The 57,671-nt window shown below is 67.8% G+C and carries 49 protein-coding genes and 1 pseudogene (2 of these 50 running past the window's edge); 6 read left to right on the top strand and 44 right to left on the bottom strand.

What is annotated here, in order from left to right; translation table 11 throughout:
- Together CJ179_RS19280 and CJ179_RS19275 are read right to left on the bottom strand one after the other, a co-directional pair.
- Positions 1-337: the 5' end (the start) of a mycofactocin-coupled SDR family oxidoreductase gene (locus tag CJ179_RS19280; RefSeq protein WP_072939746.1), read on the bottom strand. The gene continues 488 nt to the left of window position 1, outside the view; the window shows 337 of its 825 coding nt (coding positions 1-337); it begins with the start codon at positions 335-337; the stop codon falls past the left edge of the window.
- Positions 338-558: 221 nt separating this feature from the next.
- Positions 559-1,548 carry a GNAT family N-acetyltransferase gene (locus CJ179_RS19275; protein ID WP_095862531.1) on the bottom strand — a complete coding sequence of 330 codons (990 nt, stop codon included), beginning with the start codon at positions 1,546-1,548 and terminating at the stop codon, positions 559-561.
- A 200-nt stretch (positions 1,549-1,748) separates the two neighbouring features.
- Here CJ179_RS19275 and CJ179_RS19270 point away from each other — a divergent pair, with 200 nt between their 5' ends.
- Together CJ179_RS19270 and CJ179_RS19265 are read left to right on the top strand one after the other, a co-directional pair.
- Positions 1,749-2,918 carry an aromatic ring-hydroxylating dioxygenase subunit alpha gene (locus CJ179_RS19270; RefSeq protein ID WP_072939742.1) on the top strand — a complete coding sequence of 390 codons (1,170 nt, stop codon included), beginning with the start codon at positions 1,749-1,751 and terminating at the stop codon, positions 2,916-2,918.
- Between the two features lie 52 nt (positions 2,919-2,970).
- Positions 2,971-4,122 (top strand): acyl-CoA dehydrogenase family protein, encoded by a 1,152-nt coding sequence (locus CJ179_RS19265; protein ID WP_095862530.1) that lies wholly within the window; start codon positions 2,971-2,973, stop codon positions 4,120-4,122.
- Between the two features lie 107 nt (positions 4,123-4,229).
- Here the strand turns inward: CJ179_RS19265 and CJ179_RS19260 are convergent, their stop codons facing one another.
- A complete protein-coding gene (locus tag CJ179_RS19260; RefSeq protein WP_095862529.1) occupies positions 4,230-4,469 on the bottom strand; it encodes a hypothetical protein in 240 nt (79 codons plus the stop codon).
- A gap of 279 nt (positions 4,470-4,748) precedes the next feature.
- On the opposite strand from CJ179_RS19260, the gene CJ179_RS19255 reads away from it, so the two are divergent.
- Positions 4,749-6,542 carry a zinc ribbon domain-containing protein gene (locus CJ179_RS19255; protein WP_095862528.1) on the top strand — a complete coding sequence of 598 codons (1,794 nt, stop codon included), beginning with the start codon at positions 4,749-4,751 and terminating at the stop codon, positions 6,540-6,542.
- A 204-nt stretch (positions 6,543-6,746) separates the two neighbouring features.
- On the opposite strand, the gene CJ179_RS19250 is transcribed toward CJ179_RS19255, so the two are convergent.
- The 8 genes and pseudogenes from CJ179_RS19250 to CJ179_RS19215 form a co-directional block, all read right to left on the bottom strand.
- On the bottom strand, positions 6,747-9,170 hold the full coding sequence (locus CJ179_RS19250) for a CaiB/BaiF CoA-transferase family protein (RefSeq protein ID WP_095862527.1): 2,424 nt from the start codon (positions 9,168-9,170) through the stop codon (positions 6,747-6,749).
- Between the two features lie 49 nt (positions 9,171-9,219).
- Positions 9,220-10,671: an aldehyde dehydrogenase gene (locus tag CJ179_RS19245; protein ID WP_095862526.1), complete on the bottom strand. Its 1,452-nt coding sequence runs from the start codon at positions 10,669-10,671 to the stop codon at positions 9,220-9,222.
- 27 nt (positions 10,672-10,698) lie between these two features.
- A pseudogene (locus CJ179_RS19240) lies at positions 10,699-11,882 on the bottom strand (transporter).
- On the bottom strand, positions 11,879-12,310 hold the full coding sequence (locus CJ179_RS19235; protein ID WP_095862525.1) for a Zn-ribbon domain-containing OB-fold protein: 432 nt from the start codon (positions 12,308-12,310) through the stop codon (positions 11,879-11,881). Before CJ179_RS19235 ends, CJ179_RS19240 begins: the two are co-directional and overlap by 4 nt.
- Positions 12,307-12,624 (bottom strand): hypothetical protein, encoded by a 318-nt coding sequence (locus CJ179_RS19230; protein ID WP_095862524.1) that lies wholly within the window; start codon positions 12,622-12,624, stop codon positions 12,307-12,309. The genes CJ179_RS19235 and CJ179_RS19230 overlap by 4 nt, the downstream gene beginning before the upstream one ends.
- 86 nt (positions 12,625-12,710) lie before the next feature.
- On the bottom strand, positions 12,711-14,198 hold the full coding sequence (locus CJ179_RS19225) for an acetyl-CoA acetyltransferase (protein WP_095862523.1): 1,488 nt from the start codon (positions 14,196-14,198) through the stop codon (positions 12,711-12,713).
- Entirely contained in the window at positions 14,195-15,232 is a 1,038-nt protein-coding gene (locus CJ179_RS19220; protein WP_095862522.1) for an LLM class F420-dependent oxidoreductase, read from the bottom strand. The genes CJ179_RS19225 and CJ179_RS19220 overlap by 4 nt, the downstream gene beginning before the upstream one ends.
- Positions 15,233-15,284: 52 nt before the next feature.
- Positions 15,285-16,094: an enoyl-CoA hydratase/isomerase family protein gene (locus CJ179_RS19215; protein WP_095862521.1), complete on the bottom strand. Its 810-nt coding sequence runs from the start codon at positions 16,092-16,094 to the stop codon at positions 15,285-15,287.
- A gap of 133 nt (positions 16,095-16,227) precedes the next feature.
- Here CJ179_RS19215 and CJ179_RS19210 point away from each other — a divergent pair, with 133 nt between their 5' ends.
- Positions 16,228-17,028: a glucose 1-dehydrogenase gene (locus CJ179_RS19210; protein ID WP_072939720.1), complete on the top strand. Its 801-nt coding sequence runs from the start codon at positions 16,228-16,230 to the stop codon at positions 17,026-17,028.
- 62 nt (positions 17,029-17,090) lie between these two features.
- Here the strand turns inward: CJ179_RS19210 and CJ179_RS19205 are convergent, their stop codons facing one another.
- Positions 17,091-17,834 (bottom strand): SDR family NAD(P)-dependent oxidoreductase, encoded by a 744-nt coding sequence (locus CJ179_RS19205; protein WP_095862520.1) that lies wholly within the window; start codon positions 17,832-17,834, stop codon positions 17,091-17,093.
- Positions 17,835-19,358 (bottom strand): class I adenylate-forming enzyme family protein, encoded by a 1,524-nt coding sequence (locus tag CJ179_RS19200; RefSeq protein ID WP_095862519.1) that lies wholly within the window; start codon positions 19,356-19,358, stop codon positions 17,835-17,837.
- 271 nt (positions 19,359-19,629) lie between these two features.
- Here CJ179_RS19200 and CJ179_RS19195 point away from each other — a divergent pair, with 271 nt between their 5' ends.
- Positions 19,630-21,252 carry a transposase gene (locus tag CJ179_RS19195; RefSeq protein ID WP_095862724.1) on the top strand — a complete coding sequence of 541 codons (1,623 nt, stop codon included), beginning with the start codon at positions 19,630-19,632 and terminating at the stop codon, positions 21,250-21,252.
- Positions 21,253-21,357: 105 nt separating this feature from the next.
- Here the strand turns inward: CJ179_RS19195 and CJ179_RS19190 are convergent, their stop codons facing one another.
- The 10 genes from CJ179_RS19190 to CJ179_RS19145 form a co-directional block, all read right to left on the bottom strand.
- On the bottom strand, positions 21,358-23,490 hold the full coding sequence (locus CJ179_RS19190) for a molybdopterin-dependent oxidoreductase (protein ID WP_095862750.1): 2,133 nt from the start codon (positions 23,488-23,490) through the stop codon (positions 21,358-21,360).
- Positions 23,484-25,112 (bottom strand): FAD-dependent oxidoreductase, encoded by a 1,629-nt coding sequence (locus CJ179_RS19185; RefSeq protein ID WP_095862518.1) that lies wholly within the window; start codon positions 25,110-25,112, stop codon positions 23,484-23,486. Before CJ179_RS19185 ends, CJ179_RS19190 begins: the two co-directional genes overlap by 7 nt.
- Positions 25,112-27,349: a molybdopterin-dependent oxidoreductase gene (locus CJ179_RS19180; protein WP_095862517.1), complete on the bottom strand. Its 2,238-nt coding sequence runs from the start codon at positions 27,347-27,349 to the stop codon at positions 25,112-25,114. Before CJ179_RS19180 ends, CJ179_RS19185 begins: the two co-directional genes overlap by 1 nt.
- Positions 27,349-29,478 carry a molybdopterin-dependent oxidoreductase gene (locus tag CJ179_RS19175; protein WP_095862516.1) on the bottom strand — a complete coding sequence of 710 codons (2,130 nt, stop codon included), beginning with the start codon at positions 29,476-29,478 and terminating at the stop codon, positions 27,349-27,351. Before CJ179_RS19175 ends, CJ179_RS19180 begins: the two co-directional genes overlap by 1 nt.
- 3 nt (positions 29,479-29,481) lie before the next feature.
- The gene (locus tag CJ179_RS19170; protein WP_072940403.1) at positions 29,482-30,888 is read right to left on the bottom strand and encodes an MFS transporter; all 1,407 of its coding nucleotides are present in this window, start codon (positions 30,886-30,888) and stop codon (positions 29,482-29,484) included.
- Positions 30,889-30,951: 63 nt separating this feature from the next.
- Positions 30,952-32,493, bottom strand: a complete 1,542-nt coding sequence (locus CJ179_RS19165) for a class I adenylate-forming enzyme family protein (RefSeq protein ID WP_072939703.1) — start codon at positions 32,491-32,493, stop codon at positions 30,952-30,954.
- Between the two features lie 191 nt (positions 32,494-32,684).
- Complete coding sequence (locus tag CJ179_RS19160) at positions 32,685-33,935, bottom strand: CaiB/BaiF CoA-transferase family protein (RefSeq protein WP_095862515.1); 1,251 nt, start codon at positions 33,933-33,935, stop codon at positions 32,685-32,687.
- Positions 33,932-34,606 carry a PaaI family thioesterase gene (locus tag CJ179_RS19155; protein WP_095862749.1) on the bottom strand — a complete coding sequence of 225 codons (675 nt, stop codon included), beginning with the start codon at positions 34,604-34,606 and terminating at the stop codon, positions 33,932-33,934. Before CJ179_RS19155 ends, CJ179_RS19160 begins: the two co-directional genes overlap by 4 nt.
- Positions 34,607-34,647: 41 nt before the next feature.
- Entirely contained in the window at positions 34,648-35,409 is a 762-nt protein-coding gene (locus CJ179_RS19150) for an enoyl-CoA hydratase/isomerase family protein (protein ID WP_072939698.1), read from the bottom strand.
- Positions 35,406-36,587 (bottom strand): Rieske 2Fe-2S domain-containing protein, encoded by a 1,182-nt coding sequence (locus CJ179_RS19145; protein WP_072939695.1) that lies wholly within the window; start codon positions 36,585-36,587, stop codon positions 35,406-35,408. The genes CJ179_RS19150 and CJ179_RS19145 overlap by 4 nt, the downstream gene beginning before the upstream one ends.
- Before the next feature lie 71 nt (positions 36,588-36,658).
- On the opposite strand from CJ179_RS19145, the gene CJ179_RS19140 reads away from it, so the two are divergent.
- Positions 36,659-37,273 (top strand): TetR/AcrR family transcriptional regulator, encoded by a 615-nt coding sequence (locus CJ179_RS19140; protein WP_072939693.1) that lies wholly within the window; start codon positions 36,659-36,661, stop codon positions 37,271-37,273.
- A gap of 44 nt (positions 37,274-37,317) precedes the next feature.
- Here the strand turns inward: CJ179_RS19140 and CJ179_RS19135 are convergent, their stop codons facing one another.
- The 21 genes from CJ179_RS19135 to CJ179_RS19035 all read right to left on the bottom strand — a co-directional run.
- Positions 37,318-37,935: a hypothetical protein gene (locus CJ179_RS19135; RefSeq protein ID WP_095862514.1), complete on the bottom strand. Its 618-nt coding sequence runs from the start codon at positions 37,933-37,935 to the stop codon at positions 37,318-37,320.
- A 70-nt stretch (positions 37,936-38,005) separates the two neighbouring features.
- Complete coding sequence (locus CJ179_RS19130) at positions 38,006-38,965, bottom strand: MlaD family protein (protein WP_072939687.1); 960 nt, start codon at positions 38,963-38,965, stop codon at positions 38,006-38,008.
- Positions 38,962-39,969 carry an MlaD family protein gene (locus tag CJ179_RS19125; protein WP_083395790.1) on the bottom strand — a complete coding sequence of 336 codons (1,008 nt, stop codon included), beginning with the start codon at positions 39,967-39,969 and terminating at the stop codon, positions 38,962-38,964. The genes CJ179_RS19130 and CJ179_RS19125 overlap by 4 nt, the downstream gene beginning before the upstream one ends.
- Position 39,970: 1 nt before the next feature.
- Positions 39,971-41,002, bottom strand: a complete 1,032-nt coding sequence (locus CJ179_RS19120; RefSeq protein WP_095862513.1) for an MlaD family protein — start codon at positions 41,000-41,002, stop codon at positions 39,971-39,973.
- Between the two features lies 1 nt (position 41,003).
- Positions 41,004-42,029, bottom strand: a complete 1,026-nt coding sequence (locus CJ179_RS19115) for an MlaD family protein (RefSeq protein ID WP_371851545.1) — start codon at positions 42,027-42,029, stop codon at positions 41,004-41,006.
- Positions 42,017-43,030: an MlaD family protein gene (locus tag CJ179_RS19110; RefSeq protein WP_072939681.1), complete on the bottom strand. Its 1,014-nt coding sequence runs from the start codon at positions 43,028-43,030 to the stop codon at positions 42,017-42,019. Before CJ179_RS19110 ends, CJ179_RS19115 begins: the two co-directional genes overlap by 13 nt.
- Positions 43,027-44,109, bottom strand: a complete 1,083-nt coding sequence (locus CJ179_RS19105) for an Mce family protein (protein WP_095862512.1) — start codon at positions 44,107-44,109, stop codon at positions 43,027-43,029. The genes CJ179_RS19110 and CJ179_RS19105 overlap by 4 nt, the downstream gene beginning before the upstream one ends.
- Positions 44,110-44,113: 4 nt before the next feature.
- Positions 44,114-44,989, bottom strand: a complete 876-nt coding sequence (locus CJ179_RS19100) for an ABC transporter permease (protein ID WP_179377612.1) — start codon at positions 44,987-44,989, stop codon at positions 44,114-44,116.
- Between the two features lies 1 nt (position 44,990).
- A complete protein-coding gene (locus CJ179_RS19095) occupies positions 44,991-45,797 on the bottom strand; it encodes an ABC transporter permease (RefSeq protein ID WP_095862746.1) in 807 nt (268 codons plus the stop codon).
- Positions 45,798-45,880: 83 nt separating this feature from the next.
- Entirely contained in the window at positions 45,881-46,951 is a 1,071-nt protein-coding gene (locus CJ179_RS19090; protein WP_095862511.1) for an ABC transporter ATP-binding protein, read from the bottom strand.
- Between the two features lie 401 nt (positions 46,952-47,352).
- On the bottom strand, positions 47,353-47,955 hold the full coding sequence (locus CJ179_RS19085; protein WP_072939675.1) for a TetR/AcrR family transcriptional regulator: 603 nt from the start codon (positions 47,953-47,955) through the stop codon (positions 47,353-47,355).
- A 177-nt stretch (positions 47,956-48,132) separates the two neighbouring features.
- A complete protein-coding gene (locus CJ179_RS19080) occupies positions 48,133-49,362 on the bottom strand; it encodes a cytochrome P450 (RefSeq protein WP_072939672.1) in 1,230 nt (409 codons plus the stop codon).
- Positions 49,363-49,368: 6 nt separating this feature from the next.
- Entirely contained in the window at positions 49,369-49,602 is a 234-nt protein-coding gene (locus CJ179_RS19075; RefSeq protein ID WP_072939670.1) for a ferredoxin, read from the bottom strand.
- Between the two features lie 15 nt (positions 49,603-49,617).
- Entirely contained in the window at positions 49,618-50,490 is an 873-nt protein-coding gene (locus tag CJ179_RS19070; RefSeq protein WP_012689023.1) for an SDR family NAD(P)-dependent oxidoreductase, read from the bottom strand.
- A 231-nt stretch (positions 50,491-50,721) separates the two neighbouring features.
- Positions 50,722-52,401: an FAD-dependent oxidoreductase gene (locus CJ179_RS19065; RefSeq protein WP_095862510.1), complete on the bottom strand. Its 1,680-nt coding sequence runs from the start codon at positions 52,399-52,401 to the stop codon at positions 50,722-50,724.
- 182 nt (positions 52,402-52,583) lie between these two features.
- Positions 52,584-53,615, bottom strand: a complete 1,032-nt coding sequence (locus CJ179_RS19060; RefSeq protein WP_095862509.1) for an alpha/beta fold hydrolase — start codon at positions 53,613-53,615, stop codon at positions 52,584-52,586.
- Complete coding sequence (locus tag CJ179_RS19055) at positions 53,612-54,403, bottom strand: MerR family transcriptional regulator (protein WP_095862508.1); 792 nt, start codon at positions 54,401-54,403, stop codon at positions 53,612-53,614. The genes CJ179_RS19060 and CJ179_RS19055 overlap by 4 nt, the downstream gene beginning before the upstream one ends.
- Positions 54,404-54,614: 211 nt before the next feature.
- A complete protein-coding gene (locus CJ179_RS19050) occupies positions 54,615-54,908 on the bottom strand; it encodes a DUF2516 family protein (protein ID WP_005251878.1) in 294 nt (97 codons plus the stop codon).
- A 72-nt stretch (positions 54,909-54,980) separates the two neighbouring features.
- Positions 54,981-55,820, bottom strand: coding sequence for a major lipid droplet protein TadA (gene tadA, locus CJ179_RS19045; RefSeq protein ID WP_072939659.1), 840 nt, complete (start codon positions 55,818-55,820; stop codon positions 54,981-54,983).
- Complete coding sequence (locus CJ179_RS19040) at positions 55,813-56,319, bottom strand: helix-turn-helix domain-containing protein (RefSeq protein WP_012689029.1); 507 nt, start codon at positions 56,317-56,319, stop codon at positions 55,813-55,815. The genes tadA and CJ179_RS19040 overlap by 8 nt, the downstream gene beginning before the upstream one ends.
- 99 nt (positions 56,320-56,418) lie before the next feature.
- Positions 56,419-57,671, bottom strand: the 3' portion of a protein-coding gene (locus CJ179_RS19035) for a DUF445 domain-containing protein (RefSeq protein WP_095862745.1). It continues 19 nt past the right edge of the window; 1,253 of the gene's 1,272 nt are visible here — the last part of the coding sequence; the start codon falls outside the window, past its right edge; it ends in the stop codon at positions 56,419-56,421.

Raw genomic sequence — 57,671 nt, 5'->3', positions numbered from 1 at the left:
TTCCGGGTCCGATGACGGGCATGATGCCGGCGTTGGGCAGGACGATGTCGACGTGACCGAACTGTTCGATCCCGGCGTCGTACGCGCGCTGGACGTCGGCGCGGTTCCGGACGTCGCCCACCGACGTGACGATGGAACCGCCGGCCTCCTTGACCAGGCGTTCGGTCTCGGCAAGATCATCCGTGGTCGCCATCGGATAGAAGACGGTGTCGATCTGCTCGCAGATGTCCATCGCGATGACGGAGGCGCCCTCCTCCGCCAGTCGCACCGCGTGCGAACGTCCCTGTCCGCGTGCCGCACCGGTGACGAACGCGACCTTCCCCTCGAGTCGTGCCATGACGTGTCCTCTCGTTCAACCGAGTCTGAGATGTCGGTGATGTGCCCCGAAATGTCGCGCGGCGTGCGCGCGATGTGAGCACTGGATGTGGGTCTTGGGTTCGAGGGCCGTCGGCCGGACGCCCTCGAAACGGACACCGCTTGTGAGCCGTGTCACAGGACAGTATCGCGGGATTCGCCGCTCGTCAACAGTGACACAAATATCGTTCTCCGTCTCATGCCTCAGAGGTAGCCGGGGGCCTCATGCCACTCACCGACCTGGTAGCACGTGTGCGCATCCTCCTGCTCGAACGACAGCAACCGGCAGAGCCGGACCGCACCGTCGTCGTCGGGATCGATTCTCATCAAGGCGATCTGGGCCCCCGCGTCGCGCAGCACCTCGAGCGCGCGCACGAGCAGCGCCGCACCCAGGCCGCCGCCCCGTGCCTCCTTCTCGAGCACCAGCGCACGGATCCACGCCGCCCGCAGTTCGAGGTGCGTGTGCAGCGACGGGTCCAGCCAGACGAACCCCTGGGGGCGGCCGGCGTCGCCGGACGCGAGTACGACGGACCCGGTTCCGTGGGCACGGCTCTCCGACAGTTTCTCGAGCTGAGCGGCCGGAATTCCCGAACGGCCCAGCACGTCGTCGAGAGCCTTCACCGACTCGGGGGCCTCCAGCCCGCGCGGTGCCTCCAGCACGGACCCGGCCGGGAGGTGCACCGGATCGAGCGGAACCGCGAACGGCCCGGTCAGGCTGCGGAACAGGGTCCACAGCCGGCTCACCGACGAGATCCCGAACCGTCGAGTCAGGCGCTCGGCCGCGGGATGCGTGCCGAAGGCCCAGACGCGCAGCGTGCGCGCACCGGTACCCATCCAGCCGTCCGGCCGGTCGACGTCGAGGCCCAGTTCCTCGACGAGCAGGGTCGCAATCCCCCGCGATCGATAGTCGGGGTGCACGACGAACTGGACGGTCCCGAGACCGTCGTCGTCCACGGCGATAGTGAGGTACGCGACCACGACGAGCGGAACGTCGTCGAGAGCGCTCAGGCCCCGGCGCGCCTTGACGGCAAGATGCGATACCGACACCCCCGGCCGCGAACGTGCCGTGACGTCACGCGGTTCGATGCGCGAGAACCCCGCTTCGTCGTCGTATTCCGCGGCCGCGCCCACCAGGGCGAGAACCTCGTCGCGGTCGTCGTCTGCGAGTTCCTCGCACCATTGACAGGAAATCATCCGTATCACTCCTCATCGGACGGTGTCACCTAAACCTAATGCTCATTGATAACACCCGCAACGGCCGGACCTGCGAGGGTTTACACATAAATCTATGTGAGTTAGATTTAATGGGTCGATCCACACCGCATTCGGAGCCGGTGACGGGTAGCGGCGACAACGCCGGCCCCTCGACTCCGCACGACACTGGAGGAAACGCAATGACCGAGGTCGGAGCCCCCCGCGAGGAACGCATTCGCCGCGCCCTGGATCACCTGCGCAACGACACGACGGACGAATTCGACCACATCACCTGGTTCCAGCCGGAGGAATTCACCGATCCAGCGGTGGCCAAGCGGGAACGTGACCTCATCTTCGGACGTGTCCCCTCGATCGTCGCTCACGGTTCCGAGATCCCCCGCGCCGGCGACTTCTTCACCCTGCAGATGCCGCGGAACAACATCATCGTGGTCCGACAGCGCGACGGCGGCGTCAAGACGTTCGTCAACCTCTGCCGGCACCGTGGCGCCCTCCTCGAAAAGGAGGAGAAGGGCCGTTGCCGACTCTTCTCCTGCCCCTACCACCGGTGGTCGTACGACACGGACGGCAGCCTCCGGACGATCACCCGCGACAACACGTTCGGCGAGACCGACACCACCAACATGGGACTCGTGGAATTGCCGACCGAGGAACGTCACGGTTTCATCTGGGTCGTCGACGACGCGGACGCCGAGATCGACGTGGCGGGCTGGCTCGGCGAAGAGATGGATACGATCGTCGCCGGCTACGACCTCGGTTCCAAGATCGCCTTCCAGTCCGAGGGATTCGACGAGCCGGTGAACTGGAAGATCATGCAGGACGCCTTCCTCGACGGGTATCACATCCAGTACGCCCACCCGAATACCGCGGCCAAGCACATCCACACCAACGTGCTGGCGTTCGAGGACTTCGGCAGGCACTGCCGTTTCATCGCGCCACGCAAGTCGATCGACCGGTGGATCGAAGAGGATCCCGGCGACCGGAGCCTGGCCAAGGACATCACGGAAACCCATTTCCTGCTCCCCAACAGCACCCTGCTGCGGCAGCCGGATCACTTCCAGCTCCTCACCTTCCGGCCGCACCCCACCGATCCGCAGCGCTGCCGCATGGAGATGCGCCTGATCGTGCCGCCGGTCGCGGAGACCGAGATGACCGAGGAGAGGTGGAACCGCCTGTGGACCAAGAACTGGGAGATCCTCCTCGCCGTTCTCCACGCGGAGGATTTCCCCCTCCTGCGGGACTCGCAGCACGGCATGACCAGCGCCAATGCCGGCCGGATGGTGCTGGGCCAGAACGAGGTCGCCAACCAGGTGTTCCGGCGTGAGACGCAGAAACTACTCGCAACGAACTGACAACACATGATGTGCGGGGCGCCCCACGGGCTTCCCGCATCAGGAGGAAGACATGCAGAGCGATCTGTTCGACCGGGACCACGAGTTGTTCCGCGAATCCGTGCGGGGATTCGTCGACAAGCACGTGGTGCCCCAACTCGAGAAATGGGATGCGGATCGCCTGATCGATCGCGAGACCTGGCTGACAGCCGGTCGCCAGGGTCTGCTCGGACTGTCCGTCCCCGAAGAGTACGGCGGGCCCGGCGAACTGGACTACCGCTTCCGCTTCGTGATCCAGCAAGAGATTGCCCGGGTCGGCGCGTCGGCACTACAGTCCGGCTTCTCCACGAACGACGACATCGTCCTGAACTACCTGCTCCGTCACGCCGACGAAGAGCAGCGTCGGCGCTGGCTGCCCGGGTTCGTCACCGGCGAGACCATCGGCGCGATCGCGATGAGCGAGCCTGCCGCGGGCAGCGATCTGCGCGCCATCCAGACCACTGCGGTCGCCGACGGCGACAGCTGGGTGATCAACGGGTCCAAGACGTTCATCACCAGCGGAATCCTCGCCGACCTGGTGATCGTGTTCGCGAAGACCGATCCTTCCGCCGGCTCCCGCGGCTTCAGCCTCTTCGTCGTCGAAGACGGGACGCCGGGATTCGCCCGGGGCCGCAAGCTGGACAAGCTCGGTCTGCACGCCCAGGACACCGCCGAATTGTTCTTCGAGGACGTCCGCGTCCCCAAGGAGAATCTGCTCGGTGAGATCGGTTCGGGATTCGCGTATCTGATGCAGAGCCTCCCCCTCGAACGACTCGGCATCGGTATCGCCGCGCAGGTGTCCGCCGAGGCGGTCCTCGGCTGGACCCTCGACTACGTCAGGGAGCGGACGGCCTTCGGCAAGCGGGTCGGGGAATTTCAGGGCCTCGGCTTCACCCTCGCCGAACTGCAGACGGCCGTCGAGGTGTCCCGCGCATACATCGACCGGTGTGTGCGTGAGCACAACGCCGGCACCCTCACCGCCGTGGATGCGGCGAAGGCCAAACTCTGGGCAACGGAACTGCAGGGCCGTGTCATCGATGCCGGGGTGCAGTTCCACGGTGGATACGGCTACATGATGGAGTATCCCGTCGCCAAGGCGTACATCGACGCGCGGATCCAGCGGATCTACGGCGGCACCAACGAGATCATGAAGGAAATCATCCACCGAGACCTGATGAAGGCCTGAACGATTCCCGCGAGAAGGGGTACGGCGAAGAATTCTTCGCCGTACCCCTTCTCGTTGTTCCCGCCCCGAGCACACCCGGACTGAATCTACACTGGATAGGTAAAAGATCACTCTGGGACAGAGGAGTCGGACGCGATGGGTGCACGCGCACGCACGGTGGCAGTTCTCGGAGCCCTTCGGTCCACCCGGTCCGACAGCATCCCAAACAGGGGAATGAATGCTGCACAACTCAATTGCGCGAGTACCAGGCCGATCAGGATGTCGGTCTGCCCCATGCCCAGTTGGTTGCGGCCGAACGTCGGGATGAAGACGAGATAGAAATAGCCGAGACCGGCCTGCTCGAACACCTCAGGAGTACGGACAGGATCGCACGTGGTTGCCGGCGGATGACGTCGAGAACCGGCACCCGTGTGATGTGGTATGGCGAGATCGATTGCCCCGGTTAGCCGGTGGAGAGGGCCGAGCGGTTCTTGTCGGAGGTCAGCGTTAGAGTCGAGGCTCTGCGAGAGATGGAGTGGTAGACGGTGGTCAATGGGGGGGAATCGATGAGCTTGTCGGGCGACTGTTCTCGGAAGACCGATGGGCCCGGGTTTGTTCGGGTTGCGCCTGGCGCCGGACCGGCCGACGTGAGCGGTCCGGGAGCGACTGCGCCGCGTCAGTTCGCGTTCACCACCCGTGCCCACGTGGCGGTCGACGACGCGACGGGCGAGTCGATCGGGCTCGACGACGTCGACACCCGGGTGGGGTGGCTGCTAGACCTGATCGCCGCGGCCGGCACCGAGTTGACGGCGCGGTCGTGGCAACCGGCCACCTTCGATGTGCTCGCCGCCGGACTGGACCATGCGGGTCGCAGGCTGCCCGCACAGGGCCATGTCGCCGCGGCGCGCCTCGACTGGAACCCGATCTATCCGGACGGGGTGTATGTGCCCTCGCGGGTCACGCGGGTGGTGACGGCGCAGGTGATGGCGACCCTGCGGATCCTCGCCTACCGGGACACCGCGATCACGGCACTCTCGCAGCGGTTCGACCCGGCCACCGGCACCCTGGCACCGCCGACCGAACCGGGCGAATGGGTGCCGCCCGGTTTCGCTCGGGGCGTGCGTCGCCAGCTCGTCGCCCGCGCCCGCCGCGAGGGCGGGGCAATGGCCGGCCGGTTGCGGATCACCGACATCCAGGAACCGCCGCAGGTCGCGGCGATGGCCCGACTCTCGGCCGCCGACCGGCAGCTCGCGCAGATCACCGCGACAGGGCGTGAGCTGGTGTTGACGGTGAAGCTGCCCACCTGCCCGGCCCCGGCTGGGCGGGCGCAGTGGCGGCGAGTCCGGCTGACCGCCGCGATCCCCGCACACCTGCACGGCCGGGCGATCACCGACTGGCATCTGCCCACGGTGGTTCTTGACCGGAAAGGTTTGTTGTGGCGGTGCGCGGCGACCGAACTCATCCCCGCCGACGATCTGGGATCGGCGACCGTCGCGGTCGGGGTCGATTGGTCACCGTCCACGCTCGGCGCCGCCGCCATCACTACCGAGAACTCGGACGGGCTGTCCTCGGACTTTCGGGGCTTCACCTACGACGACCGCGGACTCGGGACCAAACTCGCCCGCCTGCAAGCGGAAGGCCAGATGCTGCATCGCAAGGCGGCCCGGTTGACGCGGCTCGCCGCCACCGCCCCACCCGATGTCCGCACGCAACTGGAGGCGAAGGTCGCCGTCCTGAATGACCACCGCACCGCGGTGGGCGTCAAGCGCGGGAAGATCAACCGGGAGCTGGGATTCCACTTTGCCCGCCAGGTCACCGACTACGCCGAGGCGGCGGGTGCGCAGGTGATCGCGGTGGAGGATCTCACGACCCTCGAGACCCGCGGACATGGACGGGTCAACAACAACCGGGCCGCGCAGTCCGCCCGCCGTAAGGCGGTCACCGCCCTCGCGCACACCGCCGCCGGTGTGGGTATCGCGGTGGTCACGGTGCCGGCACGCGGATCCTCCGCACAGTGTCCGGGGTGCGACGAACCGCTTACCCGCCCCGGCGGCTATCACAGCGCGTGGTGTTCAGGTTGCCTGCTCGGCGGCAACCGCGACCACGTCGCGGGGGTGAACCTAGCCAAACGGGCGCTCGTCGGCAAACGCAGGGTGACTCGGCGGCGGGGGCAGCTGCCCGCGATTCGGGTGGCCGAGCACGCGCCGGTCCACAGGTCCCGGGACAAGACCAGTCCGACCCCGCGTCGGCCGCGGCATCGCCGCGTCCGACGCAGCTTGCCCACCGTGATACCGCGGTTGGGGGTGAATTCGAAACAGCATGTTCCTGCGCCACAAGCGTCGGTGTGGGACACGGTCAAACCCGCAGATGCGGGTAGCCGTGACACACCTACATCTCCAACCTCCGCCACACCAACGGCAGAGAGTATGAGATCTATGTAGACGCTGGTTGTCATTCACACACTCCGTGTCGTGCGGTCTCGAAGAGTTCGAGAATGATTGTGACGGGTGCCACGTTAACCAATAGCCATTAGGTTTGTCTAGGCTTTACCTTCGGTATTTCGACCTCACCGGAACACCGGTGACATGGGCGTGATTCGACAGCGGCCCAGGGTGACCCGGGCCGCTGTCGAATCCACTCATGTGTCACCTCGAGGTGGAGGCGGCCACCCCGAGCGGGGGATCCGTGACGGGCGGTTGCAGGATTCCGTCGTCCACGAGACGATCCACCTCGGCGGTCGTCATGTTCAGCAGCTCCTCACAGATCTCCCGGCTGTGCTGCCCGGCGGCCGGGGCCTGGCGCAGCGGCGGATCGGAAATGGCCGAGAAGCGCGCGACGCGGGCCGCCGTGGGCAACGCCTTCGGAAGCAACGCGTGATGCGTGACCGTGTAGGCGTCGCGGGCCGCCAGGTGCGGATCGGTGAGCAGTTCGGGAAGTCGCAGCATCATCCCGGCGGGCACCCCCGCCGCCTGCAACTGCGCGACCGCCGCTGCGGGAGAACGCGTCTGCAGCCACTCACCCAGCACGGCGTCGACGTCCACGCGGTTGTGGATCCGCTCGGCCCGGGTGCGGAACGCTGGAACGTCTGCCAGTTCGGGCGTGCCGATCGCGGCGCACAGTCGCACCCAGTCGTCGTCGTCCCTGACCGACACGACGCACCACTCGTCGTCACCCGCACAGGCGAACACCCCGGCCGGCGCGGCGAACGGGTCCGAGTTGCCGGGCGCGGAGACGGTACCCGGTCGCAGCGATTCGGTGACGAGTTGAGCACCGAGTTGGACGAGCGCGGTGTCCGCCTGCGCCACCTCGAGCGCTGCGCCCCTACCCGTGCGGGTCCGCTGGATCAAAGCCGCGAGCACCGCGATCGCCGTGACGTGCGCGGCGATGTGATCGGGATAGACGGTCGAGCCGTCACAGAGCAGGTCCTCGTTCCCGGGGTACCGCCACAGGGCGGACACACCGCACGCGGCACGCACCAGCGGGCCGTATCCGAGTCGGTTGTTCCACGGTCCGACACTGCCGAACGCGCTGCTCTCGGAGACGATGATGCGGGGGTTGAGTGCGGCGAGTTCGTCGTACGACAGGCCCATCGACGCGAGTGTTCCGGGCTTGAAATTGGCCAGGACCACGTCGGCCTCGGCGACGAGTCGGCGGAACAACTCCCCGCCCTCCGGGCTGCGCAGGTCCAGACCGAGGCTGCGCTTGTTGCGGTGCCCCCAGGCGACGGACGCGGCCAGCGCGGCGCCGCGCTTCGACTGGCGGAGACCGTCGGGGAACTTGGCATTCTCGACCTTGACGACGTCGGCGCCGTAGTCGGCGAACTGACGGCTGAGTTCGGCGCCGAAGACGATCACGCCCAGGTCGAGGACGCGTAGGCCGTCGAGTGGGCGGGTGCCCCGTTGCCGCATCCCGGACGCCTCGCCCGCCGGTGTCTCCCGCGTCGCCTGGGGCTGGGCGTCGTGCTCCCCGACCTCGGGCGCCGGGGTCCTGATTCCGACGCGTGCGCCGTCGAACGACACGTAGCCCGTCGGAACCCGGGCGCGCACCCCGGTGGCGATCTCCAGGTCCGCGAGGGCACCAGCCGCGTCAAAGTGCTCGGTCGTCAGCACTTCCCCGAGCGAGAGGACGCCACCGACGGGCACTCCCCTGGTCGCGCCCTCCGCGACGAGTTGGTCGCGGGTGCGGGTCGCGAACAGCGCCTCGATCAGGGGGTGCAGGGCGTCGGCGGCGGCGAATCGGGCCGGAATCGTGTCGTACTTCGGGTCGGCGAATTCCTCCGGCTCGCCGAGCCATTCGAACATTCCCCGCCACTGCCGTTTTGCCAGCAGGCAGATCCGCACGTAGCCGTCGGCACAGGGGAACACCGGATAGAAGTTCGACGCGTCCGGTCGATTCCGGGGGAAGTCGTCGGAGCGCCCCGCGGCCGCGGAACCCTGCGTCCCGAAACCGGGATCGAAGCCGTGGACGAGCGCTTCGAAGGCAGACAGATCCACGACCTGGCCGCGACCGGTGTTGATGCGGTCGTAGTAGGCGAGCAGCGCCGACCAGGCGGCGTGCATCCCCACCGTCTCCTCCACCAGGCCGGCGGGAGGAAGCAGGGGTTCGGCTCCGGGAGCGCCGGAGCGGGACAGCACACCGCTCAGTGCGTACAGCACCTGTTCCGTGGCCGCCCAGTCCCGGTAGGGCCCGGTCTGCCCGAACGGCGTGACCGACACGCACACCAGTGACGGTGCGAGAGCAAGGAGTTCGGCCGCGCCCACTCCGCGTTCGCTCAGCAGGCCCGGCGCGTGCGATTCGATCAGGATGTCGGATTCCGCGGCGAGTGCCCGCAGCCGGTCCCGGCCTGCGGGATCGTCGAGGTCCACGACGATCCCCCGCTTGTTCGCGTTGCGCAGCGCGAACGGGATGCTGACCCCGTCCACCACCGGCTCGGCGCGGCGTGAGCGGGCGCCTCCCGGACCTTCCACCTTCGTCACCTGCGCGCCGAGGTCGGCGAGGTACCGGCCACACGACTCACCGAGGCCGTCGGTGAGGTCCAGTACGCGGACACCGGTCAGCGGTAGCGTCATCGCCTGCTCCGTTCGATCAGATCTGATGGTGAATGAAAAGCTGTTCGACTCAGCGTGTTCCGAAGTACACGGACTTCGTCGCGAAATAGGGGGTCAGGCCTTCCGGACCGAGTTCACGTCCGAGACCGGACGACTTGACGCCGCCGAACGGCGCGTCGAGGTCGAGGGCGTAATGGTTGACGCCGACAGTCCCGCTGTGGATCCGGGAGGCCAGGGCGAGGCCGTGCTCCTCGTCGGCGGTCCAGACCGTGCCGCCCAGGCCGTATTCGGAGTCGTTGGCGATCGCCACGGCCTCGTCCTCGTCCGTGTAGGGGGTGATCGTCAGAACGGGCCCGAAGATCTCCTCCTGGGCGATGCGCGCGGAGTTGTCCACGTCCACGAATACCGTCGGCTCGACGAACCAGCCGAGCGGCTGCGAATCCGGTACGCCCCCGCCGGTCGTCGTGCGGTAGCCCGCGCTGCGCCCGTCCTCGATGTAGCCGAGCACGCGCTCGCGCTGGGCGGCGCTGACCAGCGGCCCGATCGCGGTGGCCTTGTCGAGGGGATCCCCGACGACGAGACCCCGGACCGTCTCGGTGACCGCCTCGACGACCTCCTCGTACCGGGCACGGGGGGCGAGGATCCGGGTACTCGCATGGCACGTCTGGCCGTTGTTCACCAGCGACACCTCCGCGAGGTTCGCGGCGAACACGGACAGGTCGGCGTCGGCTGCCACGATTGCAGCCGATTTGCCGCCGAGTTCGAGCGTGACGGGGCGCAGCAGCCTGCCACACACCTCGCCGATCGCTCGTCCCGCCGCCGTCGAACCGGTGAACGCGACCTTGTCGACCCCCGGGTGCTGCACCAGGTAGGCGCTCGCCTCGCGGCCCGCGGGCACGATGTTCAGGACGCCGGGAGGCAGACCGGCCTCCTCGGCGGCATCCGCGAACGCGAACGCGTCGAGCGCGGTTTCGGGGGCGGCCTTGAGCACCACGGTGCACCCGGCCGCGAGCGCGGGCGCGATCTTCATCGCGGCGAGGGGTTGCGGGTAGTTCCACGGGGTGATCGCGGCGACGACGCCCACCGGCTCACGCCGGACCACCGTGCGACCGCCGAACGCGCTGGGACGGATGTCCTCGGACGCCGCCTCGCGGACGAGCGCGGCGTAGTAGCGGATCATGGCGGCGGGTCCGAAACCGTTGACCCCGGCGGAGAGTGAGATCGGCATCCCGTTCTCGCGGCTCACCAACGTCGCGGTGTCGCGACCACGCTTCTTCAGCGCGGACGCGAACACGTCGAGAAGGTCTGCGCGAGCGCGGTTGTCGAGCTGACCCCACGGTCCGCGGAGTGCGTCGCGTGCGGCGGAGACGGCGGCGTCGATGTCGGCGGCGGAAGCGAGAGCCGAACGCCCGAGCACCTTCTCCGTGGCAGCCCCGACGACGTCGGCCGCGGCACCCTCCTGCGGGGCGACCCACCGGCCACCGATGAACAGAGCGTCGCGGTCCACGGTCATGTTGTCCATGTCGATCCTTCTCACAGAGTCGGGGTGCTACAGCACGTCTTCGTGGGCGAAGAGCGTCGAACTGACGAGCGGTGCCATCGGGCCGCCGATGAACAGCGACGTCTTGGCGTGCGCCACCGGATTGGTCGACGTGCCGCGGATCTGCCGCACCGCTTCGACCGCGAGCCCCATTCCGTTGACGAACGAGTCGGCGATGTTGCCGCCACTCGTGTTCACGGGGAGCTTGCCGACGCCCGCGGTGAGGTTGTCGACGGTGAGGACCTCGCCTGCGGCGGGGCCGGACGGCGCCAGGCCGTGGTCGATGAGCGCGGCGACGGCGGGCCCGCTGAAGTTCTCGTACACCTGGACGACGTCCACGTCGTCGGGGCCCAGACCTGCTGCGGCCCAGAGGCGGTCCGCGACCCCGGGCCGTCCGGTGGCGCCGCGAAACCCGCTGTGGCGTACTGGTCGTCGTTGTCGATGATCGAGGAGTAGCCGCCCGGTGCGCCCTGCGCTCCCGCGAGAACGTACGCGGGATCGGGTCGCAGCGACTTCGCGCGGTCGGCGGAGACCAGCACCAGCGCGACGGCGCCGTCGCTCTCCCGCGAGCAGTCGTACAGGTGAAACGGTTCGGTGATCAGGCGGGACGAATCGTACGTCGCCTCGTCGAGCGGCTTGCCGTAACCCTGCGCGGTCGGATTGTTCTGGGCGTGCCGGTACGCGGCGAGCACCAGCGCACGCATGGTCTCGCGCGGGACCCCGTCGTGCTCGAGCAGTCGCTGTGTCCGCAGCGCGCACACCTGGGCGGGCGATCCGACGCCGTGCGCGAGGAAGTGCGGGCCGTAGTGGTACTTCGCGTAGCCGAGCCGCCCGGTATCCGCCTGTGCCATCGAGCGATAGACGACGACGCACTCGGCCTGCCCGGCAGCGATCGCGACGGCGGCATTGTTGATCGCGGCAGCGACCGTCCCGCCGCCACCGCCCCACATCATGTTCGACCACCGGACGTCGTCGACGCCCAGTGCGCCGCCGATGACCGCACCGTCGTGCCCGCCGCCCGCATACGACACGAATCCGTCGAGTTCGCGCGGCGAGATGCCGGCGTCCGAGCATGCCGCGAGGATCGCCTCGAGCGTCATCCTCAGTTCACCCGCCGGGGCCTCGCCGCGGCGGTAGTGCAATTCGGACACGCCGACGACGGCGGCCGCCCCGCGCATGGTGAGTGCACTCATGCCTGCGCTCCTTCTGTGGATCGACGCCAGCGCAGCAGCGGCCAGGTCGCGCCTTCGTCGTGCTCGATGTGCCCGACGACCGGGTCGCCGATGCGGATGGCGTCGGTGTCGTCGCCGGTCAGGATTCCGAGTACCCGGCGGTGCCCGGCCTCGGGAAGTTCGACCAGGACCGTCACGTACGGGACCCGGTCGGCCAGTTCGGTGATGAACGGGTACCAGCTGCGCGACCAGCTGTACACGGTCCCGGTGGGCGTCACGGACTCCCAGTTCGGGTCGAGGGTGTGGCAGGATCCGCAGACCCATTGCGGTCCCCAGATCCAGGTCTGGCAATTGCCGCAACGCTGGAGTCGCAGCTCACCTCGGGTGAGCCCGTCCCAGTACGGTTGGTCGAGGCCGTCGGCGGACGGTCCCCACGGTTCTCCCGTCATGCCGGACGCCCTCCTTCGGCGGGGAAGTTCTCGAGCGCCGCGGCCAGCCAGCGGCCGTCGTGACGCTCCCAGATCGATCGCAGGCCGATCGTGCCGCCCGGGGTCGTGTACACCGTCTCGCCGATGCGGCGGTCGCCGTCGGCCCGGACGTCCTTGATCTCGAACCCGTCGACGTCGCCGCGGGGAACGGTGACACCGTCGAACACGGCGGGCAGGTTCTCCTGAACCATGTCGGCGAGTGCGGACTTCATGTCTCCGGACACCACGTATCCGACGTGCCGCTCGTACAGTTCGCGGAAGTCTTCGACAGACATTCGAAACTCCTTTTCTCCGTGAGAACCTCACGCCTCACGGCGGATGCCCTCGATTCCTATACCTTATGTCGTTAGGTAAACCGAAGTCAATCGTCCGCGAACCGGAACGTGCCGTCGGCTGCGACGACCGCTGTGTCCCGCGCGACGTCGACGCCGACCAGACGGGCCAGCGCGCCCGCTTCCGTCGTGGTGGCCAGCGTGCGTTCGCCGCTGCCGGTCCGCACCGCCACGAAGCCGCGCTCCGGGGCGCCGTCGCGACCGTGCACGACGGTCCAGGACTCGATCGAGCCGGACCCCTCATAACCGGTGAGCGCTCGCGTGGTCGGCAGCGCATCGACGTCGGCCTGAACGTCCTGGCGCCGGAAGCCGCTGCGCGGCGGCTCCGTCCGGTAGACGCCGAACGCGTGCTTGGTGAGGTAGCCGCCGTTCGCCGTGATCAGCCCGTACGTTCCCGGCGCCTCGCGCAGCCGGGTCGCCAGGGTGGCGATCGCGTGGGTGCTGTAGTTGTTCCACGGACCGCCCGCGAACGTGAGGCCGCCGGTGAGCGTCAGCGGTCGACCGGGGTCGTCGAGGGGCAGCCCCAACTCGGCCGCGGCGACCTGGACGGCCGACGGGAAGCACGAATACACGTCCACGTGCGCCAGGTCGTCCCGCCCGATTCCCGACAGTTCCAGGGCACGGCCCCCCGCCAGCCGGATGGCGGGTGACCGATCGAGCGCCTCCCGTTCGGCGATGTCGTACGTGTCGTGCGCCTCGGTGCCTGCGTGCGGAAAGACCCAGTTGTCGCGGGGAATCCCGAGGCGGGTGGCAACGCCGACGGAACAGAGGAGCAGCGCCGCGCCCTGCTCTACCATGTTGTTCGAATTCATCAGCTTGGTGTACGGCCGGCTGATCCACCGATTGTCCTCGGACGGCGTGACGATCTCGTCGGCCGTGTACTCACGGCCGGTCCACGCGTGCGGGTTCGTCGCCGCCACCTTGCTGAATCCCGACCAGAGTGCGCCGATCGCGGCACGATGCTCGTCCTGCGACCGCCCCGACGAGATCCGCAGCGCCTGCTCGAACAGGGGGTACACGTAGGCGGGCCGGTCGAGCCCGATCCTGGACTGACCGTCGAAGACCATCGGCACCTCGGGGACGAGGACCTCCGCGGGTGGAACCGAGTCGTCCTGCACGGTCCACTCCGGGCGAACACCCCGAGACCGCAACTTCATCCGGGTCCGCCAGGACTCGGCGCCGCCCACCAGGACCACGTCGGCCCGGCCCGCCGCGATGTCCTCGGCCGCCTGGTTGACGAGGACCTGCGGGCCGCTGCCCCCGCTGCCGGTGTACCCGGTGTGCCGGACGGCGGCGCCGATGCGTTCGCCGACCAGCGCCCCGGGGTCGCGGTACCGCCACGACAGCATCCCGATCAACCGGACCGAGTCAACGAGTTCGAGCAGACGCGACGATCCTGCCTCTGAGGCGGCGGCGCGGGCCGCCGCGACGATCAGATCGACGGGTTCCACTCCCCCGGTCCGCTCGTTGACCTGTCCGCCGCCGACGAGGATCGGGGTGCGCGGATCGAGCGTCACGACATCACCGCCTCGAGGATGCGTTCCCGGTTCTCCGGCCTCGGCCAGCCGCCGAGGATCAGCGTCGTCAAGCAGGTGGGTTTCCAGCGGTTCACGATGTCCTCACAGATCTTGTCGGCAGGCCCGATCAGCGCGACGTCCTCGACCATCTCCGTCGGAACGGCCTGCGCGGCGAGATCGGGCCGCCCACGCAGGTACAACTCCTGGATCTCGGCGCAGGCGTCGGCCCAGCCCATGCGGGCGAAGACGTCGTTGTGGAAATTGGCGCCCTTGGCGCCCATGCCACCGGCGTACAACGCGACGACGGGTTTGATCTTGGCCGCCGCCTTTTCCACATCGTCGTTTTCGACCAGCCAGCACACGTTGGCGATCTCGAAATCCGACGGCGACCGGCGGGCCCCGTCCCGGCCGAACCCCTCGGCCAGCGCGGCGCGGTAGAACTCGTCGCTCTTGGGCGAGAACCACAGCGGGGTCCAGCCGTCCGCGATCTCCGCGGCGAGCGCGACATTCTTCGGGCCCTCCGCCCCGAGATAGACCGGAATGTCCTCGCGCAGTGGGTGAACGATCGACTTCAACGGCTTTCCGAGACCGCTGCCACCGTCCAGCGGTAGCTGATAGTGCCTGCCTCCGTAGGTTACCGGCTTCTCCCGGGCCCACACCGCACGCATGATCTCGACATACTCGCGGGTTCGCTCGAGCGGCCGGGGATACGGTTGCCCGTACCAGCCCTCGACCACCTGCGGTCCCGACGCGCCGATGCCGACGATCACCCGGCCCCCGCTGAGGTGGTCGACCGTCTGCGCCGCCATCGCCAGGGCCGTCGGCGTCCGGGCCGACATCTGGCAGACCGCGGTCCCGAGTGTGATGGTGGACGTGCGTGATCCCCACCAGGCGAGGGGGGTCAGCGCGTCCGATCCGTAGGTCTCCGCCGTCCAGAAGCTGTCCACGCCGAGCGCCTCGGCTTCGGCGAGCATGCGGTCGACGTTGCGCGGCGGACCGGAGCCCCAATATCCCGCGGCGATACCGACTTTCACTGGTATTCCTCACTTACTGCCCCGTTGGGCCGGTGTTGCTGGTCGCTGAAGTTCAGTGATTCAGATACTCGGGCGGGCGCTTCTCGAGGAAGGACTTCACCGCCTCGCGGTGGTCCTTGGTCATGGCTGCCAGGATCTGGGTGCGGTTCTCGAGGTCGATCGCCGCCCGGAGACTCGGCACCTCGAGGTTCGACCACATCACCTCTTTGGTCATCCACACCCCGAACGGGGTGTTCTGCGCAATCGCCTCGGCGGTGCCCAGCGCCGCGTCGATCAGGGTGCTTTCCGATTCGACGGACGAGGCGATTCCGATTCGTTCCGCCTCCAAGGCGTCGATCGTCCGGCCGGTGAGCAGGATCTGCGCGGCGCGCGAGAACCCGATCATGCGGGGCAGCAGCCAGCTGACCCCGATGTCGCAGTTGGACAGGCCACGTTTGATGAACGACGCGTGCAGGGCGGCCGAGTCGGCGATGATGCGGATATCGGCCATCAGCGCGAGCGCCATCCCGCCGCCTGCCGCTGCGCCGTTGATCGCGGCGATGATCGGCGGCCGCGCGCCGCGAAACGCCTCCACCAGGTCGGCGATGTGCTTCTGCACCCGCAGCCCGGCCTGGGGGCGACCCTCGCCGTCCGCGGCGCCGTCCGGGGTTCCGTACCCACGCAGGTCCAGGCCGGCGCAGAACGCCTTGCCCGCGCCGGTGAGGACGATCGCCCGGATGGTCGAGTCGTCCCGCACCCGGGCCAGAACCCGGTGCAGTTCGCCGATCATCTCCGCGTTCATCGCGTTGAGCGCTTCGGGTCGGTTCAGTCGCACGAGCAGGATGCCGGGCCGCGGCTGCTCGGTCAGTATCAGTTCGGACATTCGGGGCCTTCCCCTCGTGTGGTTCCGACGGCCTCCGCTTCGTGTCGGTACCGTCGACATATCAAGCTAATACCTTTAGGTTAATACCTCAAGATCCACAGTTCGGACGGACGGCGCGAAAGGACAGAACACAATGGCGGAACTGCACGGCAAGGTCGCGGTGGTGACCGGTGGAGCGAGCGGGATCGGGGCGGCGACCTGCGCACTCCTCGCGGAGCGGGGTGCGCGGGTGGTGGTCACGGACATCGACGACGAACGCGGCGAGGCGGTCGCGGCCGCCCTCGGCGAGCACGGTGTCTACCTGCACACCGACGTCACCCGCGAGGAGGATGTCGCGGCCGCGGTCCGCGTCGCGACCGAGCGCTTCGGACGCCTCGACGCGATGGTCAACAACGCCGGCCGGGTCGGGGCCTGGACGTACGTCGCCGACACGACCGTCGACGAGTGGGACTCCTCGTTCGCCGTCCTGGCGCGCAGCGCCTTCCTCGGGACCAAACACGCCGCCCGGGTGATGCGCGAGCAGGGGTTCGGCACCGTGGTCAACGTGTCGTCCGTGGCGGGGGTGCGCACCGGCTTCGGCCCGCACCCGTACGGCGCCGCGAAGGCCGCCGTGCTGCAGATGACCCGCAGCGCCGCACGCGAACTCGCGGAATTTCACGTCCGGGTCAACGCGGTCACCCCCGGCGGCGTCGCCACCCGCATCGTCGGTCACGGCGCCGGCCTGGACGGAGACGCGCTGGACGCCAGCGTCGACAGCGTGCGGCAGGGTCTCGCGACATTCCAGCCGATCCCCCGCGCCGGCGAGGGCCACGACATCGCCGGCGCCATCGCCTATCTGGTCTCCGACGACGCAACGTTCGTGACCGGGCAGAACCTCGTCGTCGACGGGGGCCTGACCCTCGGGAAGGCGTGGCCCGCCAACTACAGGCGCTGACGCACCTGTGCGCGGTTGACGAGTCCTGGGACTCGTCAACCGCGCACGGGCAGCGGAGCTGCCTACACCGGACCGCCGAGCCAGACGCCGACCTCTTCACCCGACACATGGCGGGCGTCGTCACTGACGAGGAACGACACGGTCGCCGCCACGGACTCCGCCGGGATCCGCGGCCAATGGGCGGCCAGGACGTCGACGGCGGCGTCGCCCCCGGAACTGATGATGTCGGTCTCGACGAAACCGGGGACGACGGTGTTGACGGTGATGCCGCGCCGCGCGACCTCGAGCGCCAACGTCCGGGTCATCCCGGTCAGACCGGCTTTCGCCGCCGAGTAGGCGCTCATCCCGGGCGACGGCCGGCGTCCGCCGGACGGGCTTCCGAAGAAGACGACGCGGCCCCAGCCGTTCTCGTACATCGCAGGCAACGCGGCGTGCGTGCAGTAGAACGCCCCGCTGAGGTTGACCGCGATCACGCGATCCCAGTCGTCCGGTTCCTGCTTGCGGACCGAGCCGGCGAGGTTCATGCCCGCGTTGTTGACCAGTACCGTCGGCGCCCCGAGCGTGTCGGCGGTCCGTGAGATCAGCTCCTCGGCGGAGGCCGCGTTCCCGATGTCCGCCTTGATCGCCACCGCACGGCCACCGCCCGCGACGATCTTCGCGACCACGTCGGCCGCATGCGTCTCGCTGCGCGAATAGTTCACCGCCACGGCGAAACCGTCCGACGCGAGGCGCTGCGCGATTGCCGCACCGATGCCCCTGCCACCCCCGGTGACGACGGCAACCTTCTGTTCACCCGCGTTCGTCATTCAGCGCACCTTCCGGTGGGTGTCCGGCACGTCCGCGTATGTGTCGCGCAGTTCCCGTTTGGCGATCTTGCCGCTGGCCATCCGCGGCAACGGCTCGTCCAGCAGGACGACGTAACGCGGGACCTTGAAGTCGGCGAGGCGCCGATTGCAGAACTCGACGACATCCGCCTCGGTCAGGCCCGGCGCCGCCTTCACGAGAGCAGCCGGAGTCTCTCCGAATTTCGCGTCGGGCACGCTGATCACCGCGACTTCCTCGACCTCGGGGATCTGATTGATCACCGATTCGATTTCGGCGGGCGAGATGTTGAGCCCACCGGAGATGATCATGTCCTTGAGCCGGTCCACGTAGGTCAGGTAGCCGTTCTCGTCGAGCTTTCCGAGATCTCCCGTGTGCAACCAGCCGTCGATCAGCGTGGCTTTCGTCGCGTCCTCGTTGCGCCAGTAGCCCGGCATCATCCCCGGACCGCGGAGGAGGATCTGCCCGGTTTCGCCGGGCGCGCAGTCGTTTCCGGACGCGTCGACGACTCGGATCTTGGTGAAGATGCCACCCCACCCGCACTTGTCCGGATGCTCGGCCGCCTCGTCACGGGGCATCACGGTGGCGGAACCGCCGATCTCGGTCTGCCCGTAGATCTGCCGCAACTGCACACCCCGGTCCTGCCAGATCCTCAGCAGGTGTGCAGGCACCCGGGCACCGCCCACGTGCGCGGTGGTGAGGTGGCGGAGGTCGGCGTCGGCGAATCCCGGGACCTTCGCGATCTGCTCGAACAGGATGGGTGGACCGGTGAGCGTCGTCGCCTTGTCCTCGACGAGAACACGCAGGGCCGCCTGCGGGTCGAATCCCGGTTGCAGGAAGAGCGTGCCGCCGTGGATGACGGTGCGGGAGATGCCCCAGATGATGCCCGCCGCGGTGAACAACGGCAGCACGAGCAGAGGCCGCAAACCGTTGGGCAGGATGGGTTCCATCAGCGACCACTCGTGCATCTCGCCCGCGATGGTGGCGTGGGTGAACACCACCCCCTTGGGCCTGCCCGTGGTGCCGCTGGTGAAGACGATCGCGGTCGGTGTCGAGACGTCGACCACGGGAGTCGGGAACGTCGCGTGCTCCCCGCCGCGCAGGGGCCGCACGTCGTGTTCGAGGACGGCGATCGAGAAGGTGTCGTGCGCCTTCAGGACCTCTTCGAGTCTCGGAAGGTACGCCTGATCGCAGTAGACGATCTTCGGCTCGCAATCCTCGACCAGCGCAGTGAGCTCGCCGGCGAGCATCCGCTGATTGAACGGCGCGGCGATGGCGCCCACCTTCATCGCCCCCAGCGCCGCCGCGCACCATTCGAGGGTGTTGGTTCCCACGAAGCTGACCCGGTCGCCCGGCAGGACGCCGCGCGCCGCGAGGTCGTGGGCGACGCCGTCGGCCCACCTCGACAGTTCCGCATACGTGACGACGTCGCCGTCGAAATCGATGGCCGGTTGGCCGGGGACGATCCGCGCCCAGAAATTCAGCGCGTCGATCACGGTTCCGCTCATTCATTGCCTCCTGTGTGCCCGGCCGCGACCGGCGGGGTCGAAACCGAAGTTCTCCGTGAAGGGACTCGTGCGTTCGGTCGCACTGTGCCGCCCGTCACAGCTGCTAAATCTAAAGGTTGTTGTTAAATCCGGCAAGGCGCGCTTCGCGCCGTGAGTACTTGTCAACGTCCGGGGGGCTGTTGCAAAATTCCGGGTCGGGGTGTCCGCGTGTCACCATGGTCTGACCTGGGGTTTCCTGGATAATGTGTTGGTGGCCAAGGGATATCGACCGGTGAATCGTGATCAGCAGTTCCTGTTGCCGCCGGACATGCGGGAGTGGGTGCCGCCCACGCATCCGGTGTGGACGGTGATCGAGATCGTCGACGAGCACCTCGACACCTCGGCGTTCCACGCTTCTCGTCGCACCGGGGGCGCCGGCCGGGCCGGGTACGACCCGGACATGCTGGTGACCCTGCTGATCTGGGCGTGGTCACGGGGGATGCGGTCCTCCCGGCAGATCGAGCGGGCCTGCACCGAGGTGGTGTCCTACCGGGTGATCTGCGCCGGCGACACCCCCGACCACGTGACGATCTCCCGGTTCCGCAAGGACAATCACACCGCCTGTCAGGACCTGTTCACGCAGGTCCTGATCCTGGCGGCGTCGCTGGGGTTGGGGCGGCTCGAAACGATCGCGTTGGACGGGGTGAAGATCGCCTCGAACGCCTCGAAGGACGCCAACCGCACCGAGGCCGGGCTCCGCAAGGCCGCCGCCGCCGAGGCCGCGCGGATCGCCGCGGCCGCCGCGGCGGCGCACGCGGCCACCGATGATGCCGAGGACGACCTCTACGGCGAGGACGATCCGGGCCCGGGCCAGGTGCCGGCGGAGTTGGCCGATCCGGGCACCCGGTCGGCGCGGATCGCGGAGGCGTTGGCGCAGCTCGACGCGGACAAGCGGGCCGAGCAGGCCGAGCGGGACGGGAAGTCACGGCACTACCTGGCCCGGCTCGACGCCGGCCAGACGGTGATGGGCCGGGTCCCGGTCGGGGCCGAGGTCGCCGCCGCCGAGCGGCGACTGGCCCAGGCGGTCACCGCCCAGCAGGCGGTGCTCGACCGATTCGAGGAGCGCACCGCGTCCGGGGCCCGGGGCGGGTTCGTCCCGAAACCGGTCGACGAGCACCACCTGGTCCGGCGGCGGCGCACCGAACTCGACACCGCCCTGCGCAAGCAGGCCGCACGCGATGCCACCGCCGGGCAGCGTCGCCGCAACACCACCGACCCCGACTCGCGGCTGCAGCCGCTACGCGGCGGCGGCTGGCTGCAGGGCTACAACTGCCAGGCCTTCACCAGCGTGGACGGGGTGATCCTGGCCACCGGGGTCGGGACCGGCCCCGCCGACTACGACTACTTCCCCGAGATGGTCGACAAGGCCGGTAAGGCCGCGCAACTGATCGACACCACCCGCCGCCACACCAACCCGAACCCCGCCCCCGCTCCGGCTCCGGCTCCGGCTCCGGAGGAGTTGATCGGGGTGATGCTCTTCGACGCCGGCTACTGTTCCCGCGAGAATCTGACCGCCCCGGGCCCGGACCGGTTGATCGCCACCGGCAAAGCCCGTGATCTCGAAACCGCGGCGGCCGAGAACCCGGTCACCGGATCCCCACCACCACACGCCGATCCGATCGCAGCGATGACCCACCGACTGCGCACCGAGGCCGGCATCGCCACCTACCGCCAACGCTCACCCATCGCCGAAACCGTGTTCGGGCACGCCAAACACAACCTCGGATTCCGCCGGTTCACCAGCCGCGGCCTCGACCGGGCCCGCAGCGAATGGGCCTTCCACGCCGCGGTCCACAACATCGGCAAGATCCTCACCCACCTGACCGCAGGACACACCCTCCCGGCCACCACCTGACCAGGCGGGGCCACCCCCGCCCGCACCGGCACCCGCCACAAGCCACGAGAGGGCCACACCACCCTCACTCAATTCCGCAACATCCCCCCGGCGGTTAACAAGTACTCACGGGTGCCGGAGGCGCACCACCTCGACGTTGATGCCGGTGAGCTGCGACTGGTTGCTCAGCGGGTCGTAGCCGTACGTCCCGGTGGGCGCGAGACGGTTGACGTTCACACCCGGGTTGCGCCTCGCGACGTCCAGCCCCCGGGCCGTGCGCTGCCCCCAGCCGTGGGTCATCGCCACGACGCCCAGCCGGAGGGTGTCGTCGTAGATCAGCATCGCGTCGACCTCGCCGTGGCGGTTGCGCACGGTGACGTCGTCGCCCTCGACGAGGTCCCGGCTCCGCGCGTCGTCCGGGTGCATCCACAGCGGATTGCTCTGGTGGACGCCCTGTTTGAACACCGGAAGATTGTGCAGCCAGCTGTTGACCATGTAGTGGGTGCGCCGGGTGATCAGTTTGAGCTGGTCCGCGGGCTCCGCGGCCAACTCCTCGAAGATGCGTTCCGCGGTCCCGTACGAGCGCTGGAACAGCGCGGGACAGCAGTCGATCAGACCGTCGTCGTGCTGGACCGCGATACTGAACACGTGCGACGGTTCGGCCTCCGGCAGCACCGCGGTCTGGCACGGCATGGTCGCGAGGAGATCGATGCTCAGACCCGGCTCCCGCATCATCGCGTCGACCGCGGCGAACGGATTCGGGTCGGGGTCGTCGAGCAGGGTCGGGACACCCATCGCCTGCTGGATGCGGGACAGGATCCACCAGTCGTCGCGGCGCTCCCCCTTCGCGGGGACGACGGCGGGCGTGTACTGCACGTACGGCTCCATCGCCACGCCCATCGTGTTGAGGAAGTTGACGTCCTCCCGTTCCAGCCAGTCCGTAGCCGGCAGAACATAGTCCGCCATCTCACCGGTGACCGTGCGGTACAGATCGACGGTCACGATCAGGTCCAACTGCTCGAACGCCCGGCGCAGGCGGTCGTCGCCTCCGACCGACAGCAGCGGGTTGCCCGACACCACGATCAGCGCGCGGACCGGGTCGTCGGGATTCTCGATGAAGTCCGGCAGGAGCGCGGCGGGGAGATCACCGCCGACGGTGCGCATCTCACCGAAGGGACCCTCGTAGAACGGGTCCTCCCGTTTGCGCTTCGAACCCTGCACCACGTCGGCGACGCCACGCGAGTAGATGTTGCCACCGCGCCTGCCGAGGTTGCCGGAGAACAGGCTGACCATGGTGAGCATCCAGTAGGCCAGGGTGCCCTGACGGCCCTGGTTCACCCCGGTCGCCATGTAGACGCTCGCGCTCGGTGCCGCGCAGAACTCGTCGGCGACCTGCCGGATCGTGTCGGCCTCGATGCCGGTGACCGCGGCGATCCGGTCGACGGGATACTGCCGGACGAAGTCGAGCAACTCGTCGACGCGGCGAGCGTGACGTTCCACCTCCGTTCGGTCGTACCCGATCCGGAAGACGATCTCGTGCAGGATTCCGGCGAGGAAGTAGAAGTCGGTGTCCGGCTTGATCAACAACACGTCACCGGTCTCCGGCGACGACGACTCGATGCGGCGCGGATTGACGAACAGGACGGTCCCGCCACGGCTCTTCACTGCGCGGATCTTGGCCATCGGATCCGAGATGTGGATCAGCGTCATGTGCGAGACCTGCGGGTTGCTGCCGAGGCACAGGAAGTAGTCGGTGTGCAGCAGGTCGGGAATCGGATGTGCCATCGACGCCCCGTAGATCGCCTCGCTGGCAGCGTATTTGGCCGAGGTGTCCTGGGTTCCGGCGCTGAAGCGCATCCGGGTGTCGAAGCCGCGCGCGATCGTGGCGGCGTTCGCGTAGTAGGCGCCGTTGAACGCCGACGGGTTGCCCTGATAGACGGCAAGGGCGTTGCGGCCGTGCTCGCGGCGCACCTCCTGGAGCCGTGCTGCGATCTCACGCGCCGCGACGTCCCACTCGACGGGTTCGAAGACACCGCGCTCCTCGCTCCGCGGATTCATCCTCTTCAGCGGCCGGGCCAGCCGGTCCGGATCGTGATGGACCTGGAGGTAGTGCACACCCTTGTGGCAGGAGAACCCCTTGTGCACCGGATGATCCGTGTCCGGCCGCAGCCGGACGACCTCGTCACCGTCCACCTCCGCGAGCAGGCCGCACCCCGGCTCGCAGATCCGGCAGAACGTGTGGACCTTCCGCGTCACGATCCCACCCGCGCGGCTCTCGCGACATCGCCCGCCGCGGCGGCGGCGACGATCTTGACCCGAGGACGGCCGACGGCCCGCCCCTGCTCGCGCTCGAAGCGGTCGATCGCGCGCCAGTCCGCGCCGCCGAGCGCGTCGGGCCTGCGTTCGCGCACCAGCGCCGCCAGGTCCGCAGCGGCCTGGGTCGGGGCGGCGAGCAGTCCCGCGCGGTGATCGGCGAGGAGTGCCTCGACGGTCTCCGCCGCGCAGTAGCGATTGGTGCCGATCACACCGGTGGCACCGCGTTTGATCCACCCCGCCACGTACTGACGGGGGACGGTTTCCCCCGTTCCCGGCAGCGCGACGCGGCCCGCGGCGTTGGCGACGGTCCCGGCGGCCTCGTCGAACGGGAGGCCGACGATCGGCAGTCCGCGGTACCCGACCGCCCGGAGGATCAGACCGCACTCGATCCGGTCAGCGGTGTCGCCGTGGGCCACCAGAAGCGACTCGGCACGACCCGCACCGAGCACCTCTCGTGGGGAGGTACCGAAGCGCAGCACAATGCGCTTGTTCCCCGGCGTCGCCTTCCGCCGGGAGTAGTCGGCGAGGATCCGCAGCTTGGCCGGTGCGTCCGGTGCCGCCGTCACCGGACCGTCGACGAGAACGTCGATTCCCGGCAGCGAGCCGAGCGCGAGCAGTTCCGGCGTGGTGCAGGCCGCGTGCTCGGGTCCGCGCCGACCGAGCACCACCACCTCCTCGACCCGGCTGTCGGCCAGGGCGGCGAGGGCGTGGTCGGCGATGTCGGTGCGGCGCAGGGTGTCCACATCGGAGACGAGGATGCGGGCGACGTCCAGGGCGACGTTGCCGTTGCCGACCACGACGGCGCGGCGCGCGGACAGGTCGAAGGCGCGATCGGCGTGATCGGGGTGGCCGTTGTACCAGGCGACGAACTCCCGGGCGGCGTAGCTGCCCGGCAGGTCCTCGCCGGGGATGCCGAGGCGCCGGTCCCCCGACGCCCCGGACGCGTGGATCACCGCGTGGTGGTGTGCCAGCACCTCGTCGATCGTCACGTCCCGCCCGACCTCGACGCCGAGGTGGAAGGTGAAGCCGTCGCGTCGTGCGGTGCGGTCGAACACCCGGTCCACCGTCTTCGTGTGCCAGTGGTCCGGCGCGACGCCGAACCGCACGAGTCCGCCTGCGACGGGCAGCCGTTCGAACATGGTGACCTCGGCGGCGATGTCGCGGCGGGCCAGCAGTTCCTCGGCGGCGTAGAACGCCGACGGTCCGGATCCGACGATCGCCACCCGCAGCGCGGGGGGATCGGTGACGCCGGTGGTCGCGAGGGCCAGCGGGAGTGGCTGCACGTGCGCACCCGGCGCCGCGGTGCGCGGATTCCGCTGGAAGTACTCGGCATTGATGTCGCGGTACCGGTCGATGTCCGGCGCGGGGGCGTCGCCGGGGACGATCGCGTCCACCGGGCACACGTCGGAGCAGGCGCCGCAGTCGATGCACGCACCCGGATCGATGTACAGCATCTCGGTGCGCGTGTACTCCCGCTCGGCGGGAGTCGGATGGATGCAATCGACCGGGCAGACCGCGACACAAGTCGCTTCGTTGCAGCAGTTCTGGGTGACCACGTACGCCATCAGGGATGCTCCTCGCTGGTGCGCGTCACGGTGACCGGGACGCCGTTGAAGATCGGGGACGCCGTCAGCGCCTCGAGGTCGGTGGTGTCGTCCACCAAAGCGTTGTAGTTGCTGCCCGGGACCGACGCCGACCGGGACGTTCGCAGGCCGGGCCCGTCGTGGCCCCACCCGTGGGGCATGCTCACCACACCGGGTCGCAACGCGTCGTCGATTCGCAGTTCGGCCGTCACGGTGGCGACCTTGGACGTCACCGCCACCCGGTCGCCGCCGACCAGGCCGCGCTCGGCCGCGTCGCGTGGGCTGATCAGCAGGGCGCACTGGCCGCCGTCCGGTTGGGGCAGGGCATTGTGCAGCCACGAATTCATGCCACGACGCTGACGCCGGTTGATCAGCAGCAGATCCGGGGCGGCCCGGGTCATGCTCGCCCGCACCCGCGGCAGATCCCCGACGATCATCTCCGGCATCAGGTCGATCCGCCCGTCCGGGGTGCGCAGCACCTCCGGGACGCGCGGTGTCAGCGGCCCGTAGTCGATGCCGTCCGGGTTGGCCTCCAGCAGTGCGAGAGTCAGCCCGTCGGGGTCCAGCCCGAAACGGTCGCCGTAGGGTCCGCTGCGCAGACGCAAGTCCAGCAGTCGCTGAGGGCCGCGCCGGCCGGTGACGGCGTGCAGTGCCTGTACCGCCTCGCAGCCGGCGAGTCTCGCGGCGCGCCGGGCGGCGACGGCCGCCACCTCGTCGTCCATCTCCTCGACCGGGCGGTGCGGGGTTCCCTGGGCGATCGCGGCGATCCGCAGCAGGATCTGCCATTCCGCCTGCTCACCGTCGGCGAGGTCGAGCAGGGGTGGGGTGTACCGGGCGACGTTCCGGATCTGGAAGTGCGCCAGCGTCACGTCGTGGTGGCCGCGGGTCGCCAGCGGTGGCGGCGGCAGGATGACGTCGGCGTGGCGGGTGGTCTCGTTGAGGTAGCAGTCCACCGACACCATGAAGTCGAGGGCGCCGAGCGCCTCCTCGATCGCCCCACTGTTGGGCAGGGAGCGGGCCGGGTTCCCGGCCAGGGTGATCAGCGCCCGGGTACGGCCCGGTCCGGGCGTGAGGATCTCCTCGGCGAAGCACACCGCGGGCAACTCCCCCATCGCCTCCGGCAGCCCCCGCACTCGCGAACGCCACCGGTCGAACATCAGCTTCGGCGGTCTGGTCACCGGCCAGGTGTTCTGCCCGCCGGCCGGCGGCAGCGCGAACATCGCCCCTCCGGGCCGGTCCAGGTTGCCGGTGACGATGGTGAGCACCTCGACGAGCCAGTTCGCGAGGGTGCCGAACTCCTGCATGCACGTCCCTATCCGTGAATGCGCCACCGCTGCAGGCGCGCCCGCGAACCCCCGCGCGACCGCGCGGATCATATCGGCGTCGATCCCGCACGCGGCGGCGACGGCGTGGGGGTCGACGTCCGCCGCCATGGCGAGCACGGCGTCCAGGCCGTCCACCACCGCAGGCACCCGATCGGGTCGGGACAGCCCCTCGGACGCGATGACGGACAGCACCCCGAGCAGGAACAGGGCGTCGGTCCCGGGCCGGATCGGCACGTGCAGATCCGCGACCTCGGCGGTGCGGGTGCGGACCGGATCCACCACGACGAGGATGCCGCCCCGCTCACGCAACGCCTGCAGGCGGTGGTGCATGCCGGGGGCGGTGACGGTGCTGCCGTTGGAGACCATCGGATTAGAACCGAGGATCAGCAGGTAGTCGGTGCGGTCGAGGTCGGGCAAGCTCATTCCCAGCCCGGTGCCGTACAGCAGCATGTGCGCGAGGTTCTTCGGCCAGGTGTCGACGCTGGCCGGCGAGTAGATGTTCCGGGTGCCGACCGCACCGATCAGCTCACCCAGGTAGAACGTCGAATCCAGGTGGTGGGCGGCCGGATTCCCGTGGTAGACGGCGCAGCTGCCCGGGTCACCGGTGACGAACTCCGGTAGCCGACGCTCGATCTCGGCGAACGCCTCGTCCCAGGTGGCCTCGCGGAACCCACCGTCTGCGGTGCGCAGGAGCGGGGTCCGGATCCGGTCCGGGTCGCCCTCGATGCGCCCGAGGCCGAGCCCCTTCGCGCAGCTGTGCCCGGCGCTCATCACGTCGTCGGGGTTCGGCGCGACCCTCGTGATGGCGCGACCGTCGAGTTCGACCAGCAGCCCGCAGGTCGACTCGCACAGCGGGCAGATCCGGTGCCCGGCGATCGGTTCTGCCGTCGTCATCACACGTCCTGTTCGATGGTGGTGGGCTCGACCGCGACGGGAACCGCGGTCATGGTGGGCATCGCGTTGATCGACTGGACGCCGTCACCGGTTCCGGTCAGCGCGTTCACGTTCACTCCGACGTCGTCGCACGGGTCGACGCTCCCGAAGCAGTGCGTCATCGACACCGTGCCGCGGGCCAGGGTGGCGTCCGCCCGCGCGGTCGCACGCAGGTGCCCGGACGCCGAGCGCACGGTCACCGCCTGCCCGTCGGCGATGCCCACGGCGGCGAGGTCGTCCGGGTGCAGGCTCGCGGGGTTGGCGCCACCGGGAACGAGTCCGGGCACGCGGGTGCCGGTGGAGTTGACGGCCTCCCGGATCCGCCGCACCGTCAACAGGAGCGGGAACTGTGCTGCGACGGCCCGGTCCGTCAGCGCTGCGTGCAGTTCGGCGCGCACGTCCTCGGGCATCAGTGTCAGGCGGTGCCCGGCATTCTCCTCGGCCGCCGGACCGACGACGGCGCCGCTGCGTCCGGCGAGGTGTCCGTGCGGGGCGGCGACCAGGTCCGCGAACGGGATGCGCCCCCGCTCGGCCATCATGGCCAGCAACTGCTCGGGGGTCGGTGGCGCGGCGGGGTCGAGGATGCGACCGGCGAACTTGACGGGCTGCCCGGAGGCGGCGGCGAGGTCGAGGAAGAATCGCCAGTCGTCGACGACGCCGGGCGGCGCGGTCACGACCGCGGGGGTGTACTGCGCGAACGGCTGCGGGAAGAACGGTTCCATGATCGCGGTGTGATCGGCACGCTCGTACATCGTGGTCGGGGCGATCACGTAGTCGGCGAGCCGCGCGGTGTCCGACATGCGCGGGTCGACGCACACCAGCAGGTCGAGTGATCGCATCGCGCGCAACGCTTTCCCGCGATCGGGCAGCGCCGCCGCCGGGTTTCCGCCGGAGACGATCAGCGCCCGCACCCGGTCGGGGCCGGGTTCGAGGATCTCGTCGGCGAGGATGCCGGACGGAAGTTCGCCGCGGATCGCCCGGACCCCACCGATCCGGCTGCGGAATCCGTGCTCGAATGCCCGGGTGGCCGGGGCGACCTCCGCGCGCGCCGGTTGGTGCCGGGTCAGGACGGCGCGATCGTCGGCCCGCTCCCCCTCCCGCAGATACCGGCCGCACACCACGTTCAGTGCCGCGACGAGGTGTTCCGCGAGGTTCGAGTGCGGGCCCATGCACAACCCGGTGCCGCTGGTCGCCATTCCCCGTGCCGCGCCTGCGAACACCCGTGCCGCGTTGCGGATCCGCGCTGCGGGAATACCGCAGATCCGCTGCACGACGCCGGGGGTCGCGCCGGCGACGGCATCGGCGAGCACGGCCAGGTCGGCCGTGTACCGGTGGCAGAAGCCGGCGTCGTGGAGGCGCTCGGTGAGGACGACGTGCAGGAGACCGGCGAACAGCACTGCGTCCGTGCCCGGCCGGGGTGCCAGGTGGATGTCGGCGAGCGCCGCGGTCTCGGTGCGTCGCGGGTCGACGACGATGAGCCGCAGGCCCCGTTCCCGCGCCGCCCTCAGGGTGACGGACGGGTTCTGCACCACCGCGCCGTCCCCGTCGCCGCCGTTGCCGGAGACGACGGGGTTGGTGCCCGCGAGCAACCACACGTCTGCGTCCTCGAATCGCTGCCGGCCGCCGAGGTACGTTCCCATCCGTTCGGCAACAACCCATTTCGCGGATTGGTCGATGGTCATCGTGGAGAACAGCTTGTGCGAGCCGGTACCCCGGAACCAGGCCCGGGCCATCGGCGGGGTGAGTGCGGCGAAGTTCTGCTGTGTCCCCATGAACAACGCGACCGCATCCGGCCCGTGCCGGTCGACGATTGCGCGCAGCCGGTCCGCGATGTCGGTGACCGCCCGCGCCACCGGCACCGGCTCGTGGGTGCCTGCCGCGGTGCGGCGCATCGAGGTGGTGAGCCGGTCCGGCCCGTGGACGAGGTCGCCGCCTCGGCGCCCCTTCGGGCAGGTGTAGCCGCCGGAGATCGGATGGTGGGCATCGCCGAGCACCCGCGCGATCCGCCCGTCCTCGATGTCGAGCAGGACCCCGCACGAGGAGGCACACAGCCTGCAGTACGACGTGGCCCTCGACGTGACGGATCGCATGGCTCAGTGCGCCTCGGCGGTGACGGCGGTCGACTCCGCGGCCCCGGCGACGGTGCGAACGCGCAGTCGTTCCCGCGCGAACAGCGCACCGAGCGTGAGGACGGCGAGGGCGGTCGGCACGATCATCAGCAGGAAGATCGTGCGGGCATCCATCCCGGCCGCGATCAGGGCGGCGCCGAGGGTGGGCCCGGCGATGGACCCGATCCGCCCGATTCCCATGGCCCAGCCGATGCCGGTCGAGCGTGCCGCGACCGGGTAGATCGACGCCGCGATCGCGATGATGCCCGCCGAACTGCCGGACATCCCGAATCCGACGATGCAGATCGTGATCAGCAGCAGGGTGGAGTTCGCCAGGAACATCGCGACGACGCCGATGAACAGGGCGCCGAGTGTGTAGCCGGCCATCACCACCGCGTAGGCGGCGTCCGCGCCCCGCGACCGGCGCCACGCAGTGCCGACGCGGTCGGTGATCCACCCGATCGACAGTGCGCCTGCCATGCCGCCGAGGTTGAACAGCGCCGCGGCGAGGATCGCGTGGGAGGGGCTCTGCCCGGCCTGGCTGAACAGCGACGGCATCCACCCGAACAGGAAGTAGATCACCAGGAAGTTGATGACGAACACGACCCACAGCAGCACCGTGTCCAGCGCCCGGCCGCCGGCGAAGAGTTCCCGGATAGGCGATCTGGTGGCCACGGCGGCGTCCACGGTGAACGTCACCGATCCGGTGATGCCCGCCTGCGGTGCGATCGCCGAGAGGATCTTCGCGGCGCCGGCGTGATCACCGCGGGAGGCGAGGAACTTGCCCGATTCCGGCAGCCCGGCCCACGCGAGCGCCGCCACGATCAGCGGGAGGACGCCGCCGGCCACGAAGATCGACTGCCACCCGTACGCCGGGATCAGTTGAGCGGCAGCGAGTCCGCCGAGGAAGCCGCCGAGCGACATGCCCGCGACGACGATGGTGACCAGGGTGGAGCGGCTGCGAGCGGGGCTGTATTCACTGGTCAGCGCAATCAGGTTCGGGGTGACGCCGCCGAGCCCGATTCCGGCGAGAATGCGCAGCACGATCAGCACCCCCATCGACGGCGCGAACGCGGACGCGAGGGTGAACACCGCGAACAGCACGGTGCACAGCAGGATCACCCGCCGCCGGCCCCAGCGGTCGGCGACGGGACCGAACAGCAGGCTGCCGACGACCATCGCGCCGCTGCTGAGCGCCAGCAGCAGCCCGAACGAGGCCTTGGACAGGCCCCAGTCCTCGGACAGCGCGGGAATCGCGAATCCGATCAGCTGGGCGTCCATGCCGTCGAGGATCGCGAGCGCCAGGCACAACGCGATGGCACGCTTCTGGAGGGCCGACACCGGTGCGGCGTCGATGAGTTGGGAGATGTCGACTTCACGAGTTGGGGCCACGACGTGCATTCCTCTCGAAGGGGGGAACCGCGGGAGATGAAGCCTCGAACTGGATGGGTCTTGCTAGACGGGGGTGACGGTGCCGTCGACCGCGAGTGCGTCGGCGGGCACCTCGGGGAACCGCTGGCGCAGAGACGGTTTCGCGAGCTTTCCGGAGAACGTGCGCGGCAGCGGCTCGCCGAGCGCGACGGCGTGCTTGGGGCGCTTGAACTTCGCCAGGTTCTCGCCGGCGACCTCGGCGATGTCGGCGACGATCTCGGCGGCGGGGCGCTCACTGTGGAACACCACCATCGGCACCTCGCCCCATCGGTCGTCCTTGACGCCGATGACCGCGAGGTCGACCAGGCCGTCGATGCCGTGCAACGCCTTCTCGATCTCGGCGGGGTAGACGTTGAGGCCCCCGGAGATCAGCATGTCCTTGCTACGGTCGACGATCTTCAGGAATCCACCCTCGTCCTGCATGCCGAGGTCGCCGGTACGCAGCCACCCGTCGCCGAGGGTCGCCGCGGTGGCCTCGGGCTTGTTCCAGTACTCCCGCAGCACGTGCTCGCCGCGGACCAGGATCTCGCCGACCTCCCCGGCCGGGGTGTCGACTCCCGGATCACCGATCCGGATGTGGGTGCCGACCAGCGGCAGCCCCGCGAAGCCGGGACGGGACACGGCGTCCTCGTAGGCGAGCGTCGAGACCATGCCGGACGCCTCGGTCAGGCCGTAGCACTGGGTGAGCGGGATGCCGTGCGAGCGGTAGAAGTCGAGCAGGTCGAGGCTGACGGGAGCGCCACCGGTGCCGGCGAACGTGAACTTCGCGAGCTTGCGGGTGCCGAAGTCGGGCAGCATCGTCATCCGTTCCCAGATCACGGGGACGGTCGTGGTGGCCGTGATCTGCTCACGCTCGAACGTGTCGAGGGCGATCTCCGGGTCGTACTCGCGCAACAGGACCATCGTCGCGCCGGGCACGACGACGAGCTGCATGAAGATCGACAGGACCGAGCCGGTGTACACCAGCGGGGCGGAGCACAGCACCCGGTCGCGGGACGAGAAGCCGAACGTGATCGACTGCGAGATGCCGGGAGTCATCGCGTTGCGGTGGGTGATCAGGGCGCCCTTCTGCACGCCGGTGGTCCCCGACGTGTAGCAGATGAAGCCGGGGTCGTCGGCGTCGATGGCGACGACGGGTGCGGTCCCGGGGTCGATCAGCCGCTCGTACGGCGGATGGGCACTGCCCCCGATCGCGTACGTCTCGAACTCCGCCTGCTCGGCGGCGACCTCGAGCAGCGACGCGAAGCTGTCCTCGACGATCACCACGCGCGGCGCGGAGTCGAGCACCATCGGCGCCAGCTCCTTGCCGGTGAGCCGGAAGTTCAGCGGCACGCTGATGGCGCCGAGCTTGAGGGTCGCCAGGATGATGTGGGCGAGTTCGGGGCGATTGAGCATCATCACCGCCACCCGGTCCCCCTTGCGGACGCCCCGCGCCGCGAGGCCGCGGGCGAGTGCGTCGGTGATCGCGTCGACCTCGGCCCAGGTCTGTGCCGTGTCCCCGAACACGATGGCCTGCTGCTGCGAACGTGTCTTACCCCAGAACCGGGTCAGGTCCGCGAGATTCATCTGTGCTCCTCGTGCTCGTCAGCCGGGTGTGACCACCCTCACTTCGTGTGCCGTAAACCTAACAGTTGTAGGCGAACGGCGCAATGCTCGATTCGGGAATTTCGGGCACCCGGCAGAACCGGACCGTCGCACGAAAACAACACCCACACAGTGTATTTCGTGTGAGTGTTGCTTCCGCGGAATGCGTCCGGTCAGCCGGCGGGAGGTGCCTCGCGCCGAGGGCTCGCCGAGTCGGTTGCCGCGGCGACCCGCGTGGTGTCGTACCGCGCCACCGTCCGCAGCACCTCCGCGGTGTCCGCGCCCACGACCGGCGGCAGCGCGGGCGCGAACTTCTCCCCGGCGACGCGCACGGGGCTGACCACGAACTCGAGCTCGCCGACCCCCGGGTAGTCGACCCGGTAGGTGTTGTCCCGCGCCCGGAAGTGCGGGTCGTCGAGCATGTCGGCCACGCTGTTGACCGGGCCTCCCGCGATGCCGTGTTCGAGAAACAGCTGCACCCACTCGGCGCGGGTGCGCTGCGCGAAGATCTCCGTCAGCGCGCGCCACACCAGGTCCGCGCGGGCGGGGGCACCGTCGTCGGTGCCGGTGAGGTCGACGTCGATCAGGTCCTGGCGTCCGACCGCGACCAGGAAGTTGTGCCAGAACTTCTCCACGTGCGACCCGAACAGGATCGCCTCGCCGTCGCTGGTGCGGTAGGCCTCGAGCCGTGGCCAGTCGGGCAGCCGGCCGTCCGGCAGCCAGGTCGGCCGGGGAATCGAGCGGTCCCTGTTCAACTCCGCGTCCACCAGGTCCGGCATCCACGCGGCGGCGACGTCGATGCCCGCCACCTCGACGTGACAGCCGGTACCGGTGGCGCCGGCCTTGTGCAGCGCCGCGAGCAGGCCCATCGCCCCGTACGCGCCGAGCGCGTACATCGCGATCGGCGGCGTCGTGGATCCCGCCATCCCCTCGGTCGGCGGCTCCGAGGGAGTGCCGACCTCGCGGAGCCCGGCGTACGCGTCGAACACCGGACCTCCGGTGCCGAGAACACGGTACGGTCCGTCGGTGCCCATGCCCGACACCGTGCACAGCACGATCTTCGGATTCACCTGTCGCAGTTGCTCGTAGCCGATGCCGAGCCAGTCGAGGTACCCGCCCCGCATGCCCTCGATGACCGCGTCGCACGACCGCGCGAGGTCGAGGAACGCCTGCTTGCCTACGGGTGTGCGCAGATCGAGTGCGACGCTGCGCTTTCCGCGATTCCATCGCAGGTGCATGAAGGCAGGCCCGTCCTCTCCTCCGACGGCACGGCTGCCGCCGATGCGCACGGGATCCCCGAGCGGACCAGATTCGACCTTGATCACGTCCGCACCCAGATCGGCGAGATGCCCGCCGAGCGACGACGGCGCCAGCTGCGCGACCTCGAGGATCCGAACGCCGTCCAGCAGCGAGTACCCACTCATGAACCCTCCTTCGCTCCCCGGCCGACGGCCAGCGAGACATTCTGTGTCTGTTCCGGTTTCAGTTCGATCCAGAGTCCGTCGACGTCGGCGACGAGGACGTCGCCGTGATACATCGCGCCGCGCAGGAATCGCTTGCGGCCCTCCTGCCCGGCCAGCTCCGCCTCCACGCGCAATTCGACGCCGAGCGGCGCGGGGGCTCGGTAGTTGACGTGCAGGTACGCCGTGCGTGCCCAGTGCCTGCCGGAACTGTTGGCGAGGCGCGCGAGTATCTCGTCGAAGATCAGCGGCGTCACGCCGCCGTTCATCGCGTAGCGCCCGGAATGGAATCTGCCGACCGTGACGCGCCCCCGCGCCCGGGTCGCGGTCACCTCGTCGACGTGGAGGGGTGGCGTCAGCGCCTGTGCCCGGCCGGGAAGATCCCAGCGCCTGCCGGCGATCTGTTCGTCCTCACCGACCTCGAACTCCGCCAGTCGTGCTGCGAGGCCGCGGAGCGTACGCGCCGCGCGACTCGCCGCGTCCGGACCCGGGCGACTGCGGGTGACGGCCTCCTGCACGGAGCGCAGAGCCTCGGCCAGTTCCGCGAACTCGTCGTCACCGTCCGCGGTCGGTTCGAATGGGTCGTCCCAGCTGGGACTCCAGATGTCGTCGGGAGTCGAGAGGGTGACGTCCATCCGGACCTCGCTTGCGGTGCTGACGAGTGACGGCCCGCGGTTCACCGGGCGCGCCGTCCGAAGTAGGAGCCGAACATCTCCTCGACCGGACGCGGCCGGAGCGTCGTGCGCGACACGACGTTCTCCCGGTCGTACCGGGACCGCAGGTCGCGTCCCGGTCCGTCGAGCAGCAGAGTCTTGATCTCGCGCATCGACTCCGGGGGCTGGGCGGCGATCTGCCCGGCCGCCTCGAGCGCGGCGCCGAGCACGTCGTCGTCGGCGGCATACCGGGAGACGAGACCCATCCGGTGGGCCTCCTCACCGGTGACTGCCCGGGACGTCATCAGCAGATCGCGGGCGAGTCCGGCACCGATCAGGTGGTCGAGTACCCACGTGAGGTTGGCGCCGCCGTACTTCGCCGCGGTGACAGTGATGCGGGTGCCGGGACCTCCGACGCGCAGATCAGAACACGCCGCCAGCAGGGTGCCCGCGCCGTAGGCCATTCCCTGGACCGCGGCGACGGTGGGTTTGGGGAACGTGAAGTATCTCCACAACAGTTCGTCCCGTTCGAGCAGGCTGAGGGCGCAGGCGTCCGCCGTCATCGCCCGGAGTTCCTTCAGGTCGTATCCCGCGGAGAACGCGGCGGTACCCTCCCCTGCCAGCAGCACCACCCGGACGTCCGGGTCGTCCGCCGCCTCGGCGAGCGCGGCATCGAGTTCACGTTGCAGGCCGAGGGTGATCGCGTTGTGCACGTCGGGCCGCGCGAGTTCGAGTTGCAGCACTCCGGGCGCGGGCGACGATCGGCGCAGGTCGCCCGTCGTCACCTCACACCGCCGGCCGCGGCCTCCTGCCGAGCGACCTCCTCGGCATCGCGGGTGATCATCTTGTGGAACACCTGACCGGGAAGCTCGTTGCGTCCGTAAATCAGCTCGTCGACCTGCCCGTGCGCCGCGTTGGCCGTGATCGTCTTCGTGACGAACCAGTCCTCGGCGTGCAGGGTCTCCATCAGGAGTTCCCAGTTCTTGTCCAGAATCCGCTTCTCCCGCGGAGTCTCGGGTTCCTTCGGGGAGAGAAGGCGAATGGTGCAGTACGACACGTTGGGATCTTCGGTGTCGGGCACGATCGTCCAGATCTCGAAGTGGTTGGGCTCGGTCACGAGCATCGTGCCCGGGTAGATCGTGTAGTTCGCGAGGGAGTAGTCGCGGACGTCGAACGAGTCGGGATCTGCGCCGCGAACCTCGGTGATCGACTTGCGGGCCACGACGATTCGCCACGAACGGTCGACCAGGTCGTAGGCCGTGATGTTGCCCTCGAGGTAGTTGCACACGGTCTTGGTGTGCAGCTGGCACAGGTGGTACGAGTCCTGGACGCCGTCGACGGCGATCTTCCAGTTCATGTCGAGTTTCCAGGTCTCCTTGCGCACCTGGAACGACTCGGCCATCCCGGTGTCCGTCACCTCCGCGTCGTGCTTGGCGCCGAGAATCCCGGCGATGTCGAGTTCGGCGCCGACCGTCGGAACCACCCAGACCAGGCCGTGCCGCACCTCGCAGGGAAATTCGACGAGCCCGTATTGCGAGCGGTCCATGCCGTCGAAGCCTTCCGCATGCGGCATTCCCCGCAGATCTCCACCGCGGCCGTACGCCCAGTTGTGATACGGGCAGCTGAAGACGCGCTTGCAGCCGGCCTCCTCGAACTCCACCTTCGAGCCCCGGTGCCTGCAGACGTTGGAGAAGGCCTTGACGCTGCCGTCCGTCTGCTTGACCACCAGTAGCGGCGTGCCGATCAGCTCGGTCGTGACGAAGTCGCCCGCCTTCTTCAGCTCGTCGACGTGGGCGACGATGTGCGGCAGCCGCCGGACCACCGTGCGCTCGCGTTCGGCGAGTTCGGGGTCGTTGAACACCGAGAACGGCACTCGAAGCAGGTCGTCCGCGTAGTCGGTGCTGTTGTTGTCGACGTGTGCGATCAGTCGCTCGGTGAGTGTGATCTTGTCTTCGCGCTCCATACACCGAGAGTGGCACATGAGACATTCATTGTCTAGCGTCTCACGGCAGATTGTGGTTGTACTGTTTCCTCGTGGCTGCAAGGACTGGAAACGACCCCGCGACCGACGTCCGCTCGACGATCCTCACCGCAGCGGAGTCGTGCTTCGAACGCTTCGGGATCACCAAGACGACCATGGAGGACGTCGCCCGCGCGGCGGACATGTCCCGCGCAACCGTCTACCGGTATTTCTCCGACCGGGAGAGTCTGATCATCGAATCGGTCGCGCGGCGCGCGCGCAAGAACATGACGCCCGCCCGCGCCTTCATCGCGAAGTGGCCCACTATCGAGGAGCGACTCGTCGAGGGCATCTGCCAGAACGTCGAGAGCGGCCTGCGGGACCCCATGGTCCACCTGCTCGTCTCCCCCGCGGAGATGACCCTGGCGAACTCCCTGCTGACCACGTCGGGCAAGGCCGTCGAACTGACGAGTGAGCTGTGGGAGCCGATTCTGCGCGAAGCGCAGGAGGCCGGCGACCTCCGCGCCGACCTGGATCTGACATTGCTGTGCGAATGGATCTCGGAACTCGAGATCATGTGTATCAGCCAACTCAACGGCGGCACCGGCTCGCTGGAACGGTTCCGCGAGAAGATCCGCACGTTCCTGGTCCCCTCGGTTGTTCGTGCCGCGCTGCCTGCCGGCGACTGAGTACGCACGGTACGGCGCCGCCGGCAGAGGGCCCCGAACTCCGGCTACCGCGGCGCCGTGTCCCCGTCGAGTGCGGAATCGATTCCGCTGATCTCGGTGATCTTCCAGTCGTTTCCGCTGTCGACCGTCATCTTGTAGGTCGCGGTCGACTGCAGTCCGTCCGGTTCCTGGCTGTTCTTCGTCAGGACGCTGACGAAGCAGTCGACCGAATAGGTTCCGTCCGGTCCCGGTTCTGCTTTCGCCGAGATCGGCTGTGCGCTCGACGTCCACTGGAGCGGAGCGATGATCTGCTCCATCGACGTCGCGGCCTGGGTGAGACGGTTGGACAGTTCCGGGGCGGTGCCCGCCGTCAGCCGTGTTCGCCACGCGGGCAGGTCGCGAAAGTCCATTTCGGCGGCGCCGGTCGCGTAGTCGAGGGCGATCCGTTCGGCCTGCTGCCTGCTCGCCGCCGCGTCGTGGAGTTGGTCGAGTTCGTCGGTCGTGCTCCGAAGTTGCCACCCGAGCACCGCCAGTGCGACGACGAGAACGGCGACCAGGCCCCCGACCACCACCGACCGCAGTGGCACGTTCCTGCCACCTCGACGCTCACGATCGCCCGCACCATCGGAGGGTCCGGCCTCGGGGGCGGTTCCGGAGTTCACGAGTTCCATTGATTTCTGCATCGCTCGCCTTTCGCTGGGCTGTCCGATCTCCGGGGGTGGACGATCGAGTACGTCTGGGGTGCGGTCGGCTCTACCGCCCCGACGGGCTGAGGTGGACTGTCAGTGCATCTCCGGATGCGGTGGACGCCATGACGTTGTCGAGCAGGCGGCCCACGTCGACGGTCCGCATCGACGCCGCCCCGGCCTGGACCGAGGGCAGGAGATTCACGCCGATCACCTGCAGGTCCGGGGCGGTGTGATCGAGGAACGTCTGCAGTTCCCCGATGAAAGGGCTTGCTCCGCCTGCGATTCCGTCGCGCAGCGGACCCTTCTCGGTGGCGAACCGGATTCCGCCGAGCACGTCGTGGAACCCGCTGCCGAACTCGGCGACGATCGGTGTCGTATCCCGGAAACCCTGAGGGAGGGTGGCACTGTCCATCAGCAGTGGTTGCAGGGTGTCGAACAGCGTCGTGAGGTTGTCGGACTGCTGGGTGAGCGTCGCCGCGAGTAGTTCGCCTGCCCGCGTGAGATTGTTCAGGACCGCGAAGTCGTCGGGAAGCGCGACGTCGATCGTGTCGAAGATCGCTTGTACCCGAACGGGATCCACCTGCCCGAGGAGCCTGGTCAGGCGCTCCGAGAGCTCCTTGAACGTGGTCGGCACCACGACCTGGTTCGCCGGGACGGTGTCCCCGTCCTCGAGATACGGCCCCGCTGCGGACGAGGGCAGCACCGCGAGGAACGGTTCGCCCAGCGCCGACAGGTTGTCGACGCGGAACTCGCTGTCGGCGGGGATCGACCGGTCACTCTCGTAGTTCCACGCGACCTCGATGTGATCGGCCGACGCCGTCACGTCACTGATGTGTCCGATCGCCACCCCCCGGAGCAGCACACGGGAGCCGACGACGAGCCCGTTCGTGTCCGGCACGTCCAACGTGGCGGTGCGTACGTCGTCGAACCGGGAGACGTGCAGACCCGCCCGGCCCATGTACAGGAACGACAGCACGGCGATCACCACCATGCCGAGAATCGACAACGAAGTCTTGACAGTCATTTCACTGCTCCCAGCATACGGAGCAGGTTCTCCGCGTCGGCCACGATCTGGTCTCCCCCGGCAGATTCGATGCCCTCGATCTCGACGGAAGGCTTCTGCGCGAACGGCACGATCCTGCTGCGCAGGAAACGGGACAGCACGACGGTCGTGTCCGGGCCCTCGTCCCAGACGTCGCGCGCCACGTCCCCCGTGTCGGCCAGCGTGTTCAGCATGGGAACCATCCACAGTCCGCCTTCGTAGACGCTGCCGACGGAGGGCAGGATCTGGCCGATGTGCGACACCACCGAGATCGCGAGTCGCCGCCAGTAATGCACGCTGGAACTGTCGAACATGGCCGAAAGCGCGTCGGTGCGATCGTCGAACGACAGTGCGGTCTCGTTCAACCCCGTCAGCGTCCGGTCGATCTCCTGCGTCCTGGCAGCGAGGTCCTGCAGGTCCAGCGCCGCCACGGACGCCGCGTCGCGCACGGCCGGGAGCGGCGGCACGACGGCATTGACGCGGGCCATCACATCCTCGATCCGCTGGATGCTGCCGCCGTTGACGAAGTTCGCGAGGACTGCGATGGTGTCCTCCAACTGCGGTGGCGAGATGGTGCGGGCGACGGGGATCGTGCCACCGGCAGGCAGGTACCCGTCGGCGGAATGTTCGCCGTCACCGGTGACCGCGATATAGGTGTCGCCGAGGAGAGTGTCCTGACGGACGATCGCCCGCGCATCGGCGGGAATCCTGGTGCCGCTTCCGACTCCGGCCGACACCGTCACCGTCGATCCGGACACCTGCAAAGACCGGACCTCGCCGACCCGCAGGCCGTCCATCATCACGTCGGCACCGGCGGGCAGATTCATCACACTGGCGAACTCGAGCGACAGGTCGTAGGTGTCGCCGACGCCACCGCGGACCGAGGGCAGGTCGTCCGGTCCCAGGGAACATGCCGGCACCGTCAGCACCACCGCGCTCACGGAGGCGGCGCACAGAAGCTGCCGCGTTCTTCTCGACAGATTCATCTCAGTTCCTTCCCGTCCGCACGAGGTCGAGCAGCCGATCCATCGGCACCTCGGTTCCGGTGGTCGTCAGAGCCACGGTCGGCGGCTGGTAGGCAATGGTGAGTGCTCCGTCGCGCGTCGTCTGCTGCGCGAGGAAGGGTGCAACCGACGGAATCGTCGAGATCAGGCCTGCCATGTCGTTCGACCGTGTCGCCGCCAGCTTCAGGGCGTCGGTCGCCGGTCCGTGCACGAAGGGCCAGATGTCGGCGCCGTAGTTCTGCTGGATGTCGTGCAAAGTCGCTACCAGCCAACCGATTCCCTCGCACACCTCGATGACTCCGGGCCACAGATCGATGCCCGCGGCCACGACGGCAGGCATCTGCTCCACGATCGACCGGATCGAACTCCACCGACGCAGCGCTTCGTCCGTCAGCGGGGCCATGTTCGCGATCGACGAGCCGATGTCGGCGACGAGTTTGTCCGGATCGGCTGCCGCCTCGGCGGCATGCCTCATCATGTCCGCGGCGTTCTCCCCCTGGCCGCGGAGCGCCTCGTCCAGACCGAGCACCGTCTTCCGGACGTTCTCCTCACCGTCGTCCGGAGCGATCGCATCGATGAAATCCGCTGCCGAACCAGCGATCTCGGAGATGCTCTTCGGAGTGTGACTGTGCCCCAGCGGGATGCACTGTTCCGGCGCGAGTTCCGGACCGGACGTGTAGTTGCCGACGAGTTCGAGACTCCGATCGGCGAGCAGGGACTTCGAGCGGGTGACCGCTCGGACATCGAACGGATAGGACCGGCCACTCGCGAGCGAGAAGGTGACCTGCACGTGGTCGCCCTGCGGCTCGATACCTTCGACACGGCCCACCTCGTAACCCATCTGGGTGACCGGGTTGCCGGCGTAGAGGCCGATGGCGTCGGGCATGAGCGCGCAGAACGCCGACCGGTCTGCCGGCTCCCCCGTCGTCGCGACCGCCACACCGGCGCCACCGACGGCGGCGGCCGCGCACACGACGGCCAGCACCTTGACGATCAGGCGTGATTTCCCGGACATCTCAGCACGTCCGTCCGGGAACGGGGACACAGAAGTCCGAGGCCATGAGTGTGCCGCCCTTGATCGCGGCCATTCCTTCGGGCGTCAGCCATTCGGCAAGCTGAGTGCGCAACGACTGAAGATTGTCGATGGCTGGGCCCATCGACGTCCGGAACTCGTCGATCACACCCTTCGCGTGGTTCACAGCGTCGAGTACCTCCGTCTTGTGGTCGAGATAGAACGCCTCGAACGGCTGAATCGTCATCAGGACGTTGCCGAGCAGGGAATACGCCTCGTTGAATCCGGCGTGGGTGGTGTTGTACGTCGAGAGAACCACGTCGATCTCGCGGATCAGGTCGAACACCATGCCCTGATCGGCCTCGAAACTCTGGAGATACTCCGCGGCGAGGTCGGCGATCGTGCGGACCTGCGCACGCTGCTGATCCATCACGCGGGCGATGCTGGTCAGGCCCGAGATCATGGACGCGATCGACGTCGGGTTCTCCTCGAGCGCCCGGGCCATCTCGTCGAGGTTCGCGTCGACGGTGCCGCCCTCGACGTTGTCGGTCGTGTGCGGCGCGGCCTGGAGGACATCGCCGATCGAATACGGAACGCTGACCTGCTCGACGGGCAGCGGGGTGTCCCCGAGCGGCAGAACGCCGAGAGGGACGAGGGTGATCGCGTATCCCCCGACCGGGGTGAGCATGCGCACCTCCACACGGGAGTCCGAGCCGACCGGTACCGCGTCGTCGATCTCGGCCGTCACCAGTACCGCGTCCGGCTCGATCAACACGTCCGTGACGGTTCCCACGCCGATGCCCGCCACCCGGACGTCCTGGCCGATGTCGATCGAGGAGGCGTCGTCGGTACGGAACGAGAACGACATCCGTCCCGGTGGGTTCGCGTAGAGGACGGCGGTGGTCACGAGTGCGAAGACCACCAGGAGAACGATGCCCGCGCCGAACGCGACCTCCCTGCCGACCAGCGCCCGCGCCCGGCCCAACACCCCGCCGATACGCTGGGCACGGTTTTTCGTCACGGGTTGCATACGACGACCTCACTCCCTCTCAGCAGAACCTCGACGTCGGTGGGTAGCTGCGCCACACCGTTCGTGCACTGGATACCGCCCGGGCCTGCCCCGGCGGTCTGCGGAACCTGCAGACCGGCGAAGGCGACCGGCAGCAGTCGCAACGCTTCCGCGGTGTCCGGCACCGATGCGAATGCGTCGGAGAGCATCTGCTCGACGTCCATTCCCGGTTGCAGACCGAGAGCATCGATCAACCGTTGGATCGGTGTGAGGAATTCGGGGCCGAACGCAGCCGTCTTCGGGAACTCGTCGATAACCGTCATCGCCTTCGCGATCGGGAAACTCACCGAGCGCAGGAACTCGACGACCTCGGGCGACCGGCCTCCCATGCTGTCGGAGATCCGTGCGAGATTGCCGGTGAGGGTCGAGATGACCTGTTCGCGGTCGTGGGCGAGGCCGGCGAGTTTCTGTGCGTCTTCGAGCATCGGTGACAGTCCGTTTCCGTCTCCTTGCAGAAGCGAGATCGCGTTCTCGGTGAAGGTGTTGATGTCGTCGGTGCTCATGGTCGCGAGTACCGGTTGCAGTCCGTTGAACAACTCGGTGATGTCGAACGAGGCCCGCGTCTTGTCGGCAGGCAGTCGATCGACTGCTCCGCCCGGATTTTCGGGGAATTCGGCGTCGATGTAGCGAACGCCGGTGAGGTTCTGGTACTTCACCGCGAGGATCGTGTCGGAGGTGAGCTGATACGGCTTCTCCATCGTGAAGTGCACTTCCGCGAGACTCCGCCCGCCGTCCCGGATCAGTTCGACCGATTCGACCTTGCCGATCCGGACCCCCTTCGTTCGGATGTCCCCGTGTGCACCGAGCCCGGAGACATCGGTGAATTCCGCTGTGTAGCTGTTTGTCTCATTGGTCACCGGGCTCTTCATCGCGCTGATCACGATGATGAAGAGGACCACGGAGACCGCAGCCGCGACGGCGAGCTTGACGAGCGTGACGATGTACCTGGTTCGGTTGCTCATCGGCCGGCCCCGTCCTCGGACGGCGGGGCACCGGTCAACGCGAGCGGGGCCGCCAGTGCGGGCAGATCGTCCAGGACGATCCGGAGATTGAGCCGCTGCCCGTCGCCGCTGTCCTCGAACGCCGAGTCCAGCCGCTCGACGGCGGTGCGCAGTCGCTCGGGGCGCGCCCCACCGTCGTACAGGTGCGGCACCACGCCGGCGAGTTCCGAGACCACCTCGGTGACCGGTACCAGTTCGTCACCGTGAGATTTCAGCAACTGCCCGGCCTGTCCGAACAATTGTCCGGCCGCCAGGGTCAGACCGGCGTCCGCCTCGTCCATGAACGGGTCGTCGACCCCTACCGAACCGTCGGGTCGCTGGTTGTAGGTGCTGTTGTAGATGTGGGTCAGCGAATCGATCGCCTGTCGATTGAACGCCGGGAACACGTCGAGGACGTCGTTGACACGCCCGAGCAGGTCGGCCGGAAGTGCCTGCTGAGTCTGCGCGACCCGGTCGCCGAGCACGAGTGCCGCATCGAACATCGGTGTCAGGCCGTCGGTGTACCGGACAACCTTGTCCAAGCTGGTGATCATCGAGTCCGTCAGGGTGCCGTCGACGGCCAGCGAACCCTTCTCGATCATGGTCGACATCGTGAAATCTCCTGTGGGCGTGCGGTCCAGGGTGCGGTGTGCCTCCAGACCGGAACCGCCGGGCCTGCCGACCAGATTGACGGCGGTGGATCCGAAGTAGTTCTGCGGCCGGAAGTCGACATCGAAGGCATCGGTCAGGCCGCCGATCTGATCGGGATCCAGCTGGAGGTCCATGCGGACGGAGTCCGCGCCCGTCCGTTCCAATCCGGTGACGACACCGACCTCACCGCCCCGCAGGATCACCTTCGTGCCGGAGTCGACGCCCGGGCCCACGTAGGGGACGTCGATGCTGATCGGCAACCCTTCCGTGTCCGCGCTGCTCGGGTATACCCAGACTGCAGCGATCACTGCGCAGGTCGTCACGACGACCCCCAGCCCCGCCCCGTGCAGCACTCGGCTCTGACGGCCGGGGACCCCTCTCAGGAAGTCCTGACTCCTCGCTCTGCTCATTGACTCATCCTTTGAACACCAGTTCGGGACTGAGGCCCCAGATCGCCACAGTCATACAGAAATTCAGGACGACGATCGCGACGAGGCTCGCCCGGATAGCCCGCCCGGACGCCGCGCCGACCCCCGCGGGCCCGCCACCGGCGAAGTATCCGTAGTAGCAGTGGATCATCGTGACGACGGCACAGAAGACGACTGCTTTGACCAGCGACGCCACGAGGTCCGGAACACTGAGAAATTGGCTGAAGTAGTGATCGTAGGTACCCGAAGGCTGGCGGTGAAACGTCTTGATGATCAACCCTCCGGTGAAGAAACTGACCACGAGCGCCATCAGATACCCGGGGATCACGATGAGCATGCTTCCGATCAGCCGCGTCCCGACCACGAACGGAATGGCCTGCAATCCCATCGATTCGGTGGCGTCGATCTCCTCGGAGATGCGCATCGAGCCGATCTCGGCGGTCATCCGGCAGCCGGCCTGCGCGGCGAATCCAATTCCGGTGATGATCGGGGCGATGACCCGGACATTGCCGAACGATCCGATGATCCCGGTCAACGCGCCGAAGCCCAGCAGATCGAAGGCCATGAACGCCTGGATCGCGACGACGGCGCCGACGGCCAGTCCCAGGAAGAACATCAGGCTGACGACACCACCGTCGACGACGAGGGATCCGTTCCCCCACGCCATGTTGTTCATGGTGGTCATCGTCTGCTTGCGGTAGTGCCGCAGCGTTGTGGGCAGCAATGCGACCGTCTTGACGGTGAAGACCGTCACCTGACCGATTTCCTCGATCACCGACGTCGCAGCGCGACCCACCGAGCGAATCGGTTGCAGCAGAACCCCGCCGACAGGTCCCCTGCGATGCGTGGAGTGTGTGTTCATGTCACGCCAACCGGGCCGGAAAGAACATCATCTGGATCTGACTGACCACGAGATTGGTCATGAAGATGCAGAAGACACTGAGTACCACCGAGGCATTGACCGCGTTGGCCACGCCTTTCGGGCCGCCCTTCGCTTCGAGACCTCGCAGGCTGGCGATCAACACGACGAGCGCCGCGAAGATCACCGACTTGAGCACGGAGAAGACCAGATCGGTCGGTGTCGCGAAGGAGCCGAACGATTGCCAGAAACTGCCGGGCACCACATCGTTGACATTCGCCGAAATCACCAGCCCCGCCGCCACACCGGCCGCGACGATGACGATGCACAGCATCGGTGCGATGGCGACCATCGCGATGAACCGCGGAACGACCAGTCGCTGGACCGGGTCGATTCCCATGACCCGGATCGCTTCGATCTCCTCGCGGATCGCACGGGCACCGAGATCGGAGGCGATCGCCGATGCGGCCGCACCGCTCATCAGCAGTCCCGCCGCCATCGGCGCCCCCTGCCCCACCACGCCCAGCCCACTCGCGGCTCCTGCCAGCGAGTTCGCGCCGACCTGGTTCATGATTCCACCGACCTGCACCGAGACCTCGGCACCGATCGGCACCGCCATCAGCAGCGCGGGAAGTGCGGTGACCTTGAGAAGTTTCCACATCTGCGTGGCCACCTCCTCGAGGGGCAACCGCAGGGCGATCGTGTCGGATACCGTGTATTTCAGGATGTTCACGGCGAGCTCACCGGATCGCCCCAAAGTCGCGAGGCTGCGAATGGGCGTGTCCTTCAGGTATTTCCCCACCGCGGCGATCGACGGACGCGGCCGCCGTCGCTTCTCCGCTGCGTCCGGCTCGATCGGCGCGACGTCCACGGCGATCGGGACCTTCACACTCGTCACTTCGCAACTCCCGTGTCGAATCCCGCTGCCTCGAAGTACATTCGGTCCGTGTCTGCGTCTCCCGGACTCCACTCGTCGCCGACGCCGTCCGCTCCGAGGCTTTCCTGGATCGCGATCTGCGCGTTCTCCGGCAGGGTGTGCATGATGTGCCGGACCCGTTCCTGACGACGGGCCACGGCCTGCCGGAACGGCATCCCCGGCGTCGCCTTCATCTGCGGAACGATCCCCTCCACATCGTCGACACCACCGGCATGATGCCCGGCATCGACCATCGCCTGCTCCTGCGCCATCTGCGCCTCGTCCTTCTCCTCCGACATCCCGATCGGACCGATCATCGTGCCGTTCAGGAACTGCTTGACCACCGGCTCCTCGCTGGTGAGCAGCACCTCCCGCGGACCGAACATCACCAGATGCCGGCGGAACAACATCCCGATGTTGTCCGGCACCGTCCGAGCCAGATTGATGTTGTGCGACACGATCAGAATCGTCGCATCGATCTCCGCGTTGATGTCGATCAACGTCTGCGAAATGTAGGTGGTGCGCACCGGATCCAGACCCGAGTCCGGCTCGTCGACGAGAATGATCTGCGGATCCAGCACCAGCGCCCGCGCCAGCCCGGCACGCTTGCGCATACCACCGGAGATCTCGCCGGGCAGCTTGTCCTCGGCCCCGAGCAGGCCGACCAGTTCCATCTTCTCCATCACGATCTTGCGGATCTCGGACTCGGACTTCTTCGTGTGCTCGCGCAACGGGAATGCCACGTTGTCGAACAGGTTCATCGACCCGAACAGCGCGCCGTCCTGGAACAGCACCCCGAACAACTTCCGGATCTCGTACAGCTCCTTCGAGGAGCACTCGAGAATGTTGGTGCCGTCGATGACGATCGACCCCTGCTCCGGACGGAGCAGACCGATCAGCGACTTCAGGAACACCGACTTACCCGTGCCCGACGGCCCGAGCAACGCACTGACCTCACCGGCCGGAAGGGTCAACGTGACGTTCTGCCAGATCCTCTGCGAGCCGAAGGACTTGGTCAGTCCCTCGACGGATACCTCGACTCCCACCATTACCTCCGTGTATTCAGGCGTCGAACGCGCCTCGGATGTTGCAGGGCACTTGCGGCCTCGGGCCGGAACCCACAGCCGTCCCGCCGCGCACATCGAATACAGCTTGTTTGCAGCATTTTTCATCGAATCGCGGACGATGGACGGCGAGTTCACGACCTCCAGCTGTGATACAAATTACGTCGCACGTAATACGTTATACGGCTTTTGACCGTCCAGGCAAGAGCAGGAAGCGAAATGGCTCATCTGCGAAATACGCGCCGGCATAGGCATTCCCGACCGATTCGGCCGTGACCAGGCACGGGAACCGTCGACCAGCATACTTAAGGACATTAGATTTACCGGGTGAAAGCACAAAGAAGCCGTGCCCCCTCGGGGACACGGCTTCTTTTGGACGCGGGCGACTACGGCAGGAAGGCCGGCAGGACGAATTGCCTCATCATCTGCCGGTGCGAGGGATCGGCAGGATCCGAATTATCCAGTCTCGGAGCGAGCATCAGCTGCACGAGGGTGATCCAGGAGCACGCCTCGTCGGTGTCTATATCCGACCTCATTTCGCCGCCTGCCTTGGCGTCGTCGAAGATCGGCCCCCACAGTTCGGTGGTCAGACTCGTTGCGAGGGGGATCGTCTCGAGCCACGACTCGCCGCCGACGTGTTCGGGGCTGACGAGGATGCGCACGATCGGATCGTTGATCCCGTCGTACACCAGGTAGATGAGGCCTTCGATCAGCCTGTCCTCGAACGTCGCACACTCCATCAGGAACTTGCGGCCACGTTCGAGCGTCTGACGCGATCGCCACCTGATCAACTCGGTGGTGAGCGTCTCGCGGTCCTGGAAATACCGGTAGACGGTCGGGCGAGAGACCCCCGCCTCCTTGGCAATGTCCTCCATGGTGGTCTTCGAGATCCCGAAACGAAGAATCATCGTCTGGGCTGCCACGAGTATCTGAGACCGTGCGACATCGGCGTCCTGGCTCAGCACACCGGCGGTCTTCCTTCTTGCCATCCTCGCTCCAGACACCGTCACTTCCGACCAGCCACCCGACCAGTCGCGATACAAATGACAATACACGTAAGTTGTTGCATACCGGGGGCGACGTCCACTCCATTACACCAAAAGAGCGAGGCAGCTGCCCGAAGTCCCACAGGACCACGGACAACTGCCTCGGACGTCCGCCCGGCCTCAGGCCGACGGAGTGAAGGTGATCGGGAGCCGGATGCAGCCGCGAACCTGGGTGGCGTGCAGGATCGGCGGATCCTCCGGAACCAGTCGGTAATCGGGCAACCGCTTGTGAATCTCCTCCATGGCCAGCTTGAGCTCGATTCGTGCCAGGTGAGACCCGATGCACCGATGAGGACCGGCACCGAAAGAGAGGTGACGGTTGGGCGAGCGGTCGATCCTCAGCTCGTCCGGATCCTCGAACTCGTTGCCGTCGCGATTCGCCGAGCAGAGCAGCACGATGAGCTGTTCCCCCTCCGCGATCGTGACGCCGCCGATCTCGACGTCGCGGGTCGCTCGCCGGCCCGCGATCACCGCAGCCTCGATCCTCAGAATCTCCTCGACCGCCGCCGGGATGGTGTCGGGATCGTCCACGATCTCCTGCCGCTGCCCCGGATTGTTCGCCAGGTGGATGATCCCCCACGCCAGTGAACCCTGGACCGTGTGCAGGCCCGCGATGAGCAGGAGGAAGAACATGCGATACAGCTCTTCGTCGGTGAGCAGCCGTACCCCGTCCTCCATCTCGATCGGGGTGTTGATGATCTGCGCGGTCAGACTGTCCGAGGTGTTCTCACCGGACCGCACTCCGGCGACGATGGCACCGAAGTAGCCGAAGATCTGGTTGGCCGCATCCTCGCGGGCCTTGGCCGATTCTTCTTCCGTTCCACCGGGAATGCCCTGCAGTGCAACGTCCGTCGTCTTGGTGAACATCTCGGCGTCTTCGAGGGGCCAGCCCATCAGGGCCAGGAACACCCGCGTCGGCAGCTCGTGGGCGAACTCCGAGATGAACTCGGCTTCACCGCGTGCCGCGAAGTCGTCGATGAGCTCGTTGATGACGTCCCGGATCTGGGGCTCGAGTTCCTTCATCCGCTTGGGACTGAACAGCGGTTGCAGCGCCTGCCGGTAGAACGTGTGCTCCGGCGGGTCCAGCTCGATCGGGATGAACTTCCCCTGGCCCGCGTTCACGAGATTGTTCGGGTAGCTGGAGAAGGTCTCCGGATCACGCAGGACCTGGTGTATCTCCTCGTAGCGCGTCACGATCCAGTGACCGCCGTGCGCCTTCGAATACACGACTGGGCCGATGGCCCGCAGCGCCGCCGCGCGTTCCTGGAACACGTCCTCGGGCATCGCCAACGTCTGGTCGTAGACGTCGAAGTCCACGATGAGGTTCTCGGGTAGTTGGGTTGTCGTCACTGCTTCTCAGCCTTCCGAATTCGGGAGTTCGACGCTCAGCGCGCGTTCGGGGCACATCTCGACGAGGGCACCCAGTTGATCTCGTAGTTCCTCGGGAACAGGTTCGGCCACGACGATGGGGAAGCCCTGGTCGTCGCTGTCGACTATCTCGGGTTCCGCGCCGTAGCAGAGGCCGTGGCCCGCACAGGCGGATCGGTCGACCTTCAACGACTGCGCACGGTTCTGCGCATGAATGGTCATCGACGGACGCTCCGCTCAGTCGACGGGAAGCGTGGGAGTCGGCGTGTCCTCTTCGAACATCATCGCGACTCGTGACAGTGTGCCACCGTCCGTCGCGGGCAGCGTCAGACCGGAAATGTATGCGGAGTCGTCCGACACGAGGAAGAGTGCGACCTTCGCGTTGTCCACGAGCGACGGCGGACGCTGGAGCTTGAGCGGAATCGGCGAGACGCCCGGATCCCACGGTCCCGCGGTCTCCTCGTAGGACTGGCCGATCACCGGGGTGCCCGGGCCCATCAGGAAGTTCGGCGACATCCCGTGCGTGGGTGCGAGGGCATTGACGCGGATGCCGTAGCGTCCGAGATCCAGGCTGAGGCCACGAACCAGGCCGTTGACACCGGCTTTCGTCGCCGAGTACATCGCGATGCTGTGATAGGCGGCGAAGGAAGCCGCGGACGACGTCGCCAGGATGGTGCCGCCGCCGTTGGCCCGCATCGCAGGCACAGCAGCCTTACAGGAGTACACGACGCCGCTGAGGTTGACTCCGAGAACGTGCTGCCAGTCCGCATCCGTGAGGTCCTGGAACTCCACGTGTTCGCCGCCCGCCACCGACGGGACACCACCGCGGGAGACGACACCCGCGTTGGCCCACATGATGTCGAGCTTGCCGAACTGCTCGACGGTGGTCTCGACGCTGCGGTAGACGGCGGCCTCGTCACTCACGTCGGCGGTGATGGCGATCGCCGTTCCGCCCTGCTGTTCAACCAGTTTCGCGGTCTGTTCGGCTCGGTCGCCGTCGATGTCGACGACCGCCACCTTCGCGCCTTCCGATGCGAACAACTGCGCACCCTGGCGTCCGAGCCCGGATCCACCTCCGGTGATGACGGCGACTTTGTCCTGAAGTTTCATGTGAACTCCTCTGTGATGATTCGTCAGATGCCGGAGACTTGCGGTGCATGGGACATCGTCCGGCGAAGTCGGGCGGCGAGACTGTTCCGATCCTCGACGGCGGGGCTGTCGCCGGTCGAGAGGATCGAGTGCGGGCCGCATCCCCGATCCGACTAAACCTTATACCGTTAGGTGATGAGACGTCAATCACTTTCTTCGACGCGCGCCGGGTCGGCGCGCATCAGGGTGATATCAGCCGGAAATAGATGCACTCGAAGCGATTTCAATCATCGAGGCGGTGTCCACGAGCTTCACGCGCGGCCGGCCCGATTCCCTGCCGAGTCGCCGCTCGTGCGCGTCGATCGCCTTCCATCCGTCGTAGTCGATGCGCTCGGGACGCCGCTCCGCAACCAGCCGGCGGAGATCCTGCCGGCCACCCCCGGGAGCCGCCAATCGACCGGAGTGGAAGTCGTCTACGAGTTTGTCGACAGTTTCGGCGGCGCACGCCTTGTTGGTTCCGATGACGCCGGAGGGACCTCGCTTGATCCACCCGACGGTGTACACACCGGACATCGGTCCACTCGCGTCCGGTTCCAGCACACGACCTCCGACGTTCAGCATCGTGGATCGTGCACCCGAGACGGGGATTCCCGCGACGGGGATCCCCCGGTACCCCACCGACCGCAGGACCAGACCACAGTCGACGTCCTCGACGACACTTGTGGGAGCCGCCCTGGAACGGCCGTCCGCATCCTGAACCAGCTCGTTGCGGACCAGGCGGATCCCCTCTACCCGGCCGTCTCCCAGAACCGATACCGGAGAAAGCAGGTAGCGCAGCGCAATACGTTTGTATCCCGGAATGTGCGGGGCGGCGGCGAACTCTGCGACGATCCTGGCTTTCATCGCCTCGATCGAGTCGGTCCGCCCATCTGCCTCCCGCACCACCTCCTCGGGCCGTACCGCGACAGTCACGCCGGGGAGATGGCCGAGCGCGAGCAACTCCGGATTCGTATACGCCGCTTGCGCCGGACCTCTCCGGCCGACGACGAGCACTTCTCTGATCCTGCTCTCCGACAACGCTTTCAATGCGTGCGGGGCGATGTCGGTCTTGGTCAACTCGGCGGTGCCGGCGACGAGCACTCGGGCCACGTCCAACGCCACATTGCCGTTGCCGATGATCACGGCGCGCTCGCCCGACAGGTCGAACGTGCGGTGCGCGTGGTCGGGGTGACCGTTGTACCAGGCCACGAATTCCGTTGCCGAGTGGCTTCCGGGCAGGTCCTCACCGGGAATCCCCAGCGAGCAGTCGGCGGGGGCGCCGACCGCGTAGATCACCGCATCGTGATGCGCGAGCAGGTCGTCGTGAGTCAGGTGCGTGCCGACCTCGACGTTGAGGTAGAAGTCCACATTCTTCCGCGACGCCGTCTTCTGGAAGAGGGAGGCGACCGCCTTGGTCCCCTGATGGTCCGGTGCGACACCGAATCGGATCAGCCCGAATGGTGTCGCAAGCTTCTCGAAGAAGGAGATTTCCACGGCGGGACCGATCCGGGACAGCAGGTTCTCGGCCGCGTAGCAGCCGGACGGCCCGGAACCGACGATCGCCACCCGCAGCAGTGCGCGTTCGGACACCCGGGCAGCCTCGGCAACGGGACGTTCGGGTACGGGGACGGGCTGATCCCGGTTCGCGTAGAACGCCGCGTTGATCTCCTCGTAGCGCGCGGTTTCCGGAGTCAGGTCGTAGTCGGGAACGATCGCGTCGACCGGGCACGCATCGATGCATGCGCCGCAGTCGATGCAGCCGACCGGATCGATGTACAGCATCTCCGCGCTGCCGTAGCCGGGCTCGTTCGGAGTGGGATGGATGCAATCGACTGGGCAGACCGCGACGCAACTCGCGTCGTTGCAGCAGGATTGCGTAACTACATGAGCCAACGTGAGCTCCTATCGCCTGATGACCGGATCGGTGGAACGCTGGGTCGCGTCACGTTTTACAGTGATACAAATTACGTTAGATGTAATGTTGTCGGTGTGTCAAGCCTCACACCGCCACAAAAAAATCGGGCCCACACGCCACCCGGCGTGTGGGCCCGACCGACTGCGGGGCAGCCGAAAGGTCAGAGGTTGCGCAGCCGCACGATCTCCTTGTCGAACTCGTCGATGCTCTCGACGGAACTCATGTGACCGACGCCGGGCAGGACGATCAGGCGCTCGAGGTGACCGGCCTCGTCCAGGACGCGAGCGAGCTTGCGGGCATGGACGGGTGGGGTCAACCGGTCCATGGAACCGACGAGCACCGTCGTCGGAACCGCGAGGTGGTCGAGTGCCTCGTGGATGTCGAGGCCGCTGAGGGCAGCACCCCAGCCGCCGCGGATGCGCGGCTTGCAGTCCCGGACGATGTTCTCGCAGAACTGGACCTCGGCGCGCGAAGCGTTCGGCGACATCGACACGTACTGCAGCGCTCGCGTCATCACCGGCGAAGACACCAACGGGACCGGGGTGCTCAGGACGGCGCGGCCGACCGGAACCGGCACGCGCGGAAACCGATTCGGCAACGGTATGACGGTGGTCTCGGCGACGAGCCGGTCGCAGGCGGTGCTGGCGAGCAGGACCGCGGACGCATATTCCTTGACCTCGCCGGGGTACCGTCCCGCCCACGCCATGATGCTCATGCCACCCATGCTGTGACCCACGAGCACGGCCTTCTTGCCTTCACGCACCGTCGCCTTCAGCACCTCCGACAGGTCGTCGGCGAGGACGTCGGGACCGAGCGGAAGCGATCCGACCGAGCTGCGGCCGTGCCCACGCTGGTCGTAGGTGATGACGCGGTACTCCTCGGCGAGCGCATTCACCTGCGGGTACCAGTACTCGGTCGAACACGTCCAACCATGGCTCAGCACAATGGGATCGCCGTCCACCGGACCGTAGGCGCGCACGTACAGCGTCGCTCCGTCGTCGGTGAGGATCTCCGTCACGTCCGGGCGCAGGTCCGGGGTGCGCAGCAATTCGTTCGGGGCCACCTCGGTCGACAACGTCAACCCGCGGGTGGCGCGCTTGTGACGGATCGCCGCTGCCGCGGCGGCGACGGCGCCGACCCCGGCTGCGCCTGCGAGCGCCCGGAAGGCGATGGTGCGCGAACTGCTGGTCATTCCTGCCCCTGTCCTGTCTCACTTGCTCTGTTGGTGTCTGTGCCCGACGCCGGACCCGGTGTCTCGCCGAGTTGCCGGGCCGCCCGCTCGAGGGCCCGGGAGATCTGCTCCTCCATCGCCTCTTCGAACAGCGACTGGACGGCGTCGTGCGCGAGGGGACGCATCTGGTCGACGAGGCGCGCGATTGCCGAGACCTTCGCCTCGTCGAGTTCGAGCGGCTCCCCCTCGGCGGCGAGGTAGCGGTCTGCGACGACGGCAACGAACCGCGCGGCGACGTCCGAGAGATCGCGTCGCACCGCCGCGGTCTGCTCGAGGACGTCCTCGAGCGGGATGCCTGCGTCGACGAGGACCTGCGCCGCCTCGATCAGTCGCGGATTGTCGACCGAATAGTCGTCCCCGGCGGGAACGAGCACACCGAGTTCGGTGCCGCGGGCGATGTTGGCCTCGGTGGTCTGCGCCCCGAACATGCGTTTCAGCTCGGCGATCGTCAGGCGTGCCGCGGGCCTGCGCTTCTTCCAGCGGCTGCCCGGGTCGTCGGTCTCCAGAACGTCCTTGACCTGGAGTCCGTAGTGCGCGGCGGTGAGCAGTTCGCTGATGGTCGCGAATGTGTAGCCGCGATCGAGCATCCGCCCGATCAGGTGCAGCCGCGCGAGGTGCGAGTCGTTGTACCACCCCGTGCGCCCCTGCTTCCGCGGCGGCGGGAGCAGTCCGCGGTCCTGGTAGACGCGCACGTTGCGCACGCTCACCCGCGCCTCGCGTGCGAGGTCGTCGATCCGGTATTCCGTCATCGGACGGTGTTCGCCCGTCGGAGCAGCAGCCGGGACGTCGGGCGGGCATCGCTCGCCGATTCACGCTGATGGACGACGGACATGTCAGCTCCCTCGGTAGCCGTACAACCACCATAGCATTGACACAATGTCCATTGTCATCGTCAGGGCGCGAAAGGCCCCGACCTTCACGGAGCCGTGAGGAGGAGCGGTAACTGTCCGGCCGGAATGCCTACCAGCGAGGTCCGCGCTGCACGTCGTCGACACGGGGGCGCACGTCCACGAGATAGACGCACACCGCGACGACCGCGACGATGCCGAACAACTGCACGGCGGGGAACAGCAGGAGGACGAGAAACGCGACCGCGAGAATGCTCAGCCAGATCGGTTTGCTCAATTTGTCCACGGCGGTGAACGCATCCTTGCGCTGGCGGGCCGCGTGGAACAGCGCGTACGCAGCACCACCCAGAGCGACGATGCGAATCACCAACAAGATCACCGAGACGACGCCGTCAACTTGAATCACAGCCCCATCCTACGAGGTGGGCACGCAAACGGCCCCCGCACCGAACGTGCGGGGGCCGAAAAGCGTGAAGGATCAAGCCTTCTTGACCGGAGCAGCCTTCTTCACCGGAGCGGCGGCCTTCTTGGCCGGAGCCGGAGTTGCCGCAGCCTTGGCCGGAGCGGGAGCCGGAGCAGCCTTCTTCGCGGGAGCGGCAGCATGCTTGGCCGGGACCGCCTGGTCGGCGCGGGCATGGACGTCGGCCGCGGTGGCGGTGACGCGATCGGCAGCGCCCTTCGACGCTTCCTCAGCCTGGTCGCCCAGGTCGAGAACCTTCAGGGCAGCCTCGTCGCCGGCGTCGGCGATGGCCTCGCCGAGTCCCTCGGCGGTGTCGGAGATGCGACCCGAAGCGCGGCCCGCGAGCTTCGCGGCCTGCTCGCCCACGGCGCGCGTCTGGCGGGCCACGGTGCCGAGAGCTTCCTCGGTCAGCTCGACTGCGTCGCCGAAGGCGGTCTCGGCGCGGCCGATGCCCTCCTCGACGACCGGCTGCTTGCGGATGCGCTCGACGGTGTCCTCGCCGCGCTCCGCGAGCGACGTGTACAGGTCGGATGCGACCTTCAGGTAGGCCTCGGCGACCTTGCGCAGCTCGTCGGCGGTGAACTTCTCACGCAGCTCGGCGAGCTCCTCGGGCAGCTCGGACGGCAGTCCGGCGAGGCGGTCGCGAAGGTTCTCGACACCCTCGGTGACCTCTTCCTGCAGTCCGGCGAAGCGCTCCTTGGCGCCGCCGACACGCTCTTCGACGTCACCCTGGGTGGACTCGGCGCGCGAGCGGACCTGGGCGACGACGTCGGCCACGGCCTGCACCACGACGTCTCCGGCACCTACGGCCGCATACAGCGAGGTCTTGACGCTGTCGATGGTCTTCTGGTCAGTCATCGGCTTTCTCCTCTTCAACGGTGGGGGGTTCTGGTTCCGGCGTCTGGGAATCAGAACGCTGGTGTTCTTCTGTCCGAAGCTCGGACGTCCGGGATTCGGCCGCTTCCGCCGATTCGTTCTCACGACAGAACGACTCGTAGATCTCGAGCAGCACCTGCTTCTGCCGCTCGGTTATGGCCGTATCCGCGAGCAGAGCGTCACGGAGGGGACCGTGTGGCCGCTGCTCGAGGTAACCCGCCTGGACGTACAGGACCTCCGACGAGACCCGGAGACCCTTGGCTATCTGCCCAAGCACCTCGGCCGAGGGCTTGCGCAACCCACGTTCGATCTGACTCAGATACGGATTACTGACACCGGCCAGCTGCGCCAACTGCCGCATCGACACCTGGGCTGCTTCGCGCTGGGCACGAATGAAACCTCCGATGTCGTGAGCGGCGTTGCTGACTACGCGAGCTGCCAGATCTCCTGCACCGGCCGCATCGCGGTCATCGCTGGCCATCAGTCCTCCGTGTTGCTGGGCAGCACCAAGCCTAAAGCAGGGTGCTAGCAATTGCAAGCACTCTGTTAGCACCCAGCTAGCGGGCCGTTCCGCGGGACGTCAGCCGAACAGCAACGTCGAGAACGTGTAGATCAGCAGGCCCGCGATCGCACCGACCACGGTGCCGTTGATACGGATGAACTGGAGATCGCGGCCCACCTGGAGCTCGATCTTCTTGGACGCCTCCTCGGCGTCCCAGCGCTCGACGGTGTCGGAGATGATCGCGGTGATCTCGTCGGTGTAGTGGACGACGACGTAGCGCGTGCCTGCGAGCACCCACCCGTCGACCTTGGTCCGCAGCTCGTGGTCGTCGCGCAGCCTCTCGCCGAATCGCACGACGTTCTCCGCGACCTTCGTGCGCAGCGTGCTGTCCGGGTCGTCGACGGACTCCATGATCAGGCGCTTGGCGACCTTCCACGTCGCCGCGGCGAGGCCGGTCACCTCCTCGCGTCCCATGATCTCGGCCTTGATCTTCTCGGCCTTCTCCATGGTCGCGGGATCGTTCTGCAGGTCGTCGGCGAAGTCGACGAGGAAGCGGTTGGCCGCCTGCCGCACCTCGTGCTCCGGGTTGGACCGCACCTTCCAGGTGAATTCGACGAGTTCCCGGTGGATCTTCTCGCCGAGCATGGCGTCGACGAACTTGGGCGACCAGGCCGGCGAATCGCGGCTGACGATCCGGTCGATGGTCTCCTGACTCCCGAGGGCCCACTGGTGCGCCCGCTCGGCGAGCAGATCCAGGATCGGCAACTGCCGGTTCTCTCGCAGCAGTTCGCCGAGCACCCGTCCGATCGGCGGCCCCCACTGGGGCTCGGCCAGCCGGCGCACCAGCGTGCTGTCGATGATCTGCTGCACGTCCTCGTCGCGGAGGATCTCGACGAAGCCGCGCAGGATGGTGGCTGTCTCGGCGGCGACCCGCGCGGCATGCTTCGGCTGCGCCATCCACGTGCCCAGCCGGAGCGGGATCTCCGCGGCCTCCACCTTGGCGGACACCACCTCGGGGGCCAGGAAGTTCTGGCCGACGAAGCTGCTGAGGCTCGCCCCCAGCTGATCCTTCTTGCGCTTGATGATCGCGGTGTGCGGGATCGGCAACCCCAGCGGATGCCGGAACAGGGCCGTCACCGCGAACCAGTCGGCCAGCGCGCCGACCATGCCTGCCTCCGACGCGGCCCGCACGTAGCCGACCCACGCCCCCGCGCCCCGAGATTCCTGCCACCGGCACACGAGGTAGACCACGGTGGCGAAGACGAGGAAGCCCGTCGCGACAGCCTTCATCTTGCGAAGATCGCGACGCTTCGCATCGTCGTCGAAGACGG

This window comes from Rhodococcus sp. ACS1 (assembly GCF_002300155.1).
Taxonomy (GTDB): Bacteria; Actinomycetota; Actinomycetes; order Mycobacteriales; family Mycobacteriaceae; genus Rhodococcus_F; species Rhodococcus_F koreensis.
Note: the sequence above shows the minus strand (reverse complement) of the source record. Positions and strands in the feature narration are given on the sequence as shown.

Excerpts from the sequence above, each read along its gene's own strand:
- CJ179_RS19275 (WP_095862531.1), bottom strand. The coding sequence starts at position 1,548 with ATGATTTCCTGTCAATGGTGCGAGGAACTCGCAGACGACGACCGCGAC.
- CJ179_RS19270 (WP_072939742.1), top strand. The coding sequence starts at position 1,749 with ATGACCGAGGTCGGAGCCCCCCGCGAGGAACGCATTCGCCGCGCCCTG.
- CJ179_RS19265 (WP_095862530.1), top strand. The coding sequence starts at position 2,971 with ATGCAGAGCGATCTGTTCGACCGGGACCACGAGTTGTTCCGCGAATCC.
- CJ179_RS19250 (WP_095862527.1), bottom strand. The coding sequence starts at position 9,170 with ATGACGCTACCGCTGACCGGTGTCCGCGTACTGGACCTCACCGACGGC.
- CJ179_RS19245 (WP_095862526.1), bottom strand. The coding sequence starts at position 10,671 with ATGGACAACATGACCGTGGACCGCGACGCTCTGTTCATCGGTGGCCGG.
- CJ179_RS19235 (WP_095862525.1), bottom strand. The coding sequence starts at position 12,310 with ATGACGGGAGAACCGTGGGGACCGTCCGCCGACGGCCTCGACCAACCG.
- CJ179_RS19230 (WP_095862524.1), bottom strand. The coding sequence starts at position 12,624 with ATGTCTGTCGAAGACTTCCGCGAACTGTACGAGCGGCACGTCGGATAC.
- CJ179_RS19215 (WP_095862521.1), bottom strand. The coding sequence starts at position 16,094 with ATGTCCGAACTGATACTGACCGAGCAGCCGCGGCCCGGCATCCTGCTC.
- CJ179_RS19210 (WP_072939720.1), top strand. The coding sequence starts at position 16,228 with ATGGCGGAACTGCACGGCAAGGTCGCGGTGGTGACCGGTGGAGCGAGC.
- CJ179_RS19205 (WP_095862520.1), bottom strand. The coding sequence starts at position 17,834 with ATGACGAACGCGGGTGAACAGAAGGTTGCCGTCGTCACCGGGGGTGGC.
- CJ179_RS19200 (WP_095862519.1), bottom strand. The coding sequence starts at position 19,358 with ATGAGCGGAACCGTGATCGACGCGCTGAATTTCTGGGCGCGGATCGTC.
- CJ179_RS19185 (WP_095862518.1), bottom strand. The coding sequence starts at position 25,112 with ATGGCGTACGTGGTCACCCAGAACTGCTGCAACGAAGCGACTTGTGTC.
- CJ179_RS19180 (WP_095862517.1), bottom strand. The coding sequence starts at position 27,349 with ATGACGACGGCAGAACCGATCGCCGGGCACCGGATCTGCCCGCTGTGC.
- CJ179_RS19175 (WP_095862516.1), bottom strand. The coding sequence starts at position 29,478 with ATGCGATCCGTCACGTCGAGGGCCACGTCGTACTGCAGGCTGTGTGCC.
- CJ179_RS19165 (WP_072939703.1), bottom strand. The coding sequence starts at position 32,493 with ATGAATCTCGCGGACCTGACCCGGTTCTGGGGTAAGACACGTTCGCAG.
- CJ179_RS19160 (WP_095862515.1), bottom strand. The coding sequence starts at position 33,935 with ATGAGTGGGTACTCGCTGCTGGACGGCGTTCGGATCCTCGAGGTCGCG.
- CJ179_RS19155 (WP_095862749.1), bottom strand. The coding sequence starts at position 34,606 with ATGGACGTCACCCTCTCGACTCCCGACGACATCTGGAGTCCCAGCTGG.
- CJ179_RS19145 (WP_072939695.1), bottom strand. The coding sequence starts at position 36,587 with ATGGAGCGCGAAGACAAGATCACACTCACCGAGCGACTGATCGCACAC.
- CJ179_RS19135 (WP_095862514.1), bottom strand. The coding sequence starts at position 37,935 with ATGCAGAAATCAATGGAACTCGTGAACTCCGGAACCGCCCCCGAGGCC.
- CJ179_RS19130 (WP_072939687.1), bottom strand. The coding sequence starts at position 38,965 with ATGACTGTCAAGACTTCGTTGTCGATTCTCGGCATGGTGGTGATCGCC.
- CJ179_RS19125 (WP_083395790.1), bottom strand. The coding sequence starts at position 39,969 with ATGAATCTGTCGAGAAGAACGCGGCAGCTTCTGTGCGCCGCCTCCGTG.
- CJ179_RS19120 (WP_095862513.1), bottom strand. The coding sequence starts at position 41,002 with ATGTCCGGGAAATCACGCCTGATCGTCAAGGTGCTGGCCGTCGTGTGC.
- CJ179_RS19115 (WP_371851545.1), bottom strand. The coding sequence starts at position 42,029 with ATGCAACCCGTGACGAAAAACCGTGCCCAGCGTATCGGCGGGGTGTTG.
- CJ179_RS19110 (WP_072939681.1), bottom strand. The coding sequence starts at position 43,030 with ATGAGCAACCGAACCAGGTACATCGTCACGCTCGTCAAGCTCGCCGTC.
- CJ179_RS19105 (WP_095862512.1), bottom strand. The coding sequence starts at position 44,109 with ATGAGCAGAGCGAGGAGTCAGGACTTCCTGAGAGGGGTCCCCGGCCGT.
- CJ179_RS19100 (WP_179377612.1), bottom strand. The coding sequence starts at position 44,989 with ATGAACACACACTCCACGCATCGCAGGGGACCTGTCGGCGGGGTTCTG.
- CJ179_RS19090 (WP_095862511.1), bottom strand. The coding sequence starts at position 46,951 with ATGGTGGGAGTCGAGGTATCCGTCGAGGGACTGACCAAGTCCTTCGGC.
- CJ179_RS19085 (WP_072939675.1), bottom strand. The coding sequence starts at position 47,955 with ATGGCAAGAAGGAAGACCGCCGGTGTGCTGAGCCAGGACGCCGATGTC.
- CJ179_RS19075 (WP_072939670.1), bottom strand. The coding sequence starts at position 49,602 with ATGACCATTCATGCGCAGAACCGTGCGCAGTCGTTGAAGGTCGACCGA.
- CJ179_RS19070 (WP_012689023.1), bottom strand. The coding sequence starts at position 50,490 with ATGAAACTTCAGGACAAAGTCGCCGTCATCACCGGAGGTGGATCCGGG.
- CJ179_RS19060 (WP_095862509.1), bottom strand. The coding sequence starts at position 53,615 with ATGACCAGCAGTTCGCGCACCATCGCCTTCCGGGCGCTCGCAGGCGCA.
- CJ179_RS19055 (WP_095862508.1), bottom strand. The coding sequence starts at position 54,403 with ATGACGGAATACCGGATCGACGACCTCGCACGCGAGGCGCGGGTGAGC.
- tadA (WP_072939659.1), bottom strand. The coding sequence starts at position 55,820 with ATGACTGACCAGAAGACCATCGACAGCGTCAAGACCTCGCTGTATGCG.
- CJ179_RS19040 (WP_012689029.1), bottom strand. The coding sequence starts at position 56,319 with ATGGCCAGCGATGACCGCGATGCGGCCGGTGCAGGAGATCTGGCAGCT.